The sequence below is a fragment of the Actinopolyspora mortivallis genome (genome assembly GCF_003001495.1).
Taxonomy (GTDB): Bacteria; Actinomycetota; Actinomycetes; order Mycobacteriales; family Pseudonocardiaceae; genus Actinopolyspora; species Actinopolyspora mortivallis_A.
Window position 1 is genome coordinate 172,105 of sequence record NZ_PVSR01000004.1, and the last position, 45,119, is coordinate 217,223.

Consider the following 45,119-nt stretch of genomic DNA (forward strand, 5'->3'; position numbering starts at 1 on the left):
TCCAGTCTGGAGTGGGCCGTTTCGGCCGCGGCCAGCATCTGCCTCCACCTGCGGGGACGCGGAAGACGGGTGCGGCTCGTCGACGTGGCGGGCAATCAGCTGGGGTCCGGCGAGTTCTCCGGTCAGCCCGACGGCGGGTGGGACGACGATCCGATCCTGGAGTCCCTGGCCCTGTTGCAACCCACCGCGAGCAGGGAGCTCCTCCCCGACGGGGACCCGGACACCGACCGGGACCTCGTCGCGATACTCGGGAACACCACTCCGGCGGGAGCGGAGGCGCTGACCTCGGCACGTCCGGAGAGCACACGGGGGGCGGTGATACTGCTGGACACGACCGGATGGACCGAGCCCGGCGGGGAACACCGCGACGTGGTCTCCGCCACCGCGCACCGCTTCCGTTGCGCGGGATGGAACGTCACCACGGTCGACAGCCCGGCGACCTCCGTCTCGCGCGCCTGGGAAAGGCTGTGCGCGCGGGACGAACCGTTCGACGCCCTCGGGAGCGAATCGTGACAACGCAGGACGCACCCCGGTTGTCGGTCACGTTCGTGACGCTGTTCGCCGTGTTGGCCACCTCCACGGCGTTCTCGGCCGTTCTCTCCGACTGGCGCTGGTTCCCACCCGCGGCGCTCACGGTGACCGCCGTGTCGGCGGGAGCCGTGGCGGCCCGGACGGGCCCGGGTCGTGCCTGGACGCTCCCACTCCAGCTGGGCGTGCTGCTGGTGATGCTCACGATCCTGTTCGGCCGGAACCCCCTGCTCGGCTTTCTCCCCACACCGGCGACGTTCGGACAGCTGGCGGAGCTGCTCGGAAACGCCGTCGAGACGATCCGCACGGGAGTGCCCCCGGTTCCGGCCACCGCGGGGATGCGGTGCCTGATCTGCCTGGGCACGGGGTTGGTGACCGTGCTGGTGGACCGGATCACGGTGGCCCATCGCGCTCCGGCCGTCTCCGGGCTCGTGCTGCTGTGCGTGTTCGCCGTGCCCGCTTCGCTGTCCGACCGGCTGCTTCCGTGGTGGGCGTTTCTGGGTGGAGCCGTCGGCTTCGCCGGGCTGTTGCTTCTCGGCGGAGCGGGCCGAGCACGACGCGCCACCAAAACGGTCTCCCCACCACTGCCCGTGTTCGTGATCTCGGTGTCCGCCGTGCTCGCTCTCCTGGCCGGGTCGGTCTTCACCGGGGTCGGAACCCAGGGAAGGTTACCCGGTTCCGAGGACGACGCGGACGACTCGGCGCGCGGGGAGATCGGGCTCCGTCCGTTCACCTCGCTGCGGGGACAACTGTCCCGGGACCGGAACGTACGACTCTTCCGGGTGGAGGGACTGCCCGGTGACTCCTACCTGCGTGCCATGACGCTGCGTCGTTTCGACCCGGACAGCGGTTGGAGGCTGTCCGGGCTGTCCGAGGGGGTGGCCCTGAGGGGACGGCTGCCGTTGCCTCCTGGAGTCTCGGAGCAGGACGCCGAACCCACCAGGATCGACATCGAACCGTTGGCGTACGAGGACGCGTGGCTACCGGTGTTCGGGATCCCCGTCGAGGTCTCCGGAACCGGCCCCGGCTGGCGCTACGATCCCGTGTCCGGAACCGCCTTCACCCGACAAAGCTCGGAGGTGGAGGAGTACACCGAACTGGCGGTCCTTCCCGAACCGGGTCGGCGGGAGCTGCGGAACGCGCACGGAAACCCCCGGATCCCTCCCGCCTACTCCGACGCCAGCGGGGCGACACCCCGGATCACCGAACTGGCCCACCGCATCACGGCGGACGAGCACAACCCTTTCGACAAGGCCGTCGCGCTGAACAGGTACTTCACCGACCGGTCGAACGGATTCACCTACGACCTGCGGACCGCCCCGGCCTCCTCCGCGAACGCCCTGGAGGACTTCCTGTTCGACGGGAAACGGGGGTACTGCGAACAGTTCGCCTCGGCCATGGCGGTACTGCTGCGGGCCGTGGGCATCCCCTCCAGGGTGGCAGTGGGCTTCACCCCCGGCGAGTCCGAGGGAACACACCGGATCATCACCACCGAGGACGCACACGCCTGGGTGGAGGCCTACTTCCCCGGGCACGGGTGGATCACCTTCGACCCCACCCCCCTGACGGACGACCGCTCGTCCACCCCGTCCTATCTCGAGTCCGGAACTTCCGGGCAGGAGGAGACCTCGGAGTCCTCGGAGCGCAGCGGAACCCCGTCCGCCGGGGAGACCGCGGAGCGGGAGAGTTCCCGGGGGGAACAGCCCGTCACAGCGGACCGGGAAGGAACGGCACCCGGCCTGTGGATCGCGGGAGGAGCGACGGTACTCACCCTGTTGATGGGCACGTGCGCACCGGCTCTGGTGCGCAACGTGCGACGGCGTCGCCGTCGGGCCGCGATCCGTGCGGGACGGCCCGGGCACACGGGGGCGGCGTGGCGGGAGCTGCTCGACGAGAACCTCGACCGCGGCTCTCCCCCGCCCGAGGCCGGTGCGACGCCCCGCGGGATCTCGGAACGACTGATCCGGGAGTACGCCCTCACCCCCGGGCCGGCCGAGGCAGTGCGCGGCCTCACCCGGGAACTCGAACGCGAGTTGTACGGCCCCCACCCGGGGACGGTGACCACGCGGGAGCTGGACGAAGCCGTTGCCGGGATGCGGACCTCCCGACCGCCGACACCGACCGACAGGCTGTTCCCCCGGTCGGTGACACGCCGCCGCACCGGACGACGGTGACTCCTCCACGGTCACGCGACTCTCCCACGGGCCGGAGGCCCACGGTCGCTGACCGCCCCTGGATACCGGAGCACGACCTCGACGGGTGAGCCGTCGACCCACACGGACGGCCCACCACAGCCCCTCGGAGGAGAGAACCTTCTCCGGAGAGCGGCCTGAAGCGCCCGGACCGACTCAGTCCGGGCGCATCACCCCGCCGATGCCTCTTTTCGCGTACACCGGCCGGTCACTCGTCACTGCTCGAAACGCTTGCGGAAGCGATCCTCCATACGCTGGGTCAGGGAGTTCCCGCTCCTGCGTTTCGCACCGGACGATCCTCCCGAGCCCTCCTGCTTACCGGGATCCTCCGCACTGCCGCGCATCCCGAACAGGACGATCACTGCTCCACCGAACATCACGAGGAAGCCGACCACGCTCACAATGGGTATCCCGGCCGCGGTGACCGGAATCACCACACCGAGCACCAACAGGATCAGCCCCAACACGAACACGGCACCGCCCTGGAAACGGCGGCGCCTGGAGGGGCGATGCAATCCCCCTCCACTCACGTTGGAGGCGAACTTGGGGTCCTCGGCGTAGAGCGCGCGCTCGATCTGGTCGAGCATTCGCTGCTCGTGCTCGGAGAGTGGCATGGCTCCTCCTCCGGCACACTGGGTCCGTGTCACCGAAGCCCCAATCACTCCGTTTCACGAAGCTCCGGTGAACGCTTATGGGGGCGTCGTATCCGAGGATACGGGCCCATCGACGAGACGACTACCCGGTCCCGCCCCTGTTTCGATAATAACCGCTCAACATCATCCCGTAGAGGTATTCCTCACTGCGTCGTGTGACCGCCGGAAACACGCGCGAGAGCGTGCAGCCGGGTGGCTATGTCCCGCAGCGGGGGGTGAGCGGCGGCGGCCGTCTCCAATCCCTCCAAGGCGTCCCAGGCCCCCGGCGTGGCTTCCAGCACGGACCCGGGGACCAGGTCACTCACCACACCCTGCCCCTGGATCAGCTCCACGGCGAGCCCCGAGTCGTCGAGCATCCTGCGCAGCAGCTCGGTGTCGAACCGACGGCGCACCGTCTCCCCGGAGGGCCCGCCCACACGTCCGTCCGGGTCGTTGAACAGCCGCAGCGCCTCGGACACCTTCCCGGTGAGCGCTCGCCCGAGAACCGCCGCGTACCTGTTGGTCACCAGCACCGAGACAGCGCCCCCGACAGCCGCGGCACCCACCAGTTCCCGCAGCGACACGGTGACGTCGTCCACGTACTCCAGCAGCCCGTGGCCGAGCACGAGATCGGCTCCTCCGGAGGGAGCCGCGGAACGAAGCGCGTCGGTGTCACCCTGCACGGCCGACACACGATCCCCTACCCCGGCGTCGGCGGCCCGCCTCTGCAACGTCGCCAACGCGTTGGGACTCGGGTCGACAACGGTGACCGAACATCCAGCCACGGCGAGCGGCACCGCCCACACCCCGCTGCCACCCCCCACGTCGAGAACCTCGGGGACACCGCCACGTCGGTGGCGCGCTTGGGCCAACTCGTTCTCCAGCACCCGGTGCACGGCGTCGGACTTCATGGGGGCAGCGTAATCCGCGCCCCCGGGCGGCACGACATCCGGATTCCCCGCCGAAGCACCCCACCGGAACCCGGGCCCGGCAGGGAACCGGTCCCGAAACACCCGGCGAGGACGCAGGGGTGTTGGCGGAGTCCGTAGGCTACGGGCGTGCACACGGTGGCGGTACTGAGCCTCAAGGGCGGCGTGGGAAAGACGACTGTGGTACTCGGGTTGGCCTCGGCGGCCATGCGCAAGGGCGCCCGCACTCTGGTGGTCGACCTGGACCCGCAGTGCAACGCGACGGCCTCGTTGGAGCCCGAGGCGACCACGGCGGGGCTGAGCGACGTGCTGGCGAACCCCACCGCGGACACGGTCACGCGAGCGATCGCTGCCAGCTCCTGGGGAGAGGACGTGGACGTGCTCGTGGGATCGGAGGACGCCGAGATCCACAACGGGCGGCGGGAGGACGTGGAGAACGGTCTCGGGACGCTCACCGAGGCCCTCGCGGAACTGCCCCACGACGAGGAGGGTCCCCCGTACCAGTTGGTCCTGCTCGACTGCCCTCCCTCCCTCGGGAGACTGACCCGTTCGGCACTGATCGCGGCGGACAGGGCCCTGCTGGTCACCGAACCGACGATCTTCGCCGTTTCCGGTGTGCAACGCGCCTTCGAAGCGGTGCAGGCCGAACGCACGGCCAACAACCCACGGCTGCAACCGCTGGGAGTGGTGGTCAACCGGATCCGAGCCCGCTCCCAGGAACACCAGTTCCGTGTCGAGGAGCTCAGGGACATCTTCGGCCCCCTGGTCATGCCGGTGGCCCTTCCCGACCGCTTGGCCGTGCAGCAGGCCCAGGGCGCCTGTGTCCCCATCCACCAGTGGGGGACCCCGGGTGCGCGGGAGGTCGCGCTGGCGTTCAACCTGCTGCTGGCCAGGACGCTCCGGGCCGGTCGCTCCCGGTCGGTCGCGGAGGAGGACGAGACCGACGACGAGTGGGAGTGAGGTCCTCGTCCCGACCGGACCGGACAGCTCCCGTCCGTCGGGACCTCACCGGTCCGGGGAGCTCCGCACCCTGCCGGCCAGCGCGGACAGCATGGGGTGTAGCAGCACCAGCACCAACGGCCCCCAGACGAGACCGTCCAGACGGACGTCGCCGACGGTGAGGGTCAGGTCCCCCGCTCCCGCCACCAGGGTGGTGCCCACCACGGCCAGGTTGAGGGGGTCGGTGAAGTCCACCCGAGCGTGCGTCCAGATACGCACCCCGATCAGTACGACCGTGCCGAGCAGCACCATCGAAGCGGCACCGACCACTCCGAGCGGAACGGTGTCCAACAGCGCCGTGAGCTTCGGAGAGAACGCCAACGACATCGCCGTGAGAGCCGCGACCAGACAGGCCGCCGTGGAATACACCCTGGTGAGCGCCAGTACACCCGTGTTCTCGGCGTAGCCGATCAGCCCCGAGCCACCCACCGAGCCGGACAGGGTGGTGGCGAGTCCACCGCCGATCAGCGCGTCGCCGACGCTGCCGTCCAACTCCCTGCCGCTGGCGGCCGCCACGGCCTTGACGATCCCGGCCTGGTGGGCCACCACGACGATCACCAGGGGAACCACGAAAGGTGCCACGGACAGGTGCAGTTGCGGCGTGAGCAGTTCGGGCGGGCCGATCCAGGCCGCCCCGTGCAACTCGGCCACCCGCGCCGCCGGCAGTGCCCCGCTCAGGGCCGCGTGGAGCCATCCGGCCCCGATACCGATCAGTACACAGCCGCGGACCAACAGACCACGCCCCGTCAGCGCCAGCAGCAGGATGACCGCCATGGTCACCGCCGCACTCGTGGGACCGCTCTCGAAGGAGTCGACCGAGTGCCCGGCCATTCCGAAACCGACCAGCACGACCACACCTCCGGTCACCACCGGGGGCATGGCGGTTTCCAGCAACCGCACCCCCAGCGCCTTGACCGCGACCCCCACAGCGGTCACCAGCAGACCGACCATCACGATGCCGCCCACCAGGGCGCTGGGCCCGGCTCCGGAACGTTCCGCGGCCGCTCCCAGCGGAACGACGAAAGCGAGGGAGGCTCCGAGGCAGGCGGGAACCCGGTTACGGGTCAGCACCAGGAAGAGCAGAGTACCCGCGCCGGAGGCCAGCAGTGTGGTCGAGACGGGCAGGCCGGTGAGGCGTGGAACCAGCACGGTCGCCCCGAACAGGGCGAACAGGTGCTGGACCCCCATGCCGACGGTCAGCGGCCAGCTGAGCCGTTCGTCCGTAGCCACGTCCACGCCGTCCGGCGGTTGTCGACCGTTGCCGTGCACGGCCCACAAAGCCACATCGTCCTCCCCGTGTGCCACGTCGGATCGGAGGAATCCGGGAAACAACAACCGCGAAGATCACTATTTCACAACACTTGATCTCTTCCCGCAGCGGATCCGGCTCCGGAACGCCGGACGCTTCGCGGAACACCGGACCCCCTCCTCCGGGAGACGGACGGGGAACCCGTGGGTTGTCGTCGACGCCCCCCGAGAGCTACCCCGGGGGCTCCTCCCCCTCGGCGCGGGGCCGGCCGGGATCCCGACGCCGGTCGGGGCGGTACTCCTCCCCGTTCAGCTCCCGCAGTCCCTCGGACAGCCCGGCCAGGCGGTCCGTCGCCTCCTGGAGGCGGTGCTCGGACGGATCGTTCCGGCTCGCGGCCACCGCCCTGCCCGCGGCGGCCACCAACGCGCCGTACCGCTCGATCCCCTCATCGAGCTCCGCACGCATCCGACGGACGTCCGCCTCCAGATCCGCACGCTGCTCTCCGGGAGCGTGCTCGACGGTGCTTTCCACCGCCTCCAGACGCTCGGCCAGCGTACGCAGCTCCCCGGCGACGGAGGCGGCCGTGGAACGCGCATCGGCCACCGACTCGTCCTCGTAACCGAGCGTCTCGGCCAACCGGTTCAGCGAATCCCGCAGGTCGGTCTCGGCCTCCCGCAGGCGTCTCATGGGCTGCCGGGCCACCGATCCGGAGGCGGGCAGCCGGGCCGGACGGGGAGAGGCCTCCGGCAGGGGAGTGCGTTTGAGTCTGCGATACCTCCGCAGCGCGCCGAGAGTCCCGACCCCGGCGGCCAGCGCCATTCCCCCCAGGCCGAAGGAGCTCAGGTCGAGCAGGGTCTCCACCGGTGGGGCGGGAGACCATCCGAGGCTCTGCGGCGCGTAGGCCAGGTAGGCACCACCACCGAACACGCCGGTGGCGGCCCCGCCGCCCACGGTCAACCGCTTGGCGCGTCTCCTCCGCCGCAACAGACGCGCACGGGGATCCCGCCAAGCGGCGAGGCGGTTCCTGATGTCGTCGGCCACCGGACCACGCAACTGTTCCAGTGCGTACTTCCCCCAGTCACCGGGACCGTAGTTCCGCCTGTCCACGGGGGGTCACGCCTGGTCGGACTGCGGATTCTGTCGCTGCTGTTGCTGCGGAGCAGGGGTGCCCCCCTGCTGCGTGTCGTCCCCGGTTATCTGCTTGCGGGTCTCCGTTCCCATGGAAGCCCGGATCTGGGCGAGCCTGCTGGCCCCGGCCGAGTCCGTGGCCGCCTGCTGGACCTCCATCATCCGGCCCTGCACGCTGTTCTGGGCCAGATCGGCCTGACCGAGCGCGGTGGTGTAGCGCTGCTCGATCTTCTCCCGGACCTCGTCGAGCGAGGGGGTGTTGCCGGGGGCGGCCATGTCGTTCATCTGACGCAACGAACCGGCGACCTGTTCCTGCATCTTCGCCTGCTCCAGCTGGCTGAGCAGCTTGGTCCGCTCGGCGATCTTCTGCTGCAACATCTGCGCGTTGCGTTCCACGGCCTGTTTCGCCTGGTCGGCAGCTTGCAGCGACTGGTCGTGCAGGGTCTTGAGGTCCTCGACGCTCTGTTCGGCGGTGACGAGCTGACTGGCGAGCTGCTGAGCGGTCTCCTCGTACTGCTGGGCCTTCGCCTCGTCCCCCTCGGCACGAGCCTGGTCGGCCATGTTCACCGCCTGCTTGGCCGAGTTCTGCAGCTTTTCGACCTCGTTGAGCTGCCTGTTGAGCTTCATCTCCAGCTGCCGCTGGTTCCCGATGACCGAGGCGGCCTGCTGCGACAGCGCTTGGTGCTGCCGCTGAGCTTCCTCGATGGCCTGCTGGATCTGTACCTTCGGGTCCGCGTGCTCGTCGACCTTGGACGAGAACGACGCCATGAGGTACTTCCAGAACTTCACGAACGGGTTGGCCATCTCCTCCGCCTGCTTTCTGTCCTACCGGTTGCGCCCACACCGAGAACTCGGGTCGCCGGAGAACGGCGTCGGTGACGGGGAGCCCGCGCGCCGTCGAACCCAACACGCCACACACCGCAACCGAACACCGACTCTGGCGTTTCCTCCCATCGTGTCAGCTCGATCGGAGGAGTTCCACCAAGCCCCGCGGGATTCCGGACAACCGCGGAACCCGCGGGGCCGCCTCGTCCTCAAGCGGCCACAACCACCCCGTTGGAAGTCCGGTCCGGCGGATTTATCCGCTGGCTGAGCATGGGTTGCAGCCGGCGGTCCTGCTGCTCCGCGTCCTCGGCGGCCGGGTCCGAACCGTCGGAGCACGCCGGGACGACCTCCGGTTCCTCCTCGGGCATCCCGGCCTCGGCGAGCTCGGAATCGATCAGGCTGGGCACCAACCGACCACCCTCGAGGTCCGCCGGGGCGGTCTGCTCCACCACCGAAGGGGCCACCATCCGCTCCGGGGAGTCCAGGTCACCGGCCACGGTCACGAGCAGCTCGGGCAGCGGAAGATCCAGGGCATCACAGATCGAGCCGAGCAGTTCGCTCGACGCCTCCTTACGGCCACGTTCCACCTCGGACAGGTAGCCGAGACTCACCCGGGCCGCGCGCGAAACCTCCCGCAGGGTGCGGGACTGAGCGGCCCGCGCGCGGCGCAGTCGTTCCCCGACCGCCTCCCGCAACAACACGGTCATCGCGCGCCTCCATTCCGTCGCCTACATCTTGCGCGACGCGTCAACGCCCCACACTACTCAACGCGACACCAAAGTACGTCTCGTTCCTCACGAGTCCGCCGAGGGCGAACGTTTCTCAACCGAAAGACGGAGTCTCACACCACCAATATCCCACGGGACGGGAAGAGGCGCGTCATCGCCGCACATCCCCTCGGTCTCGTTCCGGTCAACGCAACAACGACCCGAAATGTTCCAGCGCCACGGCCGCCGCCGCTTCCCTGACCTCGTGACGTCCCCCGGAAAGCCGGGCCGTACGCACCCACCTCCCCTCGGGGCCGGAGAAACCGAGGAACACCGTTCCCGGCTCCCTGCCGTCCTGGGGCTCCGGCCCGGCCACACCGGTCAGGCCGATGCCCCAGTCGGCCCCGCAACGCGTGCGGGCCCCCTCGGCGAGCTGTTCGGCCACCAGCGGATCGACCGCACCCCGGGTGGCGAGCAGCTCGGCGTCGACCCCGGCGAGCTCGTGCTTCAAGGCGGTGGAATACACCACCAACCCGCCGCGCACCACCGCGCTGGCTCCGCTCACCTCGGTCAACAGCACACCGACCAGTCCGCCGGTCAGTGACTCGGCCGTGGCCACGGTCCGCCCGGAGCTCCGCAGCAGCGCCAGGATCTCGGCGACCCGTCGATGCTGCTCGGTCAGCCATTCCGGGCTCATCAGCTCCGTCCGTCCCGTGTCGGTGGTCCCGCCACCCTGAGCCGGACGGCACGCGCGGCGTAGTCCACCCCCGTGGCCACGGTCACGAGGACGGCTCCTCCCATGACCACCCACTCCAACGGATCGAGGGCCGCACCGAGCGGCAGAAGGTACAGCCCCACGGCCACCGTCTGCAGCAGGGTCTTGAGCTTGCCGCCCCGGGTGGCGGGAATGACCCCGTGGCGGATCACCCAGAAGCGCAACAGGGTGACCAGAAGCTCCCGGAAAACGATCACTCCGCTCACCCACCAGGGGAGCTCTCCCAGGGCACTCAGCCCGAGCAACGCCGCCCCGGTGAGCGCCTTGTCCGCGAGCGGGTCGGCGATCTTGCCGAAATCGGTGACCAGCCCCCGCCGGCGCGCCAGTTCCCCGTCGATCCGATCGGTCACCGAGGCGAGCAGGAACACTCCCGTGGCCAACCAGCGCCAGAGCGGCTCCTGGCCTCCGCCCCAGAACAGCGCCACGAGGAAGACCGGCACGAGGACCAGTCGCGAGGCGGTCAGCGCGTTGGCTATGTTGACCAGGGGAGCACCTCTCTCGGCTCCGTCGGCACCGCCGCCTCCGGAAGCGGCCCGATCGGATGCCGCGCTCTCCGCCGTCATGACAACTCCTCGCACCGTTGCCGCACACGGGTGTCCCGCACTGCCTCGTCTCCAGGGTCGGCGATCGCCTCCGTGCCGTCCACTGCGGGCACCACGAGCCCCCGAACGGCGGACCGCCGATCCGCTCCCCGGCAGGATGCAGGGTACGCGGCCCTCCGGGGAAAGCGGGCACCGTCTCCGCCACGGGATGTGGCTTTCGGCCGCCGAACCGTCCTGCGCCTCGGTTCCCAGGCGGGTCGGGTAAAATCAAGATATGCATGACTATGCGTCATCCGGGATAAAGATACGGCGCGCTCGTATCGTCGACGTCCGGGCCATCAAGCGGCTGGTGGACACCTACGCCGGACAGGTGCTGCTGGAAAAGGACCTCGTCACCCTCTACGAGAACGTCCAGGAGTTCTGGGTGGCCGAACAGGACCTCGGCGACGGTTCCACCGACATCGTCGGATGTGGAGCCCTGCACGTGCTCTGGGAGGACCTCGGGGAGCTGCGCACCATCGCGGTCTCACCGACCGTACGCGGCCACGGAGTCGGGCACCGCATGGTGCGTCGGCTGATCGACCTGGCCAGGGACCTGGGGCTGCCCAAACTGTTCGTGCTGACTTTCGAGACCGAGTTCTTCGCCAGGCACGGCTTCGAGCCGATCACGGGCACCCCCGTCACCCCCGAGGTGTACGCGGAGATGCGTCGCTCCGCCGACACCGGCGTCGCCGAGTTCCTCGACCTTCCCTACGTGAAACCGAACACGTTGGGCAACACGCGGATGCTGCTGCGACTGGAGGACTGAGCGGTCCCGCCCGTGGAAAAGAGAACACAACACCACCCGAACGCACCAAGCGAGCGCTTGCTCGACACGGTAAGACTGATCCGGAACCGGATCGTCCACCCACAGGAGCAATCTCGTGTCCTTCGGGAAGAGACCCCACGGGCGCCTGCGCCTGACAGTGCTGACCACCCTGTGCGCGGCCCTGCTCGGCGGAACCACCACCGCGCAGGCGGCGACCACCGGCCAGGACCCACGTGCGCTCACCGACCACTACCTTTTCGAGATCACCCTGGAGGAGTTCGTGCACGTCCGGAGCGAACGTCCACACCGGGACGAGCTGGACTGGTCCTCCGACGCGTGCTCCTACTCCCCCGACGAACCCCTCGGATACGAATTCACCGCCAGCTGCCAACGACACGACTTCGGCTACCGCAACTACAAGAAACAGGGACGGTTCACCGAGCAGAACCGACGTGCCATCGACGACAACTTCCGCGCCGACATGTACTCCAGCTGCGCGGGTGAGGCGCTCTGCGAACGGGCCGCGGACCTCTACTACCTCGCCGTACGGCAGTTCGGAGGTCAGAGCCGGAGCACGGCTGAGGCGGTGGAGAAGGCGCTGTCCTCCGCGAAGGACTCCGTGAGCGACTAGTCCCCGAAGGTCACTGCCCTTCGGGGTCGTCCGGAGCCGGGCCACCCCGGATGGCGCTCAGCGCACTGTCCAGCTCCTCCGGTTTGATCAGCACCTCCCTGGCCTTGGATCCCTCGGAGGCGGCGACCACACCCCTGGATTCGAGAAGGTCCATCAGCCTTCCCGCCTTGGCGAAACCGACGCGCAGCTTGCGCTGCAACATCGAGGTGGAACCGAACTGGCTGGTGATCACCAGCTCGGCGGCCTGCAACAACACGTCCAGGTCGTCCCCGATGTCGGAGTCCACCTCGCGCTGTTGCCCCGTCTTGGTCGAGGTGACCCCGTCCGCGTAATCCGGCTCGGCCTGTTCCTTGGTGTAACCGACCACGCGGTTGATCTCCTCGTCACTGACGAAGGAGCCCTGCACACGGGTCGGACGCGCTCCCCCCATGGGCAGGTAGAGGGCGTCGCCCATACCGATCAGGTTCTCCGCTCCCGCCTGGTCGAGGATCACGCGCGAGTCCGTCAACGAGGAAGTGGCGAAGGCCAGCCGCGAGGGCACGTTCGTCTTGATCAGTCCGGTGACCACGTCCACCGAGGGACGCTGTGTGGCCAGTACCAGGTGAATACCCGCCGCCCGGGCCTTCTGGGTGATGCGCACCACCGCGTCCTCCACGTCCCGGGGAGCGGTCATCATGAGGTCGGCCAACTCGTCGACGATCGCGAGAATATAGGGATAGGGACGGTACTCCCGCTCACTGCCCGGCGGCGTGGTGATCTCCCCGGAACGCACCTTGGCGTTGAAGTCGTCGATGTGACGCACCCTGCTGGCCTGCATGTCCTGATAGCGCTGCTCCATCTCCTCGACCAACCACCCCAGGGCCGAGGCCGCCTTCTTGGGCTCGGTGATGATGGGGGTGATCAGGTGCGGAATCCCCTCGTAGGGGGTCAGTTCCACCATCTTCGGGTCGACGAGGATCATCCGGACCTCGTCCGGGGTCGCCCTGGCCAGCAGGGACACCAGCAGCGAGTTGACGAAACTCGACTTGCCGGAACCGGTGGAGCCGGCACACAGCAGGTGCGGCATCTTCGAGAGGTTCGCCGTGACCATCCGCCCCTCGATGTCCTTGCCCAGACCCATGACCAAGGGGTGGGTGTCGTTGGCCGCCTGGCTCGAACGCAGCACGTCGCCGAGCCGGACCATCTCGCGGTCACTGTTGGGGACCTCTATCCCGACCGCCGACTTGCCCGGTATGGGAGCGAGCAACCGGACGTTGTCGTTGGCCACCGCGTAGGCGATGTTCTTGGTCAACGCGGTGATCTTCTCGACCTTCACGCCCGGCCCCAGTTCCACCTCGTAGCGGGTGACCGTCGGTCCCCGCACGAACCCGGTCACCTCGGCGTCGATCCGGAACTGCTGCAACACGCCGGTGATCGCCTCGATCATCGCGCCGTTGGCCTTGCTGTGCCGTTTGGGCGGATCCCCCTCCTGCAGGGCGTCCAGCGGGGGAAGCCGGTAGTCCCCCTCGACGGTGCGGCTGATCGTGAGCTGTTGGGGTTCCTCCGGCACCGAACGTTCCTCGGCGGCGGCACTCGGGGCGGACTTCGTCGTGGCGGCCGCCGATGAGGGTTCGCCCTCCGTCCGTTCCACCGTGGCCGAGACGGCGGGTTTCCCGTCGGTGGGGGCAGGGGAGTGCTCCGCGTCCTGTCCGGACGTCGCGGCCTGTCGTTTCCTCGCCGGACGACGCCGCCCTGCACTGTCCGGATCGGAGGGGGCGAGCTCGGTGGTGTCTTCCGAGGACGGTTCCTCCGGCTGGGCGAGCGCGCGGAGACGCGCCGGGACGTCGCGTACCGCCGTCCCGGTCAACAGCAGCACGGCGAAGGCCGAAACCAGCACCAGCACCGCGACCGCCACCACACCGGTCAGCCCCCTGGACAGGGGCCCTCCCGCGACGTAGCCGACCACACCGGCGGCCCGTGGCCACTGCTCGGCCTCGCGGGGAGCTCCCGCACCGATGTGCACCACGCCGAGTGCGGCGAACAGCAGCAGCGCGGTCCCGAGCACCATCCTGGGGCGCGCCTGCGGGTTGTGTTCGGTGCGCATGAGCAGCACAGCCACCCCGAACAGCACCAGCGGCAGCACCAACACGGCCGAACCGACGACCGAGCGCAGCGACCAGTCCAGCCACTGCCCCACCGGACCACCGGCGTGCCACCACGCCCCGGCAGCGGTCACCACGGCCAGCGCCAAGAGCACGAGCGCGATCCCGTCCCGCCGGTGAGCGGGGTCCAACTCCCGGGTCCTGCCCAACGCGCGCAGGACACTTCCCGTGGCCCGGGCCAGTCCGCGTCCGAGGTCCGAGCCCGCCGAGGCACCTCCCCCGGAGGAGCGCTTCGCCGTCCCCCGCCCGGCCGGCTTCTTCGACGCGGAGCCACGTGAACGGGAGGTGCGGGCCGAGGAGTCCGTTTTCTTCCTCGTGGCCGGGGATTTCCCGCCCCTCGATCCGGTCCCGGAGGACGTGGAGGCAGCTGATCCGGACTTCTTCGTGCCCGAACCGGACGAACGACCTCGCGTGCCCTTGCCCCCTGCTCCCGCCGAGCCCTTGTTCGTCGTGCCGCTGGCCATGTTCAACACGGTATCGGTGCTCCGTTGGTCGTGTAACACCAGTCGACGAGGAGTGCCGCGGTGTTCTCGGCGAGGGTGCCCGATCCGGGAGGAACCGGTTTTCGTCGCGCGGCGGGGCCGGTCAACACAGCGTTCGGCGCCGCACCTCGGTGCGGCGCCGAACGCTCCCCCTCTTTCCGATGTGGCCGGGTGCCCTGGATGTGGGTGCACTCCGTCCGTACCACCCCGTCAGCACGGACCGGGAGTTCACCCGGTTCGGCGCGGCCGACGCCCCTCCCCGCGCGCGAGGCGAGTCCCACAGCAGGAATCGCACGCCTCACGTCGGCCACACCCACACCCGGACACGAGCCACATCGTGTTCACGGTGGAGGCGCGGTCTCCCCGGACCACCGCGCCTCCACCGCCGTGTCACCTCAGTAATCCACGATCGGCGCGTTGACGCACTGGGTGTACTGCGGTGATCCGATCGGCGCGACGATGCCGAGCACCGCGGCGTTGTTGCCACAGAGCTGAATGGGCACCAAGCTCACGTTGTTGTCGTTGAGGATGTTGATGCCGTCGTTGTCGTAACTGTCGGCCAGTGCGGGAGAACCGACTGCCATCAATCCGGCCGTAGCGGCGGACGCCGCGAGGAAGCGAAGCGATTTACGCACGATCGGACCCCAATCTGTTTGACTGTGGTGAACACCGGAACGACGCGCGGAAGCGGGAAACCTTCCGCGAAAGCTTTCCGTCGACCGGCTGTTTTCACGATGGCACCAGTGGTCCAAACAAGCGCGCGCACTCACACCATCGAGATATCAACACCACACGATCGGGTATACAAAAACAGTCCGTACACAAAGCACCTCGGGCGGAGAGCATCCTTTATCACCTGAACAGGTGAAAGTAGGTATCCCCTCTCCGCGACAACTTCTGCCCGTCGCGGGTTTTCCGAGAGCGGAGGAGCCGGTCACCACGTTTTCCCGGAACACCCGCGGCGTCGGCCGCGGGTGAGCCCGGCGATCCCGACCCGCCGAACGGTTCGGACGCGTTCAGGACGTCACCGGCAGCACGTTCGGAACGATCATCGGACGTCGCCGGTAGGTGTCGGCGACCCACTTGCCCACGGTCCGACGCACCGCCTGCGCGATGCGGTGCGTGTCGGTGATGCCCTCCGACTCCGTCCGCGAGAGTTCCATCTCCACCAGCGGGACCACCTCGTCGAGCGCCTTGGGATCGTCCGAGAAACCGCGCCCGGACACCGTGGGAGAGGAAACGGCACGCCCCGTCACCGAATCGACCGCGACGGTGATCGAGATGAATCCTCCCTCCCCCAGCACGAGACGGTCCGACAACGTCGACTCGCCGACGTCACCGACCGAGAGACCGTCCACGTAGACGTGACCGACCTCCACCCTTCCCGCGACGTCGGCGATCCCGTCGACCAGGTCCACCACGACCCCGTCCTCGGCGATCACCACCCGGTCGGCGGGCACACCGGTCAGCCTCGCCAACTCGGCGTTGGCCCGCAGATGACGCCACTCCCCGTGCAAAGGCATGACGTTGCCGGGACGCACCGCGTTGTACAGGTACAACAGCTCGCCCGCCGAGGCGTGCCCGGAAACGTGCACCTTGGCGCTTCCCTGGTGCACCACCTCGGCGCCGAGCCGGACCAGACCGTTGACCACACCGAAGACGGCGGTCTCGTTGCCGGGGATCATCGAGCTGGCCAGGATGACCGTGTCCCCCTGCCGGATGCTGATCTGCTTGTGTTCCCCGCGGGCCATCCGGGACAGCGCGGACAACGGCTCCCCCTGCGAACCGGTCGAGACGAACACGACCGACTCGGCCGGCATCTCCAGCGCCTCCTCCAGACTGACCAGCAGCCCCTCGGGAACGCGGAGAATGCCGTGCTCGGCGGCTATCCCCATGTTCCGCACCATGGACCGGCCGACCAGGCACACCTTCCGGTCGTAGGCCGCCGCCACGTCCAGGACCTGCTGAACACGATGCACGTGACTGGCGAAGCAGGCCACGATCACACGTTGGGTCGCCCGCCCTATCACCGAGTCCAGAACCGGGCCGATCTCCCGCTCGGGGGTGACGTACCCCGGAACCTCGGCGTTGGTGGAGTCCACGAGGAAGAGGTCCACGCCCTCGGCACCCATCCGGGCGAAACCGGCCAGATCGGTCAGCCTCCCGTCCAGCGGGAGCTGGTCCAGCTTGATGTCCCCGGTGTGCAGGACGGTCCCGGCCGGGGTCCTGATCGCGACCGCCAACGCGTCCGGGATCGAATGGTTGACCGCGAAGAACTCCAGGTCGAAAACTCCGTGCTTGCTGCGCTGACCCTCGGCGACCTCGATCAGCTGGGGATCCAACCGGTGCTCCTGGCACTTGGCGGCCAGCAGGGCCAGGGTGAAGGTGGATCCCACCACCGGCAGGTCCGGACGCAGCCTCAGCAGGAAGGGCACCGCGCCGATGTGGTCCTCGTGGCCGTGCGTGAGCACCACGGCCTCGACCTCGTCCAGCCGGTCCTCGATCGGGCCGAAGTCGGGCAGGATCAGATCAACCCCCGGCGCGTCGTCCTCCGGAAACAACACGCCGCAGTCGACCACCAACAACCGACCGTCGTATTCGAAGACGGTCATGTTCCGACCGATCTCGCCGATCCCGCCGAGTGCCATGACTCGTAGGCCCCCCTCCTGCAACGGTGGGGGCGCCGGACTCGCCGAAGTCGGTGCCAGGGGGTACTTCTCGGTCGACGTTGCGCGTGTTGTCAACGCGGTGTCACCTCGGTTGCCGAATCGGGATTGACCAGGACCAGACCAGCATCCCACAGATCACTGGTGATGACGCGTACCTGCTCCTCGGTGGCGGAGGGAAGCGGCAGGCGGGGCTGGCCGGTCTCGTAGCCGCACAGCCGCATGGCCGTCTTGGCGAACACGACCCCACCCACGGAGCTCATGGCACGGTACACCGGCAGCAACCCGCGGTTGATCTCGCGTGCCGTGGACACCTCGCCCGCCTCGTGGGCGTCCAGCATCCGACGCAGCCGGTCCCCGACCACGTGGGCGATCACGCTGACGAAACCGACCGCCCCGACCGACAACCACGGCAGGTTCAGCGGGTCCTCACCGGAGTAGTAGGCCAGATCGGAGTCGGCCATCACCTCGGTGCCCGCCTGCAGGTCGTGCTTGGAGTCCTTGACGGCCCTGATCCGAGGATGCTCGGCGAGACGCTTCAGGGTGTCGACCTGGATCGGCACCACCGAACGCGGCGGGATGTCGTAGAGCATCACCGGCAGTTCCGTGGCGTCGGCGACGGTGGTGAAGTGCGTGTACAACCCCTCCTGAGGAGGTTTCGAGTAGTACGGAGTCACCACCAGCAGCCCGTGCGCCCCGGCCTTCTCCGCGCCGCGGGCGAGTTCCACGGAGTGCGCGGTGTCGTTGGTTCCCACGCCCGCCACCACCGTGGCCCGGTCACCGACCGCCTCGGAGACCGCACGCAGCAGACGTTCCTTCTCCTCGTCGCTCGTGGTCGGGCTCTCCCCGGTCGTGCCGTTGACGACCAGCCCGTCGTTTCCGGCCCGGTCCACCAGGTACGAGGCCAGCTGCTGGGCGTGGTCGAGATCCAGCCTCCCCTCCGCGTCGAAGGGGGTCACCATCGCCGTGAGAACTCGTCCGAACGGACGACCTTCGGTAGCTGTGGGGCACACGGTCATGGCTGTTGACGCTACCTCCGAGGAAACCGTCCGGCGTGACCGCCTCGAACCACCGAGCACGCCGGGAGACGTCCGGCGGAAACATCATCACGCTCCCGCCCGCCACCCGGCGTTGTTCCGGTGTCGAACCGGACACGCACCGATTCTTCCACCCGCGCGAACAGTGTTTCACATCACACCCGAATGTGGGGAACGCCGCACGCGTCCGTGAGTTCAGAGGCCGCGGCGCAGGTCCTCCACCGCGACCACGTCCGCCTCGTTCCCCTCGACACGCACCCGTACGGGTTTGCGCCCGAAGGCGTGCAGCAGCAGCTCCTCGGAGGGACCGAGGATCCGCACGGTGCGCGGCCCGTTCCGGGCAGCGATCTCGTAGCCGTCCTCCCGACGCAGCACCACCCCGACCGGGCTGCGCCCGTAGAAGTACCTGGCGGTGCGCGACAGGGCCTTCCAGAGCACCTCCGCCCGATCCGGATCCTCCGGACGGGGCTGCCAGTCGGGCCGAGCACGGCGCACGTCCTCGTGGTGCACGAAGAACTCGGCACCGTTGACCGCCTCGTCCACGGCGGAGAGACCGAGCGGGTTCCACTTCGGGGGCCCCTGGCGCACCCTGTCGATGAGCTCACCCCAGGACAGCTGGGCGAGCTCGGCCCGGATGCGTTCACCGCGATCGGCCAGTTTCCGGAACAGGCGACCGCCGAAGGCGTCCGGGCGGTGTTCGCGCATCACCAGGTGCACCGCGAGATCACGCGTGGACCATCCCTCGCACAGCGTCGGAGCCTCCGGGCCCACCTGGTCGAAAAGATCACACAACTGCTGACGTTCGTCGTTGGCCACACCCATGCCCGCACTCTAGCCCCGACCGACCGAGGGGTCGTCGACGGCGCACCGAAAACGATCACGACCGTCCGAGGCGGGAAGGAGACGACCGCACCACCCCTCGGGACGCCGGGGGACACGGTCGTCGACCGGCCGCGTCCCCCGTCGAACCCCGCGGAGTGCCGCGTCCCCCCACCGGGGCCGGTGGCTCAGCCCTCCGTGACGTACGGACTGGAGGCCACCTCGGTACCGTCCCGCAGCTCGGTGATCTCGAAGTCCCCGAAGACGTTCGGTGCCACCTTCTGGAGCTGACGAAGGCACTCGACCGCCAACGCGCGGATCTCCACGTCGGCGTGTTCGCTGGCGCGCATCGCGACGAAGTGCCGCCAGGCGCGGTAGTTGCCGGTGACCACGATCCTGGTCTCGGTGGCGTTGGGCAGCACCGACCGGGCGGCCTGCCTGGCCTGTTTCCGCCGCAACGTGGCCTTGGGCTCGTCGGCGAACTTGTCCTGCAACGCCTGTTGGAGATCGTTGTAGGCGTCCAGACTGGCCCGAGTCGCGGCGAGGAACTTCTCGTGCAGCTCGGGGTCCTCGGCGATCACCTCAGGCTCCACCATCCCCGCGTCCCGCTCGGGAACGTAACGCTGGGACAACTGCGAGTAGGAGAAGTGACGGTGTCGGATGAGCTCGTGGGTGAGCGACCGGGAGACACCGCTGATGTAGAAGGTCACCGTCCCGTGTTCGAGCACGGACAGGTGGCCGACCTCCATGATGTGAGCCAGGTATCCCGCGTTGGTCGCCGTGGCGGGATTGGGTTTGCTCCAGGACTGGTAGCAGGCGCGACCGGCGAACTCCGCCAGCGCCTGGCCACCGTCGGCATCCGTCGACCAGTCCACGTCCTCCGGGGGGAAGAACTCGGTCTTGCCGATCAGCCGTACTTTCGGCGGAACGATCTCGGTCACGACGGGCGAACCCCTTTCCAGCATGCTGAAGCCGGCTGTTCTCCGGCACTGACTCCCCTGATGACGGGGCTGACGCCCACCGGGCGAGATGGCCACCGTCCCGAGGTCACACCCTAACCCTCCACACCGCGGGCGGCGGACACGCGGGACCCGAAAACACCTGGCCGTGGGTGAGACGCGTGCCCGGTGAGGTCGAACCCCTTCCGGAGAGGTGGAAACCACGTCCTTGTTCCGACACCAGCGAGACGTCATAGTGACGTCATGGATCTGAGTGCCTACATCGACCAGCTGCGCGAGGACCTCACCTCGGCCGCCTCCACGGGGGACGAGGACACCCGACACGCGGCCACCCTGCTCACCGCCGCCCTGGAACCGGCGGCGCGGCTGACGTTGATGAACGCGCTCTCCGACTTCGCCGCCGAAGTGACCACCCAACTGGACGGGCGGGTCGTCGACCTGCGTCTCGAGGGCAGGGACGTACGTGCCGTGGTCAGCCACCCGGCGCGTTCCCGGACCGAGGCCGAGGAGGAGTCCCCGCCACCGCCCCGGGGCAACGAGAGCGGGGACATCAGCAGAATCACACTGCGCCTGCTGAACGAGATCAAGGGTCAGGCCGAACAGGCGGCCTCCTCCCAGGGGATGTCCCTGAACGCCTGGCTGGCCAGGGCGGTCCAGTCGGCGCTGCACGGGAACCGGCCCCGGGGCCCCTGGGACCGCCCCCCGGAACGGGAGGGCGCCTCGACAGCGGGAGAGGCCCCGGAGGACTCCGCGGCCGCGGAGTCCCGGATCCACGGCTGGGTGCGGGGCTGAGCCCCCCGAGAACGGGTGAGGAGACCGGAAATGGCCGAACGAACGGATGCAGCGGAGGAGTCCCGTGTCCGCGAGTTCCCGGCTCCGGGGCCGGTGGAGCTGGAACTGAGCAACGGGGTGGGTCCGGTGGAGGTGGAGCTGGTCGAGACCGAGGTCGTCCGTGTCGAGGTGCGCCACGAACCCAAGCACGGCTATCCCGACTGGCGCGGCGGTCTCGGCGCGTTGTTGAGCTGGGTCAGCGAGCAGATCAACGAGAGCGGTCTCGGAACGGGCAACGGCGGTGAGAGCGACCGTGTCTCCGAGACCGCCGCCGAAGCGGTCCGCACGACCCGGATCGACATGAACGGCCACCGACTGGCCGTGCACCCGCCGACCACCGTGCCCCTGCGCGCCGTTCCCCTCACGGTGCTGGTGCGGGCCCCGGCGGGTTCACGGGTGAACATCCACACCGGACCGGGAGGAATCCGGGTGACCGGACGTGCCGGGCGGACGAGCCTGCAGAGCGGTTCCGGAACCGTGGAGGCCGGGCAGGCCACGGGTACCACCACGGTGCGTACCGGGTCGGGGCGCATACGGCTCGGCGAGATGCACGCCGGGGTGCAGGCTCGCACCGGCAGCGGCCCCGTGGAGATCGCCGCCGTCGAAGCGGCGTCCTCCGTGGTGACCGGCAGCGGAAGCGTGTGGCTGGGGCGGGTCCGCGACGATCTGCTGGTACGTTCCGGCAGCGGTGGCATCGCCGTGGCGGAGGCGACGGCGGGCCGGGTGGAACTGATCACCGGATCAGGGGAGATTCAGGTCGCCGTCGGCGCGGGAGTGCACGCCGAGGTGGATCTCGTCTCCTCCACCGGTAGCGTGGCCAGTGAACTCGATGTCGACGACGAGCCACCCTCCGAGCCGCCCCGGCTGCACGTGTTCGGACGTACCGGAAGCGGACGGGCACTGCTCACACCGGCGCTGTGACTCGGACCCCGCCCTTCCCCGCCCCACCCGCGAAAACACCGACACGATCCGCTAGTCACACAGTGCACGCAGCACGGGAGCGAGATCACCTCGCTGTCCCACCCGGACCCGGTGCAGCCCCAGCCATCCGGCCACCTCACGGAGCGCGGCGGCCAGCTCACGGGCCACCCTGCCCGTGTCCACCCCCGGTTCGGCGAAGGCACCGGGAACCCACAGCTGTCCGGACTTCCGGTCGGCCTTGAGGTCCACCCGGGCCACCAACCCGTCGTCCAACAGGAAGGGGAACACGTAGTAGCCGTGTCTCCGGTGCTGCCGTGGGACGTAGATCTCGAGCCGGTAGTGGAAGCCGAAGACGCGTTCCGCCCTGGGGCGGTACCAGACCAGGGGGTCGAAGGGGGACAGCAACGCCCGGGCACGCACCGAGCGCGGAGTACGCGCACCACGGTGCAGGTAGGCCTGTTCCGACCACCCGCGCACCCGGACCGGCTCCAGTTCGCCCCGCTCGACCAGCTCGGAGACGGCGTCCTGGGAACGTCGCGCGGACAGACGGTAGTAGTCGCGCAGGTCCGGTTCCGTGGCCACGCCCTGGGCCCGTGCGGCACGCGAGACCAGGTGCAGGCTCGCTTCCTCCGCGCCGGGTTCCTCGGCGAGCACCTCCGGGGGCAACACCCGCTCCGGCAGGTCGTAGAGGCGTTCGAACCCGCGACGGGTGGCCGTGGTCAGCTCACCCGCGGCGAAAAGCAGCTCGCAGGCACGTTTGGTGTCCGAACGGTTCCACCACACCCCCTTGCCGGCCCGGCTTCCACCGCCGAGTTCGCGTTCCAGCGCACCCGCGCTGAGCGGTCCCGCCTCCTTGACCGCCGTGAGTATCTCGTCCGGCAGCGTGGGGGAACGTTCCAGCAGTTCGCGGTTGCCACGCCGCCGGGGATCGCCGAGCTCCCGCATCCTCCAGCGCAGCAGCGGCCAGTCCGCGACCGGCAGCAACGAGGCCTCGTGGGCCCAGTACTCCACCAGCATCCTGGGACGCCTTCGGGTGGGGTTCCAGGCGGCCGAGTCCAGCAGGTCCCTGTCGTAGGGGCCGAGTCTGCTGAACAGCGGCATGTAGTGGGCGCGAACCGCCACACTGACCGAGTCGAGTTGGAAGAGACCGGTCCGGGCCAGCACCCGACGCAGTTGTCTGCGATCCGGGACGCCGGAAACCGAAGCGTCGGTGAATCCCTGGGCGGCCAGCGCGGTCCTGCGCGCCTCCGCCGAGCTCATGGTCCGCACGGGCCCCGATCATGCCATCGTCACCCGACACCCGGGACGAGTCAGTTCCGGTGGCCCGGAGAACCGGGGAGACGACCTCGCGCCGCCACGGGGACACGTTAGGTTGTCGCCCATGGCAGAAGCCGAAGTACGGACCGCCGTCCCCGCCGACGCCGCGGAGATCGGCCGCATCCAGCTGAGCACGTGGCGCACCTCCTACGGCGGGATCCTTCCCGACGAGGTGTTGGAGAGGCTGGACCCGGACGACACCGAACGCCAGTGGGCCGAGGCCATCGGCGAGGACTCCTCCACCGTCCTGCTCGCCCTCGAGGGTGGCTGGCCCGTGGGGTTCTGCGCCGGAGGGAAGGCTCCCGGCGGCGAGTCGGCCGACGCCCACGGAGGTGTTCCGGAGGACGCGGACACCGTGGGCCTGGTCAGTGCTCTGCTCGTCGAACCCAGGTGGGGGCGACGCGGTCACGGGGGCAGACTGCTCTGGCATCTGGCCGAACGTCTGCGCGCGGAGGGTCTCACCAGAGCGATCACCTGGATCCCGGAAGCCGACGAGGCCTCCATGTCCTTCTACCGGGGGATCGGGTGGGAACCGGACGGGACGGTCCGCACTCTCGACGCCGGGGGACGTCCGGTGCGGGAGCTGAGGCTGACCGGAGGGCTGGACCTGCGGTTGGCCTGAGGGCTCTCACCGGAGGTGTGTTCCGCGATCAGGTTTCCGTGCCCTCGCACCGCTCCAGGTCGATGGCCTTACGCATGGCCTTCCTGCCCCGGTTGCGGTCACCGGCCAGGTCGTAGGCCTGTGCCAGGGCGTACCAGGCCCGCCAGTCCCGAGGGGTCTCCTCGAGTTCGGCCCGCTTCTGCTCGAACCAGGCGTCGGCGGCGTCGCGTCGGACGCGTCCGGAGGGACGCAGCGGCAGGTGCGAGTGGTCCGGCAGCCGTCCCTCCTCGGCCAGCCTCGCGGCGAGGCGCTGCGTGCTCATCCCGAAACGAAGCTGGTCGACCACCAGCACCGCTCCGAGGATCGGCAGCACGAGCACGGCCGCTCCCAGCAGCATCACCACGGGTTTGCCGCTGAGCAGCATCGTGAGCGCTCGGCTGCCCATCAGAACCAGGTAGCCGAGCAGGATCACCGCGACCAGCAGGGCCGAGAAACGCGGACCGAACCAACGGGAACGTGAACCGTTCTCGGCCATCACAGCCCCAGCAGGGGATCCAGGCCCACGGTCACCCCGGGGCGTTTCCCGACCTCACGGACGGCCAGCAACAGCCCCGGCATGAACGAGCGGCGGTCGTGGGAGTCGTGTCGTATCGACAGCGTCTCCCCCTCGGTGCCGAACAGCACCTGCTGGTGGGCGACCAACCCGGCCATCCGGACCGCGTGCACCGGCACCCCGTCCACGTTCGCCCCCCGGGCCCCGTCCGGGTCCCTGGTGGTGGCGTCGGGCATCGGGGGCAGCTCGGCGGCCTCACGCGCCCGCGAGACCACGTGTGCGGTCCGGGCCGCCGTTCCCGAGGGAGCGTCGGCCTTGCGGGGATGGTGCATCTCCACGATCTCCGCAGACTCGAAGTGCCTGGCGGCGATCTCGGCGAACCTCATCGACAGCACCGCCCCGATGGCGAAGTTCGGCACGACGATCACCCCCGTCGTCGGCCGTTCACCCAGCCAGCCGCGCAGGGTCTCCAGCTCGGGTTCGCCGATCCCGCTGGTGCCGACCACCGCGTGAACACCGTTCTCCACGCAGTAGGCCAGGTTGTCCATCACCGAGTCCGGGTGAGTCAGGTCGACGGCCACCCGCGCCCCCGAGTCGGACAGTTCCCGCAGTGGGTCCCCACGTGTGACCTCGGCGACCAGTTCGGTGTCCGGAGCCTCGTTCACCGCACGAACGGCCTCGCTTCCCATCCTGCCGTGCGCTCCGAGCACTCCGACCCTGATCGGCTCCACCGGTTCGACTCCCTCCAGGCTTCCTGCCGTGTCCGGGACACGCTGTCGCCCCGATTCTCCACGGCGACCTCCCGTCCCCCCGTCCCCGGGGCCGCGAGAAACGGGCGGCCCTCCCGGGAGTTCGGAAGGGCCGCCGCGCTCGGGTCAGCAGGTAGCGCCTGCGTGCCTCACTGCTTCTCGGTCTCGCTCTGGGCCGTGTCCTTGCCGGCATCGCCGGAGTCGGCGTCCTCGTCGACCGGCACGAGGCTGATCTTGCCCCGGCTGTCGATGTCGGCGATCTCCACGCGGAGCTTGTCGCCGACGTTGACGACGTCCTCGACCTTGCCGATCCGCTTGCCGTTGCCCAGCTTCGAGATGTGAACCAAGCCGTCCTTGCCGGGCATCAGCGAGATGAAGGCCCCGAAGGCCGCCGTCTTCACCACGGTGCCCAGGAACCTCTCGCCGACCTTGGGCAGCTGCGGATTGGCGATGGCGTTGATCCGCTCGATCGCCGCCTCGGCGGAGGGCCCGTCCGAGGCTCCCACGTAGATCGTCCCGTCGTCCTCGATGGTGATCTCGGCACCGGTCTCCTCGGTGATGGTGTTGATCATCTTGCCCTTCGGGCCGATGACCTCACCGATCTTGTCCACCGGAACGTTGACCGCGGTCACCCTCGGGGCGTGCGGACTCATCTCGTCCGGCTCCCCGATGGCCTGCGACATCACGTCGAGGATGGTGAAACGGGCGTCCCTGGCCTGGGACAACGCCTGGCCCAGCACCTCGGAGGGAATGCCGTCGAGCTTGGTGTCCAGCTGCAGGGCGGTGATGTACTCCCTGGTGCCGGCCACCTTGAAGTCCATGTCGCCGTAGGCGTCCTCGGCCCCGAGGATGTCGGTCAGCGCGACGTAGTGCGTCTGACCGTCCACCTCGTCGGACACGAGCCCCATGGCGATACCCGCGACCGGAGCCTTCAACGGAACACCGGCGTTGAGCAGGGACAACGTGGAGGCACACACCGAGCCCATCGAGGTCGAGCCGTTGGAGCCCAGTGCCTCGGAGACCTGTCGCAGCGCGTACGGGAAGTCGTCACGGCTGGGAAGCACCGGAACCAGGGCACGTTCGGCGAGCGCACCGTGCCCGATCTCCCGCCGCTTCGGGGTACCGACCCTTCCGGTCTCCCCGGTGGAGTAGGGCGGGAAGTTGTAGTGGTGCATGTAGCGCTTGCTGGTGTCCGGCCCGAGACTGTCGATCGTCTGCTCCAGCCGGAGCATGTTCAGCGTCGAGACCCCCAGGATCTGGGTCTCGCCGCGTTCGAACAACGCCGAACCGTGGGCCCGCGGAACCACACCGACCTCGGCGGACAGCTGACGGATGTCGGTGAGTCCCCGACCGTCGATGCGCACCTTGTCCCGGATGATCCGTTGACGGACCAGTTTCTTGGTCAGCGCTTTCAGCGCGGCACCGATCTCCTTCTCCCTGCCGGCGAAGGCCTCGCCCTCACCCACGCCCACGCGTTGCAGGGTGGCTTCCTTGAGCTCGTCGAGCCGCTGTTCGCGCTCCTGCTTGCCCCCGATGGTCAGGGCCTCGGCGAGCTCGGAGGAAACGGCCTGCTCCACGGCGGTGTAGGCGTCCTCGGCGTACTCCGGGTAGACCGGGTACTCCTCCTCGGTGGGGGGAGCGGTCTCGGCCAACCGCTGTTGTGCCTCGCACAGGGTGCGGATGAACGGCTTGGCGGCCTCCAGACCACCGGCCACCACTTCCTCGGTGGGAGCCTGGGCTCCGGCGGCGATCAGCTCGGCGCTCTCCTCGGTCCCCTCGGCCTCGACCATCATGATCGCCACGTCGTCACCGACGATCCTGCCGGCCACGACCATGTTGAACACGGAGCGCTTGAGCTGCTCGTGGGTGGGGAAGGCGACCCATTGTCCGTCGATCAGGCCCATGCGGGTCCCGCCGATCGGCCCGGAGAAGGGCAGCCCGGACAGCTGGGTGGACGCCGAGGCGCCGTTGATGGCCAGCACGTCGTAGGAGTCCTCGGGGTCGAGGCTCATGACGGTGACCACGACCTGGACCTCGTTGCGCAGCCCCTCGACGAAGGTGGGCCGCAGCGGCCGGTCGATCAGCCTGCAGGTGAGGATGGCGTCGGTGGAGGGACGTCCCTCCCGCCGGAAGAACGAACCGGGGATCCGCCCGGCCGCGTACATGCGTTCCTCGACGTCGACGGTCAGCGGGAAGAAGTCCAGGTTCTCCTTGGGCTGTTTGGAGGCGGTGGTCGCCGACAGCAGCATCGTGCCGTCGTCCAGGTAGGCGGCCACGCTGCCCGCGGCCATCTTGGCCAGCTTGCCCGTCTCGAAACGGACGGTGCGTTTGCCGAACTCGCCGTTGTCCAGTACGGCGGTGCTTTCGTAGACCCCGTCCTCGTAGGACTGTGCCTCGGTCATGTCGTACTCCTCGTCCGACGGGCCGGGAACGCAGAGGCCACAACAACCGCACGCAGCGTGGTCCGACGGGGCCGGTCATCGATCGAAGCCCAGGGGAACCGCGTCCCCCTGCGGCCACTACCGAGGACCGGCGAAGGCCCCTGCTGAGCAGCGGTGTGGACTCTGTGTGTCGGCAGCCCGTCTCACTTGCCTGGTTGTGCCGTCCGGGAGACTCCCTCGCGGAGGCCCGTGCCATACAGCAAGGGGAGTGGCTCGCGGCCACTCCCCTCGGCAGCTGTCAGCGGCGCAGTCCCAGTCGCTGAATCAGCGAGCGGTAGCGCTCGATGTCGGTCCGCGTCAGATAGTTGAGCATCCGACGACGCCGACCGACCATCAACAGCAGACCACGTCGGGAGTGGTGGTCGTGCTTGTGCTGTTTGAGGTGCTCGGTCAACCCCGAGATCCGGTGGGTCAACAGGGCCACCTGCGCCTCGGCCGAGCCGGTGTCCTTCTCGTGCAACCCGTACTCGGTCAGGATCTGCTGCTTCTGGGCAGTGGACAGCGCCACGAGTGAATCTCCTTGTTCGCGTCCCGTGTCGTCGATGCCGCCGAAACACGACATCGAATTACGTATCGTCACCGTCAGGCTGACAGTCGGACTGTTCACGTCGACAATCACCCGTCGGGTTGATCCCCGGCCACCACGGACCGCAGCCGAGGCTTGCCACCGAGCATAACAGCAGGGCCCGCCACGAGCGGGACACCCGCACGGCGTGTCACGACGGAAGCAGCGGAATCCGGTGTACCGTCCGGTACCGCACCCCGCCCCGCCCGCGTTCACTGGCGACCACGGCGAGTTCTCCGGCGGACCAGACCGGCCCCGTGTACTCGGTCAGCCGGTGGGGAATCCGGCTGGGGTCAAGTGTACCCCGCGCCCATCGGGCGACCGTAACGTGCGGCCGGAAGCGCCGAGGGTCGGCCCCGGCCGTCCGGGCCAGTGCGCGCAGCAGACGGTCCCTTCGGTCCCGCGTCTCGGGCTCACCACCGGGGACGACCCCTGTCCAGAGCACACCCCGGAACGTTCCGGCTCCCGCCAGCCTCAATTCCGGAACGGTGAACTCCGAGTCGTTCTCCCGCAGTGCGGCCACACCGGTACGCAGCTTTTCGGCCACCTCGTCGGGGTCGGCCCCGTCGCCGTGGAAACACAGCGTCAGGTGCCACTGACCGGCGGAGACGAACCGGAAACCACGCAGCTCACCGGACAGCGCGGACCAGGCGGCCCGCTGCTCGTCCAGGACCTCCGACAGGTCCCGGACAGCGGCCTCCGAAGGCCACAAGGCGGTGAACACACGCATGAGCCCCGTATACCACTCGGTACCGGACCCCGGGGAACGGGTGGGGAAGTCCCGGGAACGGCACGCGCCGGGGACGGGGAAGGGCCGGTGGATCACGGGGAGGCGCCGTCGGCGTGTGCCGCCCTGCGGAGCAGCCCGGCCAGAGCGGGGTGGTGCTCGTCGAGCAGCTCGGCCACGTGTTCCAGCTCCTCGGGTCGAGCCACACTGCGCAGGACCGGCCAGGCCGTCTCCTCGTCCTCGGCCCGGTGCTCCACGGGAACGCTGTCTCTGCCGAGGGCGGGGCGGGAGCCCTTCACGTCCCGCAACGCCTGTTCGACGGCCTCGGGATCCCCGGCCAGCACCCCCGGGGTGAACACCTTCCGCTCCAACATGACCAGCCTGGCCACCACCGAGGGGTTTCCGATCTTGGCTCGTCTGCCGCTCATCACCTGGCTGAGCATGGGCGGACTGATCCCCAGCACCTCGGCGAGCTGGGTCTGCGACGTCCGGTAGGCGACGATCAGCCGCCGTACCCGATCGCCCAACGGTTCCCCGTACCACTGACGCTGTAAGGCCAGGTTCCGCTGGACGATCTCCCTTTCCTGCACCTTGGCTCCCCCGGATGCCGTGTCGAATCAGAACCCTCGGGTCTCGCATCGTGCCAGCCCGGTCGCACCGGGAGGTCCGAAACACGAAAAAACGTTCATAACGGCTTGACATACGCGGGAGGCACCGGGAAGCGGCGGTGCGCACGCCCCGGACGGCGCAGCGGAGTGCTCAGCCCAGCAGGCAGGCACGGGTCTCGGCCACGTCCGCCCGCATCCGCTCGATCAGCTCCTCGGCGGAGTCGAAACGCACCATGCCGCGCAGCCTGCGCACGAAGTCCAGCTCCACGTACTCCCCGTAGAAGTCACGGTCCACGTCCAGCACGAAGGCCTCGACCGTACGCTCGGTCCCCGAGAAGGTCGGGTTGCTCCCCACCGAGACCGCCGCGGGCAGGGTGCTCTCCGGCTGGCCGGCCCCACGCTGCCGGTGGGTGAACCAGCAGGCGTAGACACCGTCGGCCGGAACGGCGGCGAACTCCGGCATGGACAGGTTGGCCGTGGGGAAACCGAGCTCCCGGCCTCCCCGGCCCACGCCGCGCACCACGATCCCCTCCAGGCGGTGGTACCGCCCCAGGGCCACGGCCGCCGCGCCCACGTCCCCGGCGTGCACACAGGAACGGATGAACGTGGAGGAGAAGGTGACCGGGGACTCCTCCCGGTCGAGCCCGTCGGTGTGGCCTCCCAGCAGATCCGCCGACTCGGTCTCGAACCCGAAACGCTGCCCCAGAGTGTGCAACGAGTCGATGTTTCCGGCCGCCTTGTGCCCGAAGGTGAAGTTCTCACCGACCACGACCACCGCAGCGTGCAGCCGCTCCACGAGGATCTCGTGGGCGAACTCGTCCGGGGGCATCTTGGACAGCTCGGGAGTGAACGGCAGCACGCAGAACACGTCCACCCCGAGTTCCTCGACGAGTTCCGCCTTGCGTTGCAGGGTGGTCAGCTGAGCGGGGTGACTTCCCGGACGCACCACCTCAGCGGGATGCGGGTCGAAGGTGACCACCACGCAGGGCAGCTCCCGCTGTCTGGCCCGCCGCACGGCCTGGCTGATCAACCGCTGGTGCCCACGGTGCACCCCGTCGAAGACACCGATGGTGACCACGCACCTGCCCCATCCACCCGGAAGCTGTTCCAAGCCACGCCAACGCTGCACGGGTTCCCACTGTATCGACCGGTGCGCGTCGCGGCGCCGCGACCTCGGCGTGTCGCGGAGAGGCTCCCGGGGATCACCACTCGGGACGGGCCCCACGGAGGGCGTAGCTCACGGTGGCGGCCCCGAACACCAGCACGACCAGCGCCACCGCGGCCACGTCACCGGCGGGTTCGAGCGGGAAGGCCCACCAGGGGTGGTCGGCGTAGCCGCCCGTGGTGCTGTGGCCGTGGGTGCCCAGCAGCAGGACGAGCAGCACGTAGGGGAAGGCGCTCATCCAGCCGCGGGTGGCTCCGGCGACCGTGGCGGTGGCAAGAGCGATGCCGGTGAGCCCGGCCAGGTTGCGCAGTGCGCTCAGGGCCAGCTGCGGGCTGTGCGTCCACAGGGGCAGGCAGGCCAGCGCGGCTGGCAGGATGGCCGTGCCCAGCAGTCCGAGCCGGATCACTCCGTGGGCGCGGGGTGCGGTGTCCCACAGTCGGGTGGGCGGGCGCAGGTGCAGCACCAGCAGGCAGGCCAGCAGCAGCGGACTGAACAGCCCCAGCGGCACGTCGAGCGAGCCGACGTTGGGCACGGGCACGGGCAGCCGTTCGGCCCCGAACAGTGTGTGGACCAGCGCGGTCCCCGCGCACCCCAGCAGGTACAGCGGCCAGTGGTGGGCGCGCAGCAGCAGCCAGAACGGGCTCATGCGGGCAGCTCCGGCATCGGGGTGGTGCAGTCGTTGACGGCCGGCACCGCCCGGCGTACCCACTCCCGTCGTGGGGCGGCGGGGGCCTCCAGGAGGCGTTCGACCTCCCGCACCCGGTCGGGTGGGGGATCGAGTCGGTCCACGGTCACCTCGGGATGCAGCCGGTGGAGTATCCAGGCCCGCAGCAGCGCACGAGCTCCCATACCCGGGTAGCGGCGGTAGCTGACGGTCTGGTGCTGCCCGGAGGCGGTGGCCTCGGCCGGCGAGGAGCGGGCGCACTCCGGGGGACGGCTCACCGTCTGCACGGCCAACTGCTCCAGCAGTTTCGTGTCCGAGGTGCCGGGTTCGACGGCGCTGATCCGGGCCGAGCCGCCGGACCAGTCCAGCCCTTTCTCGACGTAGCTGTCGGCCGGGTCCAGTTCGGGGAACCGGCTCCGGTAGTCGTCGACCACCCGGATCCAGCGGTCCAGGTCGGCGCTGTGGGCCGGCCACATGCACACCCGCGCCCCGCCGGGACTGTGGCGGCACACGCCCTCGGCGGGCTGGCGCATCGTGGTGAGCTGGAAGTGTCCCTCGGTGAAGAACTTGCCCGAGCCGAGCAGCACCACCAGCCCCAGCAGACCCACCCGGACGGCCAGTCGGGGCCTGCGCCAGCACAACACCGCCGCGCACCCGAGCACCACCGCCACCAGCCACAACCACTGCCCGACCAGGGTCACCAGCAACGGTTCCCGGGAGACGTCACAGCACTGGATGTCCCGCACCACCAGCGCCCGCACGTACTTGTTGTCGCTGATCGAGCCGTAGGCCAGCACCAGCCACAGCCCGATGCCCACGGCGGGAGCCGCCAGGTACCGCGGCAGCACGTACCCGCCGGCCACGCCCACCGCCACGCCCGCGACGAAGACCGTCGCGGCCACCGCCAGATACGTCCACAGCGGCTGTCCACCACCCCGCATCGACAGCGCCACCGTCCCCAGCAGCACCGCCGAGCACAGCAGCGCCAGCACCAGGGCGGGCAGCCCGGCCAGCAGCAGGTAGGCCATCCCCGACCGGGGATGGCTGCGTTCCACCGTCTCGGCACCGAGGCGGCGCATCCGCGAGGTGTCCCAGGCGGCCACCGCCGCCACCAACGCCACCGGCCACAGCACCGAAGCACTCACATGCCCCGAGGCCATCGACCAGTCCCCGTTCCACAACCCCGGCCGGTCCCGCGCCACCGCCCAGGTGAACACCAACACCGGCAACGCCGCCCACACCGCACCACTACGGCGCAGCGAGATCCACAGCACACTCATGCCGGCTGACCCACCCCCAGCAGTCGCTCGTACACCTCGTCCAGGTCGGAAGCGGTGGGATCCGCCTTCCCCGTCAGGTCAGCCAAGGTGGACTCGGTTGACACCCGCCCCTCGTCCAGCACCACCACCCGGTCGGCCACCGCGGCCACGTCCTCGGTCAGATGCGTGCTCAACAGCACCGTGCGTTCCCGCCCCAGCTCGGTGATCACCCCGCGCAGCGCGTTGCGCTGACGCGGGTCCAACCCCACCGTGGGCTCGTCCAACAACAGCACCGGAGGCGCGTTGACCAACGCCTGGGCGATCCCCACACGCCGCACCATCCCCCCGGAAAGCTGCCCCACCCTGCTCCGGGCACGCTCCCCCAGACCGGTGGCCTCCAACGCCCACCGCACGGCCTCCTTCCGCTCCGCACGAGGCACCCGGCGCCACCACGCCGACACCGTCACGAACTCCGCCACACTCAGATGCCCCGGAGCGGTGAACCGCTGCGGCAGAAACCCCAACGACTCCCGGTAACGCCGCCGATCCCGCACCGGATCCAGCCCGTTCAACTCGACCCTTCCCCGCTGTGGGGTCAGCATCCCGGACAACACCCCCAGCAGCGTGCTCTTACCCGCCCCGTTCGGCCCCAACAACGCCGTCACCCCCACCGGCAGGGCCGTGTCGACGCTCTCCAGCGCCCGACGTCCCCGATAGGAGTGCCCCAAACCTTCGACACGTACGGTGAACAAACGACGATCCTCCGGGACGGTCCACGTACCGGACGCGGACCCTAGCACGTCGATCACGAGGATCGGGGCGGATCGACGGAAGCCGGCTACGACGTGGAACTCACCCGGCCGGACGCAGCACGAGAACGGGCCTGGCGCCCCTCCCCTGTTGCCGCATCAGGGCGACGACCCCACCGTCCGGAGCGAAGACCCCGTAGGTCCCGGCGAGACCGGCCCCGGCAACGGTCTGGCCGTGGGAGACGGCCCGTGCGGTCTCCGCGTCGACGTCCACCCGGGGAAAGGCCGCGGCCACCGCCTGGTCCAGGTCCATGGACAGTCCCGGGCTCTCCTCCAACTCCTCCAGGGTCCGCACGGAGGCCACGCCGAACGGACCCACGCGGGTGCGGCGCAGCCGGGCGAGATGTCCCCCCACTCCGAGCGAACTCCCCAGATCACGGGCCAGGGCACGCACGTAGGTTCCGGAGGAGCACTCCACCATCACGTCCAGGTCGACCCGTTCCTCCGCGCGGTGCAGCCCGAGCAGGTCGAACCGCGACACCGTCACCGGACGGGGCTCCAGCTCGACCCGCTCACCCCGCCGCGCCAGTTCGTAGGCGCGTTTTCCGTTGACCTTCACCGCGCTGACCGCGCTGGGCACCTGCTCGATCTCCCCGGTCAGACCGGACATGGCCCCCGTGACGTCCCCCTCGGAGACCCCCGAGGGGTCGGCCGACCACAACGGCTCCCCCTCGGCGTCGTCGGTGTCGGTGGCCGAACCCAGGCGGATGGTCGCCAGGTACGCCTTGGTGTCCAGGGCGAGATGACCGAGCAGCTTGGTGGCTCGCTCCAGCCCCAGCACCAGCACCCCGGTGGCCATCGGGTCCAGGGTTCCCGCGTGCCCCACTCTGCGTGTTCCCATGATGCGACGAACCCGGGCGACGACGTCGTGCGAGGTCATCCCGGCGGGCTTGTCCATGACCAGCAAACCGGCCGGTGCTGTCCGCTGCGTGGATTTCCGACTCTGTCGCGACACGGCTCCCCATCATCCCCGATCCCCTGGAATCCTCCGGAACCGGCCGTGCCCGCCCCGACGGAGGACCGGCCGCCGGGTCTCGCTACGGTGGTGCGTCGTGACGAGCAGGAGGTTCGACGGTGGCGATCAGGCCGATCCGACGCTTCGGTGACCCGGTACTGCGCACGGCGGCGGAGCCCGTCACGGTGTTCGACGACAGACTCACCGCGTTGGTCTCCGATCTGCTGGACACCGTGGCCGAGCCCGGCAGGGCCGGGGTGGCCGCCCCGCAGATCGGGGTGAGCCTGCGGGCTTTCAGCTACAACGTCGACGGGCGGACCGGCTACGTGCTCAACCCCGAACTGGTGGAGACCTCCGGGGAACAACACGGCGAGGAGGGCTGCCTGTCGGTACCCGGCCTGAGCTTTCCCACCCCCCGGGCGGAGCACGCCGTGGTGCGCGGAGTGGATCTGCGCAACGAGCCGGTCACCGTCTCCGGCTCGGGACTGATGGCCCGGTGTCTCCAGCACGAGACCGACCACCTGGACGGGATCGTCTACCTGCAACGCCTGGATCCCGAGCGGCGCCGCTCCGCGTTGAAGGAGGTCCGCGCCACCGACTGGTTCTGGAAGGCGGGCTGAACGCGGCGGGAGGAGTCGGGTGGCCCGCCGCGAGCGGTGTTCCCGCAGCCGGTGGGGCTCCGTCCACGCGGTTTCAGGAGTGGGTCGAGCTCGGCTCGCTCGTACGGGTGGCCCCGACAACCGCCCAGCGTCCGGAGCGGGCCCGCAGCAGCAGGGTGAGCAGCCTGCCGAACATGAACAGGCTCAGCCCGGTCCAGATGCCGGCCAGTCCCCACCCGGACACCAACGAGAGCCAGATGAGCGGCAGGTACCCCAACGCCGCGCTGAGCATGGTCGCGGTACGCAGATAGGCGGCGTCCCCGGCTCCGAGCAGCACGCCGTCGAGGGCGAACACCACCCCCGCGACGGGTTGCAACCCCACGAAGAACCACCAGGCGTAGGGGATCTCGGCCAATACGGCTGGATCGTTGGTGAAGGCGTGCGGAAGCAAGCCGGACAGTGCCGCGAACAGCACTCCCAGCACGATCCCGAAACCCAGTCCGTACCAGCTCACCTGTCTGCCGATGGCCCTGGCCTCCCGGGCCGACTCCCTGCCCAGAGCAGCCCCCACCAAGGACTGGGCGGCGATGGCCAGCGAGTCCAAAACCAGGGCCAGGAAGGTCCACAGCTGCCAGACCACCTGGTGGGCGGCGGCGGTGTCCGCACCGGTTCGTGCCGCCACCGAGGTGGCGGACAGGAAACAGGCCTGGAAGGCGAGGGTGCGCAGGATCAGATCCCTGCCCAGCACCAGTTGCGCACGCATCACCTCCGTGTCCGGACGTCGCGCCCCTGCCTCCACGAGCAGGGCGCGCACGAACAACGTGGCCGCCACGGTCTGCCCGGCCACGTTGGCCACCGCCGAGCCCTCCAGCCCCCAGCCGACCGGGTAGACCAGCACCGGGCACAGCACCAGCGAGACACCGTTGCCCGCAAGCACGTAACGCAGGGGGCGGACCGTGTCCTGCACTCCCCGCATCCACCCGTGCCCGGCCAGGCTGATCAGCACCATCGGCGCGCCGATCAGAGCGATGCGCAGCCAGCCCACGGCGGCTTCGGCTATCGCGCCCCCGCCGGTCATCAACCCCACCACGGGAGCGGCGAGCACCTGCGCGAGCAGCAGGATCACCACGCCGACCCCCGCTCCCAACCAGCTCGCCTGGACTCCTTCCGCGAGCGCGTCGGCACGTCGCCCGGCGCCGTGCAGTCGGGCTGCCCGCGCCGTGGTTCCGTAGGAGAGGAAGGTCAGCTGGCTGGAAACGACGGTGAACAGCGTTCCCCCCAGAGCGAGTCCGGCCAGGGGAACGGCCCCCAGGTGTCCCACCACCGCCGTGTCCACCAGCACGTACAGCGGTTCGGCGGCCAACACTCCCAACGCCGGTATCGCGAGCGCGAGCAGTCGCCGCACCGGAACACGTTCGGCGGTCTCGGACACCCGACCTCCTGTAAGCTGCTCATGCGGATTTGTCCCCTGACAGGGAGGGTATAGTAAGGGGCTCACATGGACAATGCCGATTACATCGAAAGTGCGCTGCGTCTCGCGAACGCACGCACGGATGACCTGGAGAGCCTGCGCGCCGAACTGCGCGACGAGCCGTGGTGGTCCTCCCGACTCACCGGGCGGGACCTGGAACTGCTGCGGGACGTGGCTACCCGTCTTCGCCGGGCACTCGAATCCGCGACCGAGGGAGAAACCGACAGCCTCTCAACCGAGGTCAACAGTCTGTTGCGCGACTACCCGCCCCGGCCGAGCCTGTCCCGGCACGGGCACGGGCACGACCCCGGTTGGCACATCCACGTCGCCGACCCCGAACAGCCGCCGAGCACCGAGATCGCCGCCGCGGCGGCCTGGGGGATGGCGCAGGGGATCGTGCTGCACGGCACCGACCGTTGGGGACGGTGCCAGGCACCGAACTGCGGCTCCTACTTCCTGGACACCTCGACCGGACGGAACAAGAGGTTCTGCTCCACACGCTGCGCGAACCGGGTCCACGTGGCCGCCTTCCGCGAACGCCGACGCGGCTGAGAACGATGGGGCTCCACCCTCCCCCACCAGGCGGGCTTCCCCACGGAACCACCCGGAACGGTCCGCCCGGGTCGGGCCGGCAACGAACCGTTCCGGCAGCGAGGAACCCACCTCCGCAGGCGGGAGGAGGATTCCTCAGGCCTCGCCGTCCCGCTCGTCCTCGCCTGCCCCGGAAACACCGTCCGCCTCGACGGACTCGTCCCGCTTCCGGTACGGATCGGCCTCCCCGGCGGGAGCGGCCCCGGAAGCCAGCCGCGCCACTTCCGCGTCGGCCTCCTTGGCCCTGGCCAGGGCCTCGTCCAGCCGACGGGCGTTGGCGGGCACCGAATCGGCGACGAAAGTCAGCGTGGGGGTGAACCGCACACCGGTCTGCCTTCCCACCCGGGAACGCAGCACCCCCGTCGCGCTGTCCAACGCGGCCGCCGTGGCGGCCTCGTCGGCGTCATCACCGAAAACGGTGTAGTAAACCGTCGCGTCCCGCAGGTCCGCCGTGAGCCGCGCGTCGGTGATCGTCACCATGGCCAGCCGTGGGTCCTTGACCTCGTACTCCAACCCGGACGCCACGATCTGCGCGATGCGCTTGGCAAGCCTGCGGGCGCGCGCCGTATCAGCCACGGCGCACCTCCTCTGTCGCTCCGCCACTCTGACGGACGGAGACACTCGTCCTCGTCACCCGAAATCCACGCGAACCCGCCGGAACGGACTCGCCTCACCGCGGAAGCAGAGCACACCACCGCACCACCGAACAAGCTCAGTCCTCGGGACCGAACAGGCGGTGTCGAGCCGAAAGCAGCTCCAGCTCGGGGTAGCCGGCGACGGTGCGCTCGCAGGCCTCCAGGATCTCACGAACCTGTCCGGCTTCGCCGGACACGGCGGAGACCCCCACCACCGCACGACGGTAGAGATCCCGCCCACCGACCTCGGCGACGGCCACCTCGAAACGTCGTCTCAGTTCGGAGACCAGCGGACGGACCAACGCACGCTTCTGCTTCAGCGAACGGACGTCACCGAACAGCACGTCCAGTTCGAGAGTACCGACATACATCAGCGAACAGCACAGTGTCGACGAGTGTGGGGGCGGGGCCGTCGACAACCGACCCCGCCCCGCACAGCCGCTCAGACCCGCGGCTTCTCCTGCATCTCGTAGACCTCGACCACGTCGTCCTCCTTGATGTCCGAGTAGGACCCCAAGGTCAGACCGCACTCGAAGCCTTCCCGCACCTCGGTGGCGTCGTCCTTGTACCGCTTGAGGGAGTTCACCGTCAGGTTGTCGGCCATCACGACGCTGTCGCGCAGCAGACGGGCCTTGGCGTTGCGCCGCACGATCCCGCTGCGCACCATGCAACCGGCGATAACGCCCACCTTCGAGGACTTGAACACCTCGCGGACCTCGGCCCTGCCGAGCTGGACCTCCTCGTACTCGGGCTTGAGCATGCCCTTGAGGGCCTGCTCGATGTCCTCGATGGCGCGGTAGATGACCGAGTAGTACCGGATCTCCACACCCTCGCGGTTGGCCACCTCGGCGGCCTTGCCCTCGGCACGAACGTTGAAACCGAGCACGATGGTGTTCTCGGCGGTCGCCAGGTTGATGTCGCTCTCGTTGATCCCGCCGACACCCCGGTGGATCACCCGCAGCTCGACCTCGTCGCCCACCTCGATCTTGTTCAGGGACTCCTCCAGCGCCTCGACGGTACCGGAGTTGTCACCCTTGATGATCAGGTTGAGCTGGTTGGTCTCCTGCAACACCTTGTCCAGGTCCTCGAGGCTGACCCGCTTGCGCTTGGCCGCGTTCTGCGCCTCCCGCGCCCTGGCGGCGCGACGATCGGCGATCTGACGGGCCACCCGGTCCTCGTCGACCTTGAGGAAGGTGTCACCGGCACCCGGCACCGAGGTGAAACCGACCACCTGCACCGGCTGGGAGGGCTTCGCCTCGGTGACGTCCTGGTCGTACTCGTTGATCATCCGACGCACCCGGCCGTGCGAGCCACCGGCCACGACCGAGTCCCCGATGCGCAACGTTCCCCGCTGCACCAGCACGGAGGCCACGGGGCCGCGACCACGGTCGAGATGGGCCTCGATCGCGACTCCCTGGGCCTGCATGTCCGGGTTCGCCCGCAGATCGAGCATGGCGTCGGCGGTCAGCAGGATCGCCTCCAGCAGCCCCTCGATGTTCTCGCCCTGCTTCGCGGAGATCTCCACGAACATCGTCTCGCCGCCGTACTCCTCGGCGACCAGGCTGTACTCGGTGAGCTGCTGCTTGATCCGGTCCGGGTTGGCGCCGGGCACGTCGATCTTGTTGATCGCCACCACGATCGGCACGTTCGCCGCCTGCGCGTGGTTGATCGCCTCCACCGTCTGGGGCATGACCCCGTCGTCGGCCGCCACCACCAGCACGGCGATGTCCGTCGACTTCGCCCCACGGGCACGCATGGCCGTGAAGGCCTCGTGACCGGGGGTGTCGATGAAGGTGATCGGGCGCTTCTCCCCCTCCAGCTCGGTCTGCACCTGGTAGGCACCGATGTGCTGGGTGATTCCGCCTGCCTCGCCCTCCTGGACGTTCGACTTGCGGATGGTGTCCAGCAGACGGGTCTTACCGTGATCGACGTGGCCCATCACGGTGACCACCGGCGGGCGGGAGACGAGCTGGTCGGGGCTGCTGCCCGGGTCCCCGAAGGTGAGGTCGAAGGACTCCAGCAGTTCCCGGTCCTCGTCCTCGGGACTGACCATCTCGATCTTGTAGTTCATCTCCTGGCCGAGGAGTTCGAGCACCTCGTCGGAGACGGACTGGGTGGCGGTGACCATCTCGCCGAGATGGAACATGGCCTGCACCAGCGAAGCCGGGTTGGCGTTGATCTTCTCGGCGAAGTCGGTCAGCGAGGCGCCACGACGCAGCCGCAGCGACTCCCCGTTGCCGCGAGGCAGACGCACCCCACCCACCGAGGGCGCCTGCATGTTGTCCATGTACTCCTGACGCTTCTGGCGCTTCGACTTGCGCCCGCGCCGGGAGGGACCGCCCGGCTTGCCGAAGGCACCGGCCGCGCCACCGCGACCACCACCGGGACGGCCACGGAAACCACCACTCGGGGGAGCGCCGCCGCCGGGAGCACCGCCCGGGCCACCACGGCCGCCACCGGGACCACCGCGACCGCCACCGGGGCCACCACGGCCACCGCCCGGACCACCGCGACCGCCGCCGGGAGCACCGCCCGGGCCACCACGGCCGCCACCGGGACCACCGCGACCGCCACCGGGGCCACCACGGCCACCGCCCGAGCCGCTTCCGGAACCACTGCCCTGCTTGGGAGCACGCGACGGCATCATTCCGGGGTTCGGCCGGGGAGGCATCATGGCCGGATTCGGCCGCTGACCCTGGCCGGACTTGGCAGCGGGGGCCTGCTGCTCGGTTCCCTGCTGGCCACTCTGCTGGGCGCTCTGCTTGTCCTGGCGCTGACCGCCCTTGTCCTGACGTTGACCGCCCTGGCCACGTCCGGACTGGCGCTGACCGCCCTGTCCGCCCTGCTGCTTACCACCGGAACCGCGCTGTGCGGTCGAACCGGCTCCCACACCGAACGGGTTGTTGCCGACACGGGGGGAACGCGGCCCCGGCTTCGGCGCCTGGGGCTTGGGCGGAACGACACTGCCCTCGCCACCGTCGGTACCGCCGGACTGCTGCTGTTGCTTGGACGGACGCGGTCCCGGCTTGGGAACGTTGCGCGGTCCCGGTTTGGGCACCGAACGCTCCGTCTTGGCCGAACCGGAAGCACTCTGCTGCTCGGACTTCGCCGCCGGAGCCTGCTCGGACCTGCGGGACTTCTGCTCGCCCTGTCCGGAGCCGCCCTGCGAGGGCGAGGAGGTACCCGCGGCCGGGGCCGAGGACTCTCCGGCTCCGTCGGCGGGCTCCGCAGCCGGCTGCTGGGTCTGCGGAGGAGGTCCGGGTTTGGGGCGCGGTCCCGGCTTGGGGACCCTCGAGGAGGGCTTCTCGCCCTGCCCCTCCGAACCCGCGGACCCGGAGGAGGCACTCGTCTCCTGCCGCTTCGCCGCGCCGCTCTCCGACTTCGTCCCCGTGCTTCCGGAGGGTCCGCCGTTGCCCGAGTTCTGCTTGGACGACGCGTCCGTCTTCGCGAACGCGTCCCGCAGTCTGCGCGCCACCGGCGCCTCCACCGTGGACGACGCGGACTTCACGTACTCGCCCTGGTCGGCGAGTTTGTTCAGTACATCCTTGCTCGTAACGCCGAGCTCCTTGGCGAGCTCGTGCACGCGGGCCTTGCCTGCCACTACTCTCCTCGTCTGGTGAGGTCGGGCGGCAGACCCGCTCGACCTCGTCCTACTGCCGGTACGCGTTCATGGCTTCAGCTTCACGGCTGATTCATGACGGGTCGACCTGCTTCCTTCAACTGCCTGGCACGAGAAACTCTCGCATCGGCTTGCTCGTGAGCAACCTGCTCCACGTAGGCCTGCACTGTTTTGCTGTCGAGTTGTCCTTGTACACGCAAAGCACGTGAAAAGGCCCGACGCCGCTCGGCCGAACGCAGGCACGCGGGATCGGGGTGCAACCAGGCACCTCGACCCGGGCGCCTGCGCCGAGGATCGGGGACGGCCCTGGAACCGTCCTCGGCCACCACTCGCAGCAGATCGGAGGCCCACGTTCGGGTCCGACACCCGATACACGTCCGAATCGGCTCGTGAGTTCCACCACGGGCACCAGCTGATCGTGTACGGATTCTCGCTCCCTCTCGTTGAGCCACCTGTGATTCTAACCTGCCGCTGTCACTCTGCCGAACCCACCGTGGGAAGATCGTCCATCGGTGGGACGAAACCCTCGACACCGGGGGGTTCGGCATCGGGATGCCCCGCCATGGTCGTGGGCGAGCTCGGATCCGCATCGCTCCGGATGTCGATGCGCCACCCGGTCAGCCGCGCGGCCAGTCGGGCGTTCTGTCCCTCTTTGCCGATCGCCAACGAAAGCTGGAAGTCCGGCACGATCACTCGCGCCGTCTTCGCGCGCTCGTCGACGACCTCCACCGAGACTACCTTAGCCGGCGACAACGAGTTACCGACGAACGTCGCGGGGTCCTCGGAGAAGTCGATGATGTCGATCTTCTCCTGCCCCAGCTCGTTCATCACGTTGCGCACCCTGGCCCCCATGGGGCCGATGCAGGCTCCCTTGGCGTTGACACCCTCGACCGTGGAACGCACCGCGATCTTCGAACGGTGCCCGGCCTCCCGGGCCACGGAAGGGATCTCCACCGTTCCGTCGGCGATCTCGGGGACCTCCAGGGCGAACAGCCTGCGGACCAGGTTCGGATGCGTCCGGGACAACGTGATCTGGGGACCCCGTACGGTCCGGGAAACTCCCACGACGTAGGACTTGATCCTGGTCCCGTGCTCGTAGCGTTCCCCGGGAACCTGTTCGGCGGCCGGGATCACACCCTCGCTGTCACCGACCTCCACCACGATCATACCACGCGAGTTGGCCTTGGCGTCGCGTTGGATCACGCCGCCGAGGATCTCCCCCTCCTTGGTGGAGAACTCACCGAAGGTCTTCTCGTGTTCGGCGTCCCGGAGACGCTGCAGAATGACCTGGCGTGCCGTGGTGGCCGCGATCCTGCCGAACCCTTCCGGGGTGTCGTCCCACTCCTCGGCAACCTCCCCCTCGGGGGTGAGGCTGTGTGCGATCACACGCACCACGCCGGTCCTGCGATCCACCTCGACCCTGGCGTGCGGCTGGTGTCCCTCGGTGTGCCGATAGGCAGTCAGCAGGGCCGACTCGATGGCCTGAAGGACCGTCTCGAATGGGATGTCCTTGTCGCGTTCGATCGCCCGCAGCGCGGCGATGTCGACGTTCACCTCGACTCCTCCGTGTCTTTTCCGTCGCCCTCGGCGGCGACGTCCGCAGCCCGATCGAGCTTGACCAGTTCTTCCGCCGGTGGCTGCTGGAACTCAACCTCGACCACCGCGCGCTCGATGTCACCGTAAACCAACCGCCGCACCCGGCCGTCGACGAGAACCCACACCCCCGTCTCCTCGGCGGGGCCGACCCTGCCGAGAAGTTCGCCACCGTCGGTCAGTCGGATCCTCGCGAGCCTGTTGCGCGCACGATGCCAGTGCCGCGACCTCGTCAGCGGACGGTCCACTCCCGGAGAGGTGACCTCCAGGGTGTAGGGCCCGGCGAGCACGTGGTCGTACTCCTCCAACGCCTGGGAAAGAGCCCTGCTCACCCTGGCGATGTCGTCGAGTCCGACCCCGTCGTCGGCGTCGATGATCACCCTGAGCTGACGACGACGACCGGACTGCTGCACGTCGAGCTCTTCGAGATCGAACCCCACCTCGGCGACGGTCCGCGACACGGTGGGCCTCAGGTGCGCGACTATTTCGTCCCGCGGCGGGCTGGACACGTTGGCACTCCAAAAACGTCTGACGGGTGAAGTTGTCCGATGCACGGCGACGTCCCGGATCCTCGTCACGAATCCGGCGTCGCTCGCTTCGCGGGAGCGAAGCTCCACGGCCGAGTACACCGATGGAACCGTGGTCCCCCAGGGTATCGCGTCCTCCCGGAGGAAAGCGCGGCACGCGCCCCGCGATCGCGAGGAGGAGACCTCCCCGGCGGCGAGCCCTCCCACCGACCCGGGATCGCCGGTGACGGGGGCTCCGGGGCACCCTGGCAGGATGGAGGTCGTGGATATCCCTCGCGGCCCCCTGTCCAGCTCCGTTTCCCTGAACAGACGCCGACTGCTGGGTCTGTCCGCCCTGCTTCCGTGGGCTCCGGTGCTGCTCGGCTGTTCCGCCTCCGGCGCACCGAGCCCGGATCCGCTCGTGCCGCTGGCCGCCAACGCCGCCGAGGACGAGAGACTCGCCCGGGCCACGGCGGCGGAGGCCGAGCTCTCCGAGCAGGCCGAGTTGGTGGCCCGGGTGCGTGCCGAACACGCGAAGGCGCTGCGCCGGGAGATCGAACGACTGGGGGGCGATCCGGGCACGCCGTCGACCACCTCCCCTCCCTCCCCCGGCCCGGAGTCCACGAGGCCCGGGCGCACGCGGCTGCGCTCCGCACTGCGCGAGGCGCAGGGCAGGGCCGAGGAGACGGTTCCCCTGGTCACCGGTCACCAGGCGGGACTGGTGGGCTCCGTCTCGGCGGCCTGCGCGAGCCTGCTGGAGGTCGTGTGATGAGTTCCACCGAGCTGAGTGAGGACGGCAGCGGGGCCCTCGAACGGGCTCTCGGCGCCGAACACGCCGCCGTGTGGGTGTACGGCCTGGCGAGGGCCTTCGTCCCGGAGTCCGCAACGGGCTCCGCCGTGGAGGAGGGAGCCTCCTCCCACCGCGAACACCGCGACCGTGCGCGCACCCTGCTGCGCGCGGCGGGGGCCACGCCACCGGCTCCCCGAGCGGCCTACCGCACCCCCTCACCGGTGCGGGACCGGAACTCGGCGATACACGCGTTGCTGGCGGTGGAACGGGACTGCTCGGTCGGCTGGGTGGCCGTGTTGGAGCGCTCCCGGAGCACGGAGCTGAGCGAACTGGCCCTGCGGGGACTCACCGGCGCCGCCAGACGGGCCACGAAGTGGCGGATCGAGCTCGGCGAACGGCCGAGTGTCCCGCCCTTTCCCGGAAGGGAGTGAGGGACCGCTCGGGAACGCGCCGCCGGGGGTTGAGGACCGAAGGTGTCCTCGGCCACTCAGCCCGGATTGCGATCCTGGTCCGGCCCCAGCAGCAGGGCTTCGGTGGTCACGTGCTTCAGCCTGCCGTCGTCCCGGTCACTGCGGTGGAAGTACGAGGACTCCCCGATGACCACGAGCCTGTCCCGCTGTTCCGAGGCGTAGCCGTAGTCGTGCGTGAGATCGGGATAGTCCTCGGGAACCTCGTGGCCCGCCGAGACGAGGTCCTGGATGTTGCCCGTGTTGTCCCTGGTGACCAGGTCCTCCAGTTCGGTCGCCGAGGACTCGTCGGGCATCAACACGGTCACCACCGAGGTCAGCACCCGCTCCCCGTTCGGCAGACGGGTGGTGTAGAGGGCACGGGTGACGTGTGAACAGGGATTCGACACGAAGAACTCCGCGACCTTCATCGTCGAGTGCTTCGCGCAGCTCGACGGCTCGTCGAGCATGTAGCGCTCGAACTCGTACTCGGTGTCCGGCTCCTCCGCGCCGGAGCTCTCCGCCGTGGGGGAGGAGGGCGAGGGCGGACTCGGCTTGACGGCCAACCACAGCAGGCCGGACACCACCGAGACGGCACACAGCACGAGAGCCCGGAGCAGCCACCCGGTCGGGCCGACACCCCCCGGCCCCGGAC

The 45,119-nt window shown here is 69.3% G+C and carries 46 protein-coding genes (1 of these 46 running past the window's edge); 12 read left to right on the forward strand and 34 right to left on the reverse strand.

What is annotated here, in order from left to right; translation table 11 throughout:
* Both CEP50_RS05725 and CEP50_RS05730 read left to right on the forward strand, forming a co-directional pair.
* Window positions 1-513: the 3' end of a DUF58 domain-containing protein gene (locus tag CEP50_RS05725; RefSeq protein WP_106112862.1), read on the forward strand. The gene continues 759 nt to the left of window position 1, outside the view; 513 of the gene's 1,272 nt are visible here — the last part of the coding sequence; its start codon lies off the left edge, out of view; the stop codon is at window positions 511-513.
* Complete coding sequence (locus CEP50_RS05730; protein WP_258174883.1) at window positions 510-2,702, forward strand: transglutaminaseTgpA domain-containing protein; 2,193 nt, start codon at window positions 510-512, stop codon at window positions 2,700-2,702. Before CEP50_RS05725 ends, CEP50_RS05730 begins: the two co-directional genes overlap by 4 nt.
* 233 nt (window positions 2,703-2,935) lie before the next feature.
* Here CEP50_RS05730 and CEP50_RS05735 read toward each other — a convergent pair whose 3' ends face one another.
* Both CEP50_RS05735 and CEP50_RS05740 read right to left on the reverse strand, forming a co-directional pair.
* The gene (locus tag CEP50_RS05735; protein ID WP_106112863.1) at window positions 2,936-3,334 is read right to left on the reverse strand and encodes a DUF3040 domain-containing protein; all 399 of its coding nucleotides are present in this window, start codon (window positions 3,332-3,334) and stop codon (window positions 2,936-2,938) included.
* Window positions 3,335-3,516: 182 nt separating this feature from the next.
* On the reverse strand, window positions 3,517-4,263 hold the full coding sequence (locus CEP50_RS05740) for a class I SAM-dependent methyltransferase (RefSeq protein ID WP_106112864.1): 747 nt from the start codon (window positions 4,261-4,263) through the stop codon (window positions 3,517-3,519).
* A 147-nt stretch (window positions 4,264-4,410) separates the two neighbouring features.
* Here CEP50_RS05740 and CEP50_RS05745 point away from each other — a divergent pair, with 147 nt between their 5' ends.
* On the forward strand, window positions 4,411-5,241 hold the full coding sequence (locus CEP50_RS05745) for a ParA family protein (protein ID WP_106112865.1): 831 nt from the start codon (window positions 4,411-4,413) through the stop codon (window positions 5,239-5,241).
* A gap of 45 nt (window positions 5,242-5,286) precedes the next feature.
* Here the strand turns inward: CEP50_RS05745 and CEP50_RS05750 are convergent, their stop codons facing one another.
* The 6 genes from CEP50_RS05750 to pgsA form a co-directional block, all read right to left on the reverse strand.
* Window positions 5,287-6,564, reverse strand: coding sequence for a uracil-xanthine permease family protein (locus CEP50_RS05750; RefSeq protein ID WP_106112929.1), 1,278 nt, complete (start codon window positions 6,562-6,564; stop codon window positions 5,287-5,289).
* Between the two features lie 196 nt (window positions 6,565-6,760).
* The gene (gene pspM / locus CEP50_RS05755; RefSeq protein ID WP_106112866.1) at window positions 6,761-7,636 is read right to left on the reverse strand and encodes a phage shock envelope stress response protein PspM; all 876 of its coding nucleotides are present in this window, start codon (window positions 7,634-7,636) and stop codon (window positions 6,761-6,763) included.
* A 6-nt stretch (window positions 7,637-7,642) separates the two neighbouring features.
* Window positions 7,643-8,461: a PspA/IM30 family protein gene (locus tag CEP50_RS05760; RefSeq protein WP_106112867.1), complete on the reverse strand. Its 819-nt coding sequence runs from the start codon at window positions 8,459-8,461 to the stop codon at window positions 7,643-7,645.
* A gap of 230 nt (window positions 8,462-8,691) precedes the next feature.
* Window positions 8,692-9,189: a helix-turn-helix domain-containing protein gene (locus CEP50_RS20750; RefSeq protein WP_106112868.1), complete on the reverse strand. Its 498-nt coding sequence runs from the start codon at window positions 9,187-9,189 to the stop codon at window positions 8,692-8,694.
* A 205-nt stretch (window positions 9,190-9,394) separates the two neighbouring features.
* Window positions 9,395-9,886 carry a CinA family protein gene (locus CEP50_RS05770; protein WP_106112869.1) on the reverse strand — a complete coding sequence of 164 codons (492 nt, stop codon included), beginning with the start codon at window positions 9,884-9,886 and terminating at the stop codon, window positions 9,395-9,397.
* Complete coding sequence (gene pgsA / locus CEP50_RS05775) at window positions 9,886-10,527, reverse strand: CDP-diacylglycerol--glycerol-3-phosphate 3-phosphatidyltransferase (protein WP_106112870.1); 642 nt, start codon at window positions 10,525-10,527, stop codon at window positions 9,886-9,888. The genes CEP50_RS05770 and pgsA overlap by 1 nt, the downstream gene beginning before the upstream one ends.
* A 253-nt stretch (window positions 10,528-10,780) precedes the next feature.
* Between pgsA and CEP50_RS05780 the strand changes: the two genes are divergently transcribed.
* Window positions 10,781-11,314: an amino-acid N-acetyltransferase gene (locus CEP50_RS05780; protein WP_106112871.1), complete on the forward strand. Its 534-nt coding sequence runs from the start codon at window positions 10,781-10,783 to the stop codon at window positions 11,312-11,314.
* Between the two features lie 115 nt (window positions 11,315-11,429).
* Window positions 11,430-11,945, forward strand: coding sequence for a phospholipase (locus CEP50_RS05785; protein WP_106112872.1), 516 nt, complete (start codon window positions 11,430-11,432; stop codon window positions 11,943-11,945).
* Window positions 11,946-11,955: 10 nt separating this feature from the next.
* Here CEP50_RS05785 and CEP50_RS05790 read toward each other — a convergent pair whose 3' ends face one another.
* The 6 genes from CEP50_RS05790 to thyX form a co-directional block, all read right to left on the reverse strand.
* Window positions 11,956-14,550, reverse strand: coding sequence for an FtsK/SpoIIIE family DNA translocase (locus CEP50_RS05790; protein WP_181188231.1), 2,595 nt, complete (start codon window positions 14,548-14,550; stop codon window positions 11,956-11,958).
* A gap of 413 nt (window positions 14,551-14,963) precedes the next feature.
* Window positions 14,964-15,203 carry a hypothetical protein gene (locus tag CEP50_RS05795; RefSeq protein ID WP_026449105.1) on the reverse strand — a complete coding sequence of 80 codons (240 nt, stop codon included), beginning with the start codon at window positions 15,201-15,203 and terminating at the stop codon, window positions 14,964-14,966.
* 381 nt (window positions 15,204-15,584) lie between these two features.
* Complete coding sequence (locus CEP50_RS05800; RefSeq protein ID WP_181188236.1) at window positions 15,585-17,216, reverse strand: ribonuclease J; 1,632 nt, start codon at window positions 17,214-17,216, stop codon at window positions 15,585-15,587.
* Between the two features lie 92 nt (window positions 17,217-17,308).
* Window positions 17,309-18,253 (reverse strand): 4-hydroxy-tetrahydrodipicolinate synthase, encoded by a 945-nt coding sequence (gene dapA / locus CEP50_RS05805; RefSeq protein ID WP_106112874.1) that lies wholly within the window; start codon window positions 18,251-18,253, stop codon window positions 17,309-17,311.
* Between the two features lie 213 nt (window positions 18,254-18,466).
* Entirely contained in the window at window positions 18,467-19,093 is a 627-nt protein-coding gene (locus CEP50_RS05810) for a TIGR03085 family metal-binding protein (RefSeq protein ID WP_106112875.1), read from the reverse strand.
* 185 nt (window positions 19,094-19,278) lie between these two features.
* Complete coding sequence (gene thyX / locus CEP50_RS05815; RefSeq protein ID WP_106112931.1) at window positions 19,279-20,031, reverse strand: FAD-dependent thymidylate synthase; 753 nt, start codon at window positions 20,029-20,031, stop codon at window positions 19,279-19,281.
* Window positions 20,032-20,292: 261 nt separating this feature from the next.
* Here thyX and CEP50_RS05820 point away from each other — a divergent pair, with 261 nt between their 5' ends.
* Together CEP50_RS05820 and CEP50_RS05825 are read left to right on the forward strand one after the other, a co-directional pair.
* On the forward strand, window positions 20,293-20,841 hold the full coding sequence (locus CEP50_RS05820; RefSeq protein WP_106112876.1) for a toxin-antitoxin system HicB family antitoxin: 549 nt from the start codon (window positions 20,293-20,295) through the stop codon (window positions 20,839-20,841).
* A 30-nt stretch (window positions 20,842-20,871) separates the two neighbouring features.
* On the forward strand, window positions 20,872-21,801 hold the full coding sequence (locus CEP50_RS05825; protein WP_106112877.1) for a DUF4097 family beta strand repeat-containing protein: 930 nt from the start codon (window positions 20,872-20,874) through the stop codon (window positions 21,799-21,801).
* Window positions 21,802-21,852: 51 nt separating this feature from the next.
* Here CEP50_RS05825 and CEP50_RS05830 read toward each other — a convergent pair whose 3' ends face one another.
* Window positions 21,853-23,061 carry a winged helix-turn-helix domain-containing protein gene (locus tag CEP50_RS05830; protein ID WP_106112878.1) on the reverse strand — a complete coding sequence of 403 codons (1,209 nt, stop codon included), beginning with the start codon at window positions 23,059-23,061 and terminating at the stop codon, window positions 21,853-21,855.
* Window positions 23,062-23,182: 121 nt separating this feature from the next.
* On the opposite strand from CEP50_RS05830, the gene CEP50_RS05835 reads away from it, so the two are divergent.
* Entirely contained in the window at window positions 23,183-23,740 is a 558-nt protein-coding gene (locus CEP50_RS05835; RefSeq protein WP_106112879.1) for a GNAT family N-acetyltransferase, read from the forward strand.
* Window positions 23,741-23,768: 28 nt separating this feature from the next.
* On the opposite strand, the gene CEP50_RS05840 is transcribed toward CEP50_RS05835, so the two are convergent.
* The 11 genes from CEP50_RS05840 to truB all read right to left on the reverse strand — a co-directional run bounded on the left by CEP50_RS05840 (window position 23,769) and on the right by truB (window position 34,214).
* The gene (locus CEP50_RS05840; protein ID WP_106112880.1) at window positions 23,769-24,254 is read right to left on the reverse strand and encodes a tetratricopeptide repeat protein; all 486 of its coding nucleotides are present in this window, start codon (window positions 24,252-24,254) and stop codon (window positions 23,769-23,771) included.
* A complete protein-coding gene (dapB, locus tag CEP50_RS05845; protein WP_258174885.1) occupies window positions 24,254-25,003 on the reverse strand; it encodes a 4-hydroxy-tetrahydrodipicolinate reductase in 750 nt (249 codons plus the stop codon). The genes CEP50_RS05840 and dapB overlap by 1 nt, the downstream gene beginning before the upstream one ends.
* 167 nt (window positions 25,004-25,170) lie before the next feature.
* The gene (locus CEP50_RS05850; protein WP_106112882.1) at window positions 25,171-27,423 is read right to left on the reverse strand and encodes a polyribonucleotide nucleotidyltransferase; all 2,253 of its coding nucleotides are present in this window, start codon (window positions 27,421-27,423) and stop codon (window positions 25,171-25,173) included.
* A gap of 277 nt (window positions 27,424-27,700) precedes the next feature.
* A complete protein-coding gene (gene rpsO, locus CEP50_RS05855) occupies window positions 27,701-27,970 on the reverse strand; it encodes a 30S ribosomal protein S15 (RefSeq protein WP_026449110.1) in 270 nt (89 codons plus the stop codon).
* A gap of 208 nt (window positions 27,971-28,178) precedes the next feature.
* Window positions 28,179-28,757, reverse strand: a complete 579-nt coding sequence (thpR, locus tag CEP50_RS05860) for an RNA 2',3'-cyclic phosphodiesterase (RefSeq protein WP_106112883.1) — start codon at window positions 28,755-28,757, stop codon at window positions 28,179-28,181.
* A 92-nt stretch (window positions 28,758-28,849) separates the two neighbouring features.
* Entirely contained in the window at window positions 28,850-29,344 is a 495-nt protein-coding gene (locus tag CEP50_RS05865) for a helix-turn-helix domain-containing protein (RefSeq protein ID WP_106112884.1), read from the reverse strand.
* Window positions 29,345-29,513: 169 nt separating this feature from the next.
* A complete protein-coding gene (locus CEP50_RS05870; protein ID WP_106112885.1) occupies window positions 29,514-30,491 on the reverse strand; it encodes a bifunctional riboflavin kinase/FAD synthetase in 978 nt (325 codons plus the stop codon).
* 73 nt (window positions 30,492-30,564) lie between these two features.
* The gene (locus tag CEP50_RS05875) at window positions 30,565-31,173 is read right to left on the reverse strand and encodes a hypothetical protein (RefSeq protein WP_106112886.1); all 609 of its coding nucleotides are present in this window, start codon (window positions 31,171-31,173) and stop codon (window positions 30,565-30,567) included.
* Entirely contained in the window at window positions 31,170-32,471 is a 1,302-nt protein-coding gene (locus CEP50_RS05880; protein WP_106112887.1) for a hypothetical protein, read from the reverse strand. The genes CEP50_RS05875 and CEP50_RS05880 overlap by 4 nt, the downstream gene beginning before the upstream one ends.
* Entirely contained in the window at window positions 32,468-33,202 is a 735-nt protein-coding gene (locus CEP50_RS05885; protein ID WP_258174887.1) for an ATP-binding cassette domain-containing protein, read from the reverse strand. The genes CEP50_RS05880 and CEP50_RS05885 overlap by 4 nt, the downstream gene beginning before the upstream one ends.
* A gap of 100 nt (window positions 33,203-33,302) precedes the next feature.
* Entirely contained in the window at window positions 33,303-34,214 is a 912-nt protein-coding gene (truB, locus tag CEP50_RS05890) for a tRNA pseudouridine(55) synthase TruB (RefSeq protein WP_106112888.1), read from the reverse strand.
* Window positions 34,215-34,333: 119 nt separating this feature from the next.
* Here truB and def point away from each other — a divergent pair, with 119 nt between their 5' ends.
* Window positions 34,334-34,834 carry a peptide deformylase gene (gene def, locus CEP50_RS05895; protein WP_106112889.1) on the forward strand — a complete coding sequence of 167 codons (501 nt, stop codon included), beginning with the start codon at window positions 34,334-34,336 and terminating at the stop codon, window positions 34,832-34,834.
* Window positions 34,835-34,907: 73 nt separating this feature from the next.
* Here the strand turns inward: def and CEP50_RS05900 are convergent, their stop codons facing one another.
* Complete coding sequence (locus tag CEP50_RS05900) at window positions 34,908-36,245, reverse strand: MATE family efflux transporter (RefSeq protein ID WP_019854784.1); 1,338 nt, start codon at window positions 36,243-36,245, stop codon at window positions 34,908-34,910.
* 66 nt (window positions 36,246-36,311) lie between these two features.
* Here CEP50_RS05900 and CEP50_RS05905 point away from each other — a divergent pair, with 66 nt between their 5' ends.
* A complete protein-coding gene (locus tag CEP50_RS05905) occupies window positions 36,312-36,836 on the forward strand; it encodes a CGNR zinc finger domain-containing protein (protein WP_106112890.1) in 525 nt (174 codons plus the stop codon).
* A 135-nt stretch (window positions 36,837-36,971) separates the two neighbouring features.
* Here the strand turns inward: CEP50_RS05905 and rbfA are convergent, their stop codons facing one another.
* The 6 genes from rbfA to rimP all read right to left on the reverse strand — a co-directional run bounded on the left by rbfA (window position 36,972) and on the right by rimP (window position 43,231).
* Window positions 36,972-37,451 carry a 30S ribosome-binding factor RbfA gene (gene rbfA, locus CEP50_RS05910; RefSeq protein ID WP_106112891.1) on the reverse strand — a complete coding sequence of 160 codons (480 nt, stop codon included), beginning with the start codon at window positions 37,449-37,451 and terminating at the stop codon, window positions 36,972-36,974.
* A gap of 136 nt (window positions 37,452-37,587) precedes the next feature.
* A complete protein-coding gene (locus CEP50_RS05915; RefSeq protein ID WP_106112892.1) occupies window positions 37,588-37,881 on the reverse strand; it encodes a DUF503 domain-containing protein in 294 nt (97 codons plus the stop codon).
* A 71-nt stretch (window positions 37,882-37,952) separates the two neighbouring features.
* Entirely contained in the window at window positions 37,953-41,111 is a 3,159-nt protein-coding gene (gene infB, locus CEP50_RS05920; protein WP_106112893.1) for a translation initiation factor IF-2, read from the reverse strand.
* Window positions 41,112-41,191: 80 nt separating this feature from the next.
* Window positions 41,192-41,719 (reverse strand): YlxR family protein, encoded by a 528-nt coding sequence (locus CEP50_RS05925; protein WP_308729364.1) that lies wholly within the window; start codon window positions 41,717-41,719, stop codon window positions 41,192-41,194.
* A complete protein-coding gene (gene nusA, locus CEP50_RS05930) occupies window positions 41,604-42,683 on the reverse strand; it encodes a transcription termination factor NusA (RefSeq protein ID WP_106112895.1) in 1,080 nt (359 codons plus the stop codon). Before nusA ends, CEP50_RS05925 begins: the two co-directional genes overlap by 116 nt.
* Complete coding sequence (gene rimP / locus CEP50_RS05935; RefSeq protein WP_106112933.1) at window positions 42,680-43,231, reverse strand: ribosome maturation factor RimP; 552 nt, start codon at window positions 43,229-43,231, stop codon at window positions 42,680-42,682. The genes nusA and rimP overlap by 4 nt, the downstream gene beginning before the upstream one ends.
* Window positions 43,232-43,502: 271 nt before the next feature.
* Between rimP and CEP50_RS05940 the strand changes: the two genes are divergently transcribed.
* Window positions 43,503-43,997: a hypothetical protein gene (locus CEP50_RS05940; protein ID WP_106112896.1), complete on the forward strand. Its 495-nt coding sequence runs from the start codon at window positions 43,503-43,505 to the stop codon at window positions 43,995-43,997.
* Entirely contained in the window at window positions 43,997-44,449 is a 453-nt protein-coding gene (locus CEP50_RS05945; RefSeq protein ID WP_106112897.1) for a ferritin-like domain-containing protein, read from the forward strand. The genes CEP50_RS05940 and CEP50_RS05945 overlap by 1 nt, the downstream gene beginning before the upstream one ends.
* Before the next feature lie 56 nt (window positions 44,450-44,505).
* Here CEP50_RS05945 and CEP50_RS05950 read toward each other — a convergent pair.
* Window positions 44,506-45,119 (reverse strand): hypothetical protein (locus CEP50_RS05950; RefSeq protein WP_106112934.1); only part of this gene is annotated, 614 nt, incomplete at its 5' end.

Excerpts from the sequence above, each read along its gene's own strand:
- CEP50_RS05735 (WP_106112863.1), bottom strand. The coding sequence starts at position 3,334 with ATGCCACTCTCCGAGCACGAGCAGCGAATGCTCGACCAGATCGAGCGC.
- CEP50_RS05740 (WP_106112864.1), bottom strand. The coding sequence starts at position 4,263 with ATGAAGTCCGACGCCGTGCACCGGGTGCTGGAGAACGAGTTGGCCCAA.
- CEP50_RS05760 (WP_106112867.1), bottom strand. The coding sequence starts at position 8,461 with ATGGCCAACCCGTTCGTGAAGTTCTGGAAGTACCTCATGGCGTCGTTC.
- CEP50_RS20750 (WP_106112868.1), bottom strand. The coding sequence starts at position 9,189 with ATGACCGTGTTGTTGCGGGAGGCGGTCGGGGAACGACTGCGCCGCGCG.
- CEP50_RS05770 (WP_106112869.1), bottom strand. The coding sequence starts at position 9,886 with ATGAGCCCGGAATGGCTGACCGAGCAGCATCGACGGGTCGCCGAGATC.
- pgsA (WP_106112870.1), bottom strand. The coding sequence starts at position 10,527 with ATGACGGCGGAGAGCGCGGCATCCGATCGGGCCGCTTCCGGAGGCGGC.
- CEP50_RS05780 (WP_106112871.1), top strand. The coding sequence starts at position 10,781 with ATGCATGACTATGCGTCATCCGGGATAAAGATACGGCGCGCTCGTATC.
- CEP50_RS05790 (WP_181188231.1), bottom strand. The coding sequence starts at position 14,550 with ATGGCCAGCGGCACGACGAACAAGGGCTCGGCGGGAGCAGGGGGCAAG.
- CEP50_RS05800 (WP_181188236.1), bottom strand. The coding sequence starts at position 17,216 with ATGGCACTCGGCGGGATCGGCGAGATCGGTCGGAACATGACCGTCTTC.
- dapA (WP_106112874.1), bottom strand. The coding sequence starts at position 18,253 with ATGACCGTGTGCCCCACAGCTACCGAAGGTCGTCCGTTCGGACGAGTT.
- CEP50_RS05810 (WP_106112875.1), bottom strand. The coding sequence starts at position 19,093 with ATGGGTGTGGCCAACGACGAACGTCAGCAGTTGTGTGATCTTTTCGAC.
- CEP50_RS05820 (WP_106112876.1), top strand. The coding sequence starts at position 20,293 with ATGGATCTGAGTGCCTACATCGACCAGCTGCGCGAGGACCTCACCTCG.
- CEP50_RS05825 (WP_106112877.1), top strand. The coding sequence starts at position 20,872 with ATGGCCGAACGAACGGATGCAGCGGAGGAGTCCCGTGTCCGCGAGTTC.
- CEP50_RS05830 (WP_106112878.1), bottom strand. The coding sequence starts at position 23,061 with ATGAGCTCGGCGGAGGCGCGCAGGACCGCGCTGGCCGCCCAGGGATTC.
- CEP50_RS05835 (WP_106112879.1), top strand. The coding sequence starts at position 23,183 with ATGGCAGAAGCCGAAGTACGGACCGCCGTCCCCGCCGACGCCGCGGAG.
- CEP50_RS05840 (WP_106112880.1), bottom strand. The coding sequence starts at position 24,254 with ATGGCCGAGAACGGTTCACGTTCCCGTTGGTTCGGTCCGCGTTTCTCG.
- CEP50_RS05850 (WP_106112882.1), bottom strand. The coding sequence starts at position 27,423 with ATGACCGAGGCACAGTCCTACGAGGACGGGGTCTACGAAAGCACCGCC.
- thpR (WP_106112883.1), bottom strand. The coding sequence starts at position 28,757 with ATGCGTGTGTTCACCGCCTTGTGGCCTTCGGAGGCCGCTGTCCGGGAC.
- CEP50_RS05875 (WP_106112886.1), bottom strand. The coding sequence starts at position 31,173 with ATGAGCCCGTTCTGGCTGCTGCTGCGCGCCCACCACTGGCCGCTGTAC.
- CEP50_RS05880 (WP_106112887.1), bottom strand. The coding sequence starts at position 32,471 with ATGAGTGTGCTGTGGATCTCGCTGCGCCGTAGTGGTGCGGTGTGGGCG.
- CEP50_RS05905 (WP_106112890.1), top strand. The coding sequence starts at position 36,312 with ATGGACAATGCCGATTACATCGAAAGTGCGCTGCGTCTCGCGAACGCA.
- CEP50_RS05915 (WP_106112892.1), bottom strand. The coding sequence starts at position 37,881 with ATGTATGTCGGTACTCTCGAACTGGACGTGCTGTTCGGTGACGTCCGT.
- CEP50_RS05925 (WP_308729364.1), bottom strand. The coding sequence starts at position 41,719 with ATGCGGATCCGAGCTCGCCCACGACCATGGCGGGGCATCCCGATGCCG.
- CEP50_RS05940 (WP_106112896.1), top strand. The coding sequence starts at position 43,503 with ATGGAGGTCGTGGATATCCCTCGCGGCCCCCTGTCCAGCTCCGTTTCC.
- CEP50_RS05945 (WP_106112897.1), top strand. The coding sequence starts at position 43,997 with ATGAGTTCCACCGAGCTGAGTGAGGACGGCAGCGGGGCCCTCGAACGG.